This window comes from Enterococcus sp. AMC1086 (assembly GCF_058216575.1).
Genome location: NZ_CM177100.1, coordinates 1,844,388 through 1,902,058, shown reverse-complemented (window position 1 = coordinate 1,902,058; position 57,671 = coordinate 1,844,388). Strand labels below are relative to the sequence as shown.

The 57,671-nt window shown below is 34.8% G+C and carries 54 protein-coding genes and 3 pseudogenes (2 of these 57 cut by a window edge); 47 read left to right on the top strand and 10 right to left on the bottom strand.

Annotation, left to right across the window (positions count from 1 at the left end; genetic code table 11):
- The 3 genes from AC4BC4_RS08980 to AC4BC4_RS08970 form a co-directional block, all read left to right on the top strand.
- Positions 1-466 carry the 3' portion of a DUF1295 domain-containing protein gene (locus tag AC4BC4_RS08980; RefSeq protein ID WP_490475455.1) on the top strand. It extends 308 nt beyond the left edge of the window, so the window shows 466 of its 774 coding nt (coding positions 309-774); its start codon lies off the left edge, out of view; it ends in the stop codon at positions 464-466.
- 13 nt (positions 467-479) lie between these two features.
- A complete protein-coding gene (locus AC4BC4_RS08975) occupies positions 480-1,286 on the top strand; it encodes a TspO-related membrane protein (protein ID WP_490475454.1) in 807 nt (268 codons plus the stop codon).
- A gap of 62 nt (positions 1,287-1,348) precedes the next feature.
- Positions 1,349-1,921 carry a TetR/AcrR family transcriptional regulator gene (locus AC4BC4_RS08970; RefSeq protein WP_490475453.1) on the top strand — a complete coding sequence of 191 codons (573 nt, stop codon included), beginning with the start codon at positions 1,349-1,351 and terminating at the stop codon, positions 1,919-1,921.
- Positions 1,922-1,966: 45 nt separating this feature from the next.
- On the opposite strand, the gene yidC is transcribed toward AC4BC4_RS08970, so the two are convergent.
- On the bottom strand, positions 1,967-2,896 hold the full coding sequence (gene yidC / locus AC4BC4_RS08965) for a membrane protein insertase YidC (protein ID WP_438755836.1): 930 nt from the start codon (positions 2,894-2,896) through the stop codon (positions 1,967-1,969).
- 122 nt (positions 2,897-3,018) lie between these two features.
- Positions 3,019-3,294, bottom strand: a complete 276-nt coding sequence (locus tag AC4BC4_RS08960) for an acylphosphatase (RefSeq protein WP_490475452.1) — start codon at positions 3,292-3,294, stop codon at positions 3,019-3,021.
- A gap of 119 nt (positions 3,295-3,413) precedes the next feature.
- On the opposite strand from AC4BC4_RS08960, the gene AC4BC4_RS08955 reads away from it, so the two are divergent.
- The 21 genes from AC4BC4_RS08955 to AC4BC4_RS08855 all read left to right on the top strand — a co-directional run bounded on the left by AC4BC4_RS08955 (position 3,414) and on the right by AC4BC4_RS08855 (position 31,479).
- Positions 3,414-4,187: a TrmH family RNA methyltransferase gene (locus AC4BC4_RS08955; RefSeq protein ID WP_490475451.1), complete on the top strand. Its 774-nt coding sequence runs from the start codon at positions 3,414-3,416 to the stop codon at positions 4,185-4,187.
- A 338-nt stretch (positions 4,188-4,525) separates the two neighbouring features.
- Positions 4,526-5,314, top strand: coding sequence for a 30S ribosomal protein S2 (gene rpsB / locus AC4BC4_RS08950; protein ID WP_438755839.1), 789 nt, complete (start codon positions 4,526-4,528; stop codon positions 5,312-5,314).
- A 352-nt stretch (positions 5,315-5,666) separates the two neighbouring features.
- Entirely contained in the window at positions 5,667-6,548 is an 882-nt protein-coding gene (gene tsf / locus AC4BC4_RS08945; RefSeq protein ID WP_438755840.1) for a translation elongation factor Ts, read from the top strand.
- 135 nt (positions 6,549-6,683) lie between these two features.
- A complete protein-coding gene (pyrH, locus tag AC4BC4_RS08940; RefSeq protein WP_438755841.1) occupies positions 6,684-7,406 on the top strand; it encodes a UMP kinase in 723 nt (240 codons plus the stop codon).
- A gap of 3 nt (positions 7,407-7,409) precedes the next feature.
- The gene (frr, locus tag AC4BC4_RS08935) at positions 7,410-7,967 is read left to right on the top strand and encodes a ribosome recycling factor (protein ID WP_490475450.1); all 558 of its coding nucleotides are present in this window, start codon (positions 7,410-7,412) and stop codon (positions 7,965-7,967) included.
- Between the two features lie 222 nt (positions 7,968-8,189).
- Positions 8,190-9,656 carry an ABC transporter permease gene (locus AC4BC4_RS08930; protein WP_490475449.1) on the top strand — a complete coding sequence of 489 codons (1,467 nt, stop codon included), beginning with the start codon at positions 8,190-8,192 and terminating at the stop codon, positions 9,654-9,656.
- 12 nt (positions 9,657-9,668) lie between these two features.
- Positions 9,669-10,343: an ABC transporter ATP-binding protein gene (locus AC4BC4_RS08925; RefSeq protein ID WP_438755844.1), complete on the top strand. Its 675-nt coding sequence runs from the start codon at positions 9,669-9,671 to the stop codon at positions 10,341-10,343.
- A complete protein-coding gene (locus AC4BC4_RS08920) occupies positions 10,336-11,871 on the top strand; it encodes a PASTA domain-containing protein (RefSeq protein ID WP_490475448.1) in 1,536 nt (511 codons plus the stop codon). Before AC4BC4_RS08925 ends, AC4BC4_RS08920 begins: the two co-directional genes overlap by 8 nt.
- A gap of 281 nt (positions 11,872-12,152) precedes the next feature.
- Positions 12,153-12,956: an undecaprenyl pyrophosphate synthase gene (gene uppS, locus AC4BC4_RS08915; protein WP_438755846.1), complete on the top strand. Its 804-nt coding sequence runs from the start codon at positions 12,153-12,155 to the stop codon at positions 12,954-12,956.
- Positions 12,953-13,753, top strand: a complete 801-nt coding sequence (locus tag AC4BC4_RS08910) for a phosphatidate cytidylyltransferase (RefSeq protein WP_438755847.1) — start codon at positions 12,953-12,955, stop codon at positions 13,751-13,753. Before uppS ends, AC4BC4_RS08910 begins: the two co-directional genes overlap by 4 nt.
- 58 nt (positions 13,754-13,811) lie before the next feature.
- Positions 13,812-14,972, top strand: coding sequence for a 1-deoxy-D-xylulose-5-phosphate reductoisomerase (locus AC4BC4_RS08905; RefSeq protein ID WP_490475447.1), 1,161 nt, complete (start codon positions 13,812-13,814; stop codon positions 14,970-14,972).
- Complete coding sequence (gene rseP / locus AC4BC4_RS08900) at positions 14,969-16,237, top strand: RIP metalloprotease RseP (protein ID WP_490475446.1); 1,269 nt, start codon at positions 14,969-14,971, stop codon at positions 16,235-16,237. Before AC4BC4_RS08905 ends, rseP begins: the two co-directional genes overlap by 4 nt.
- 71 nt (positions 16,238-16,308) lie before the next feature.
- The gene (locus AC4BC4_RS08895; protein ID WP_490475445.1) at positions 16,309-18,021 is read left to right on the top strand and encodes a proline--tRNA ligase; all 1,713 of its coding nucleotides are present in this window, start codon (positions 16,309-16,311) and stop codon (positions 18,019-18,021) included.
- A 460-nt stretch (positions 18,022-18,481) separates the two neighbouring features.
- On the top strand, positions 18,482-22,834 hold the full coding sequence (locus tag AC4BC4_RS08890; RefSeq protein ID WP_490475444.1) for a PolC-type DNA polymerase III: 4,353 nt from the start codon (positions 18,482-18,484) through the stop codon (positions 22,832-22,834).
- Positions 22,835-23,150: 316 nt separating this feature from the next.
- Positions 23,151-23,594, top strand: coding sequence for a cell division protein ZapA (gene zapA, locus AC4BC4_RS08885; protein WP_490475443.1), 444 nt, complete (start codon positions 23,151-23,153; stop codon positions 23,592-23,594).
- Positions 23,595-23,611: 17 nt separating this feature from the next.
- Entirely contained in the window at positions 23,612-24,160 is a 549-nt protein-coding gene (locus tag AC4BC4_RS08880) for a CvpA family protein (RefSeq protein ID WP_490475442.1), read from the top strand.
- A 31-nt stretch (positions 24,161-24,191) separates the two neighbouring features.
- The gene (locus tag AC4BC4_RS08875) at positions 24,192-26,558 is read left to right on the top strand and encodes an endonuclease MutS2 (protein ID WP_490475441.1); all 2,367 of its coding nucleotides are present in this window, start codon (positions 24,192-24,194) and stop codon (positions 26,556-26,558) included.
- 210 nt (positions 26,559-26,768) lie between these two features.
- Positions 26,769-27,083, top strand: coding sequence for a thioredoxin (gene trxA, locus AC4BC4_RS08870; RefSeq protein ID WP_438755855.1), 315 nt, complete (start codon positions 26,769-26,771; stop codon positions 27,081-27,083).
- A 132-nt stretch (positions 27,084-27,215) separates the two neighbouring features.
- Complete coding sequence (uvrC, locus tag AC4BC4_RS08865) at positions 27,216-29,018, top strand: excinuclease ABC subunit UvrC (protein WP_490475440.1); 1,803 nt, start codon at positions 27,216-27,218, stop codon at positions 29,016-29,018.
- Between the two features lie 300 nt (positions 29,019-29,318).
- On the top strand, positions 29,319-30,218 hold the full coding sequence (locus AC4BC4_RS08860) for an ABC transporter ATP-binding protein (RefSeq protein WP_438755857.1): 900 nt from the start codon (positions 29,319-29,321) through the stop codon (positions 30,216-30,218).
- Positions 30,211-31,479: an ABC transporter permease gene (locus tag AC4BC4_RS08855; RefSeq protein ID WP_438755858.1), complete on the top strand. Its 1,269-nt coding sequence runs from the start codon at positions 30,211-30,213 to the stop codon at positions 31,477-31,479. Before AC4BC4_RS08860 ends, AC4BC4_RS08855 begins: the two co-directional genes overlap by 8 nt.
- 24 nt (positions 31,480-31,503) lie before the next feature.
- On the opposite strand, the gene AC4BC4_RS08850 is transcribed toward AC4BC4_RS08855, so the two are convergent.
- On the bottom strand, positions 31,504-32,505 hold the full coding sequence (locus tag AC4BC4_RS08850) for a LacI family DNA-binding transcriptional regulator (protein ID WP_490475439.1): 1,002 nt from the start codon (positions 32,503-32,505) through the stop codon (positions 31,504-31,506).
- Positions 32,506-32,766: 261 nt separating this feature from the next.
- On the opposite strand from AC4BC4_RS08850, the gene AC4BC4_RS08845 reads away from it, so the two are divergent.
- The gene (locus tag AC4BC4_RS08845; RefSeq protein ID WP_438755861.1) at positions 32,767-34,161 is read left to right on the top strand and encodes a 6-phospho-beta-glucosidase; all 1,395 of its coding nucleotides are present in this window, start codon (positions 32,767-32,769) and stop codon (positions 34,159-34,161) included.
- Between the two features lie 467 nt (positions 34,162-34,628).
- On the opposite strand, the gene AC4BC4_RS08840 is transcribed toward AC4BC4_RS08845, so the two are convergent.
- Positions 34,629-34,955, bottom strand: a complete 327-nt coding sequence (locus AC4BC4_RS08840; RefSeq protein ID WP_490475438.1) for a winged helix-turn-helix transcriptional regulator — start codon at positions 34,953-34,955, stop codon at positions 34,629-34,631.
- Between the two features lie 161 nt (positions 34,956-35,116).
- Between AC4BC4_RS08840 and AC4BC4_RS08835 the strand changes: the two genes are divergently transcribed.
- The 14 genes and pseudogenes from AC4BC4_RS08835 to AC4BC4_RS08770 all read left to right on the top strand — a co-directional run bounded on the left by AC4BC4_RS08835 (position 35,117) and on the right by AC4BC4_RS08770 (position 45,399).
- Positions 35,117-36,088: an NmrA/HSCARG family protein gene (locus AC4BC4_RS08835; RefSeq protein ID WP_490475437.1), complete on the top strand. Its 972-nt coding sequence runs from the start codon at positions 35,117-35,119 to the stop codon at positions 36,086-36,088.
- Positions 36,089-36,404: 316 nt separating this feature from the next.
- Positions 36,405-36,629 (top strand): annotated as a pseudogene (locus AC4BC4_RS08830) (DUF3850 domain-containing protein).
- A 119-nt stretch (positions 36,630-36,748) separates the two neighbouring features.
- Positions 36,749-37,078 (top strand): annotated as a pseudogene (locus tag AC4BC4_RS08825) (hypothetical protein); the annotation flags it as partial.
- Between the two features lie 567 nt (positions 37,079-37,645).
- Positions 37,646-37,906, top strand: coding sequence for a hypothetical protein (locus AC4BC4_RS08820; RefSeq protein ID WP_490475436.1), 261 nt, complete (start codon positions 37,646-37,648; stop codon positions 37,904-37,906).
- A gap of 163 nt (positions 37,907-38,069) precedes the next feature.
- The gene (locus tag AC4BC4_RS08815) at positions 38,070-38,366 is read left to right on the top strand and encodes a WXG100 family type VII secretion target (protein WP_010761887.1); all 297 of its coding nucleotides are present in this window, start codon (positions 38,070-38,072) and stop codon (positions 38,364-38,366) included.
- Positions 38,367-38,439: 73 nt separating this feature from the next.
- Complete coding sequence (locus AC4BC4_RS08810; protein WP_490475435.1) at positions 38,440-38,850, top strand: hypothetical protein; 411 nt, start codon at positions 38,440-38,442, stop codon at positions 38,848-38,850.
- Positions 38,843-40,414: pseudogene (locus tag AC4BC4_RS08805) on the top strand (cutinase family protein). The gene AC4BC4_RS08810 and the pseudogene AC4BC4_RS08805 overlap by 8 nt, the downstream one beginning before the upstream one ends.
- A gap of 15 nt (positions 40,415-40,429) precedes the next feature.
- Positions 40,430-40,717 carry a hypothetical protein gene (locus AC4BC4_RS08800; protein WP_490475434.1) on the top strand — a complete coding sequence of 96 codons (288 nt, stop codon included), beginning with the start codon at positions 40,430-40,432 and terminating at the stop codon, positions 40,715-40,717.
- A gap of 4 nt (positions 40,718-40,721) precedes the next feature.
- The gene (locus AC4BC4_RS08795) at positions 40,722-41,048 is read left to right on the top strand and encodes a hypothetical protein (RefSeq protein ID WP_490475433.1); all 327 of its coding nucleotides are present in this window, start codon (positions 40,722-40,724) and stop codon (positions 41,046-41,048) included.
- A 914-nt stretch (positions 41,049-41,962) separates the two neighbouring features.
- Positions 41,963-42,529, top strand: coding sequence for a trypsin-like serine peptidase (locus tag AC4BC4_RS08790; RefSeq protein ID WP_490475432.1), 567 nt, complete (start codon positions 41,963-41,965; stop codon positions 42,527-42,529).
- A gap of 70 nt (positions 42,530-42,599) precedes the next feature.
- Positions 42,600-42,995, top strand: a complete 396-nt coding sequence (locus AC4BC4_RS08785) for a hypothetical protein (protein WP_490475431.1) — start codon at positions 42,600-42,602, stop codon at positions 42,993-42,995.
- 42 nt (positions 42,996-43,037) lie between these two features.
- Positions 43,038-43,877, top strand: a complete 840-nt coding sequence (locus AC4BC4_RS08780; RefSeq protein ID WP_490475430.1) for a hypothetical protein — start codon at positions 43,038-43,040, stop codon at positions 43,875-43,877.
- A gap of 57 nt (positions 43,878-43,934) precedes the next feature.
- The gene (locus AC4BC4_RS08775) at positions 43,935-44,450 is read left to right on the top strand and encodes a hypothetical protein (RefSeq protein WP_490475429.1); all 516 of its coding nucleotides are present in this window, start codon (positions 43,935-43,937) and stop codon (positions 44,448-44,450) included.
- Positions 44,451-44,952: 502 nt separating this feature from the next.
- On the top strand, positions 44,953-45,399 hold the full coding sequence (locus AC4BC4_RS08770) for a hypothetical protein (protein ID WP_490477389.1): 447 nt from the start codon (positions 44,953-44,955) through the stop codon (positions 45,397-45,399).
- A gap of 249 nt (positions 45,400-45,648) precedes the next feature.
- On the opposite strand, the gene AC4BC4_RS08765 is transcribed toward AC4BC4_RS08770, so the two are convergent.
- Positions 45,649-46,077: a hypothetical protein gene (locus AC4BC4_RS08765; RefSeq protein ID WP_438755894.1), complete on the bottom strand. Its 429-nt coding sequence runs from the start codon at positions 46,075-46,077 to the stop codon at positions 45,649-45,651.
- A gap of 180 nt (positions 46,078-46,257) precedes the next feature.
- On the bottom strand, positions 46,258-47,547 hold the full coding sequence (locus AC4BC4_RS08760) for a BaiN/RdsA family NAD(P)/FAD-dependent oxidoreductase (RefSeq protein WP_490475428.1): 1,290 nt from the start codon (positions 47,545-47,547) through the stop codon (positions 46,258-46,260).
- A gap of 138 nt (positions 47,548-47,685) precedes the next feature.
- Here AC4BC4_RS08760 and gdhA point away from each other — a divergent pair, with 138 nt between their 5' ends.
- Both gdhA and AC4BC4_RS08750 read left to right on the top strand, forming a co-directional pair.
- A complete protein-coding gene (gene gdhA / locus AC4BC4_RS08755; protein ID WP_490475427.1) occupies positions 47,686-49,032 on the top strand; it encodes an NADP-specific glutamate dehydrogenase in 1,347 nt (448 codons plus the stop codon).
- Between the two features lie 276 nt (positions 49,033-49,308).
- On the top strand, positions 49,309-50,658 hold the full coding sequence (locus AC4BC4_RS08750) for a glucose-6-phosphate isomerase (RefSeq protein WP_490475426.1): 1,350 nt from the start codon (positions 49,309-49,311) through the stop codon (positions 50,656-50,658).
- 52 nt (positions 50,659-50,710) lie between these two features.
- Here AC4BC4_RS08750 and AC4BC4_RS08745 read toward each other — a convergent pair whose 3' ends face one another.
- The 3 genes from AC4BC4_RS08745 to AC4BC4_RS08735 all read right to left on the bottom strand — a co-directional run bounded on the left by AC4BC4_RS08745 (position 50,711) and on the right by AC4BC4_RS08735 (position 53,854).
- Positions 50,711-51,910 (bottom strand): tyrosine-type recombinase/integrase, encoded by a 1,200-nt coding sequence (locus AC4BC4_RS08745; protein ID WP_490475425.1) that lies wholly within the window; start codon positions 51,908-51,910, stop codon positions 50,711-50,713.
- Positions 51,911-51,953: 43 nt separating this feature from the next.
- A complete protein-coding gene (locus AC4BC4_RS08740; protein ID WP_490475424.1) occupies positions 51,954-52,859 on the bottom strand; it encodes a helix-turn-helix domain-containing protein in 906 nt (301 codons plus the stop codon).
- 611 nt (positions 52,860-53,470) lie between these two features.
- Positions 53,471-53,854 carry a helix-turn-helix domain-containing protein gene (locus tag AC4BC4_RS08735; RefSeq protein ID WP_490475423.1) on the bottom strand — a complete coding sequence of 128 codons (384 nt, stop codon included), beginning with the start codon at positions 53,852-53,854 and terminating at the stop codon, positions 53,471-53,473.
- A 127-nt stretch (positions 53,855-53,981) separates the two neighbouring features.
- Here AC4BC4_RS08735 and AC4BC4_RS08730 point away from each other — a divergent pair, with 127 nt between their 5' ends.
- Both AC4BC4_RS08730 and AC4BC4_RS08725 read left to right on the top strand, forming a co-directional pair.
- The gene (locus AC4BC4_RS08730; protein WP_490475422.1) at positions 53,982-54,197 is read left to right on the top strand and encodes a helix-turn-helix transcriptional regulator; all 216 of its coding nucleotides are present in this window, start codon (positions 53,982-53,984) and stop codon (positions 54,195-54,197) included.
- A gap of 94 nt (positions 54,198-54,291) precedes the next feature.
- Positions 54,292-54,528: a helix-turn-helix domain-containing protein gene (locus tag AC4BC4_RS08725; RefSeq protein ID WP_490475421.1), complete on the top strand. Its 237-nt coding sequence runs from the start codon at positions 54,292-54,294 to the stop codon at positions 54,526-54,528.
- 325 nt (positions 54,529-54,853) lie between these two features.
- On the opposite strand, the gene AC4BC4_RS08720 is transcribed toward AC4BC4_RS08725, so the two are convergent.
- Positions 54,854-55,336 (bottom strand): DUF2321 domain-containing protein, encoded by a 483-nt coding sequence (locus tag AC4BC4_RS08720; RefSeq protein ID WP_490477366.1) that lies wholly within the window; start codon positions 55,334-55,336, stop codon positions 54,854-54,856.
- A gap of 64 nt (positions 55,337-55,400) precedes the next feature.
- Between AC4BC4_RS08720 and AC4BC4_RS08715 the strand changes: the two genes are divergently transcribed.
- From AC4BC4_RS08715 to AC4BC4_RS08700, 4 genes are all read left to right on the top strand, one after another.
- On the top strand, positions 55,401-55,712 hold the full coding sequence (locus tag AC4BC4_RS08715) for a hypothetical protein (RefSeq protein WP_490475420.1): 312 nt from the start codon (positions 55,401-55,403) through the stop codon (positions 55,710-55,712).
- A gap of 11 nt (positions 55,713-55,723) precedes the next feature.
- Positions 55,724-55,927, top strand: coding sequence for a helix-turn-helix transcriptional regulator (locus AC4BC4_RS08710; RefSeq protein WP_490475419.1), 204 nt, complete (start codon positions 55,724-55,726; stop codon positions 55,925-55,927).
- Between the two features lie 105 nt (positions 55,928-56,032).
- Positions 56,033-56,719, top strand: a complete 687-nt coding sequence (locus AC4BC4_RS08705; RefSeq protein ID WP_490475418.1) for an ORF6C domain-containing protein — start codon at positions 56,033-56,035, stop codon at positions 56,717-56,719.
- Positions 56,720-56,892: 173 nt separating this feature from the next.
- On the top strand, positions 56,893-57,671 hold the 5' portion of the coding sequence (locus tag AC4BC4_RS08700; RefSeq protein ID WP_490475417.1) for a PD-(D/E)XK nuclease-like domain-containing protein. It continues 7 nt past the right edge of the window; the window shows 779 of its 786 coding nt (coding positions 1-779); the start codon lies at positions 56,893-56,895; its stop codon lies beyond the right edge, outside the window.

The following is a 57,671-nucleotide window of genomic DNA, read 5'->3' as shown; positions in this document are numbered from 1 at the left end:
TTATTTAAATGTATTTGTTTTACAAGGCGTCCTTTTGTTGATCGTTTCAATGCCGGTTCTATTCGCTATGACAAGCTCAGTCAATTCATTTTATTGGTGGAACGGATTAGGTATCTTGATTTGGCTTATAGGATTTGGCTATGAAACGATTGGTGATTATGAGTTGACAAAATTTAAAAGAGAAAGTCACAATCATGGAAAACTCTTAACAACTGGATTATGGTCAACGACAAGGCATCCCAATTATTTTGGAGAAGCACTTAGTTGGTGGGGAATTTTTCTTATAAGTTTGAACGAAACACGAAATATTTGGGGCATTATTGGTCCCTTAACGATCACGTTGTTACTTTTATTTGTTTCAGGAGTGCCTTTACTTGAAAAGAAATACAAAGATCGTCCAGACTTTATTGCATATGCACAGGAAACGCCAAAATTTTTACCATTTATTGGAAAAAAAGGATTGTAAAGGAGGAATTAGAATGAACAAAAATAAATTTATAGGAGTGAAGATAGTTGTAACAATCATTTATATTGTAATGATAGCAACGAATGCTGCTGCGGTGTTATTGCCTTTAAACGGGATGACAACTCAAGAAGTTTCAGATTCATACCCTAATTTATTTGCTCCGGCAGGACTAACGTTTGCAATTTGGTCAGTTATTTACTTATTATTAGCTGGTTTCGTTGTTTATCAATGGTTTAAACCAACAAATCAATCTATATTGGCTAAAGAGCAGCTAAGCAAAAAGTTAAGAGCTCTATTTATTGTCTCTTCTATACTAAATAGTGTTTGGTTATTGGCTTGGCAATATCTTTTAATCAATTTATCTGTTGTAATCATGTTAGCCTTGCTAGCCGTGTTGGTCTATACCAATCAGCTATTAGCAAACGCAACCTTGACTAAAAAAGATTATATTTTTGTAAGACTGCCATTTAGCATTTATTTTGGTTGGATCACAATAGCTACGATCGCTAATATCACAGCTTTCTTGGTAGATAAAAACAGTGCGTTTCTGCAAAATAATCAAGTGTTATGGACAGTTGTTATATTGATCGTCGGTTTGCTAATCATAAGCGCAACTATTATTCGTAATCGTGATATTCCTTATGGATTAGCAGCATTATGGGCTTATTATGGTATTTTGAATAAACATCAAGCAGTAGATGGTTGGAATGGCGCTTATCCAGCCGTTATCGTTACGGTTATCATCAGTTTAGTTATATTAGCAATCGTCTGTATTTATGAATTAGTTGTAGGAATTAAAAGAAAAAAGAATGTCATTTAGCATAGGTTTCTTTGTTTGTTTCTGTTAAAATAGTAAGGAAATCAACTATAGGTGGCTAAGCAATGGATAAAGAAACGAGAAATACACGAGCTAGAATTATTCAAGTAGCAACGCGTCTATTTATGGATAACGGATATCAAAGTACATCTACAAGGCAAATCGCACAGTTGGCTGAGGTGACCCAGCCTAATTTATACCATCATTTTAGAAATAAAGAAGAAGTTTATGTCGGTGTGATTGAAAATCTATTAAGTGATGTAAACGAAGAATTAGTGGAAATCGTTGAGGATCGAACTCTTGAAACCATTAGCAAATTACAAAAATTTGCTGAATGTTTGAAAACAAAACATCCCTTTGATTTTGATTTGATGATGCTTGACTTTAGGACGAAATTGACAGATGAGACTCAGATGAAATTATTTACTCTATGGAATCAGTCCTATAAAGAACCTTTATTGAATCTTTTTAAAGAAAGTGATTTTACCATACGAACTGGATTGTCGCCAGAAATCGCAACAACACATTTTCTTAATACATTGTCTCCATATATAAAAACAGACCAAAATAGCTCATCGCTAAGTATTGCTCAGGTTGTTGATCTTTTCGTTTTTGGCGTTTCAGCAGACAAAAAATAAAACAAGAACCAACTGCAATCATTATATCGCGTTGGTTCTTGTTTTTTAATTTCTATTTTGTTTTCCGGCATTTCTACCAGTTTTAGAAGCATTCTTTGGCGTTATAGCTTTTTGCATCGTTTTTTCTTCTGTTGGTGTGACATCTTTACGAGGCACAATAACTTGTTTTGGTGGATTTTGTTTTAATTCCTCAGCTACTTGTGCTTTGATTCTTGGTTTTAAGAATTGATTTGTGATCAATGTTTGGATACTACTGAATATCCCTCCGACGACCCAATATAAAGTTACACCGGCAGGAGAGCTGATGGACATGAATACGATCATTAAAGGTGACACGATCAACATAGATTTCATTGTTTTCTTTTGCTCTTCAGGAATACCGACTGTTGAAAGATATCCTTGAAGTAAATAGGCAATACCAGCTAAAACAACAAATATGATGCTTGGTTGTCCGAGATTAACACCGAAAAATGATGCATCGGCAATTCCCTGTGTATAGCGAGCGGCAAAGAATAGCGCAGAAAAAATTGGCATTTGAATCAATAAAGGTAGGCAGCCGATACCGCCCATCATGCTCATATTGTTTTCTTTGTAGACTTGCTGCATTTCAGCTTGAGCCTGCATTTGTTCCTCACGTGTCGTTGCTTCTTTTACTTTTGCTTGTGCAGCATCGATTTGAGGTTTGATAGCTTGCATTTTTTCTGTTTGGATCATGCTTTTTTTCGATTGGTTTAACCCTAAGGGCATAATCACAAGGCGAACAATGATCGTGATAAAAATGATTGCCCAACCATAATTCCAATCGAAATTGTCCACAAGGTATGTAATGGCACTACTCATTGGTTTTACTAGTAAATTATAGATAATGCCTTCGCCAGTAGGCTGTCCGTCAGATCCTGTTTTTACACATCCAGATAAAAATAATACTAACGTGAATAGACCGGAACCAAGGAGCCACTTATTTAATTTTCGCATTTTATTCTTTCCTTTTCTTAAAAAAATTTGCACAAGATTAACTATACTTGAAAAAGCGTTTTTTTTCAATAAAAATTAGAAGAATCCGTCTCAAGACTGAGTAAGATTCTTCCAAAATTAAATTAGTTTGTAACTTTGAAGCTAGTGTATTCTTCCATTAGAGGGTTTGTTTGAATATCTACATACGTCACGCGTCCAGCAGGACTAGGGGAATCTTTGATTTTTTGGATAAACTGTTTCATTAGTTCATCCTTGCCTAAGGCTTCGATTGTGACCGAGCCATCATCTTCATTACGAACAGTGCCGTAAATACCTAATTCATCAGCAACCATTTTTGTCATATAACGAAAGCCAACGCCTTGGACTCTGCCTTGCACATTCATGCGTACTTTTCTCATCGTTGTACACCTCGCTTTTTCTTAAATCAATGATAGCGATTTTTTGATCATCTGGCAAGTAAAGTCTTGACTGTTTGATTAAAAAAAATCATGTTATAATACTTCAGTGAGGTGGGGAAATGAAAGAAATTTTATCAACGAAAAATACAATGATCAAAGACTTTAAAAAATTACATAAAAAAAAGTATCGGGAAGAGAAGCAGCAATATATAATTGAAGGATTTCATCTAATTGAAGAAGCGGCTCATGCAAAGGCTCAGATCGATTGGATTATTTTTAATCAGCGAGGGCAGACAGAATGGTCAGATTGGTTGAAAGGACAGTTGGACGAACGATTGATTCTAGTTTCGGATGAGGTATTAGAATCTCTCTCGGAACTACCAACACCACAAGGAATGCTTGCGATTGTGAGAATGCCTGAATTAGAGGGAAATATACAATTTTCAGGTGGTTGGCTGCTTTTAGATAATATTCAAGATCCAGGTAATGTTGGAACGATGATCCGAACAGCTGATGCAGCAGGGCTTTCTGGTGTAGTTTTGGGAGAAGGTAGTGCGGATATATACAATACAAAAGTGCTAAGAGCGATGCAAGGAAGTAATTACCATTTACCTGTAATACGTACTCCTTTAGCTGGAATTATTGAAGGCTTCAAAAAAGCAAAGATTCCTGTCTATGGAACGGAATTAAATCCTGAGGCCGTTTCTTATCAAAAAATATTGAGAAGTAAAAATTATGCTTTAATTATGGGAAATGAAGGACAAGGTGTTTCAACTGAATTTTTAGCCCAAACGGATCAAAATATTTATATCCCAATTAAAGGGGCAGCTGAATCACTAAACGTAGCAATTGCAGCTGGTATTTTGATGTATCATTTGGAAAATGATAACTAAATAGGCGATTTCTTAATATTGATGGAAAATAAGACTGCTATGTGTTGGTTTGCGGCAGATAATCTGATCTGTTTAATAAGGAAAGAAAATGAATGGTCAAGCAAATAGAATTGCATTCATATGATTTCAAACAGAACTATTAATAGGTGGAAAACCTGTTGAAATTGTTTTAGTTATGTTGTATAATGACAAAGGTGTTATTTTCAGTAGTACTGAAAACTACATCAAATCCACATTTTCAATATATTTCTTGTGAGGTGCTGTAGGAATACAGTCCACAAGGGAGCTTAAAATTGAAAAGAGGGAACAAATAAAAACCAAATTGGAGGAAACAAAAAATGGCAGTAATTTCTATGAAACAATTACTAGAAGCCGGCGTACACTTTGGACACCAAACTCGTCGCTGGAACCCAAAAATGAAGAAATATATCTTCACAGAAAGAAACGGAATCTACATCATTGACTTGCAAAAAACAGTTAAATTAGTAGATGCTGCTTACGATTACATGAAAAATGTTGCTGAAGATGGCGGCGTTGCTCTTTTCGTAGGAACTAAAAAACAAGCACAAGAAGCGATCAAAGACGAAGCAATTCGTTCAGGTCAATACTTCGTAAACCACCGTTGGTTAGGTGGAACATTAACGAACTGGGATACAATCCAAAAACGTATCAAACGTTTGAAAGATATCAATAAAATGGAAGAAGACGGTACTTTCGACGTTCTTCCTAAAAAAGAAGTTGTTGGTTTGAACAAACAACGTGAACGTCTTGAAAAATTCTTAGGCGGTATCCAAGATATGCCTAGAATTCCAGATGTTATGTACATCGTTGATCCTCGTAAAGAGCGTATTGCTGTTCAAGAAGCACACAAATTGAACATCCCAATCGTTGCGATGGTTGATACAAACTGTGATCCAGATGAAATCGACGTAGTAATTCCATCAAATGATGATGCAATTCGCGCGGTTAAATTAATTACTGCTAAAATGGCTGACGCTTTCATCGAAGGAAACCAAGGTGAAGATCAAGCTGTAGAAGAAATCTTTGTTGAAGAAGCAACAGAAGCTGCAACTTCTATCGAAGAAATCGTTGATGTTGTTGAAGGCACAAACGATTCAGCAGAATAATTTTAAATAACGAAGCTGTCTCGAAGGCTAGGCGAAAAAAAGCCTGTATCTCCTTTGAGATAGCTTTTTTAAAACGAATTTTATAATTAAATTATTTAGCTTCGTAGGCTGACCTTTCGGAAAAAAGATAAAACCTGATTTTGGCAAAAAGCACCAACCTCACGTTTTCCTATTTTTCTGTCAAGGTAAAACGAGCCTACTACGCTTTTAAAACTATCTAGCTTCGTAGGCTAACCTTTCGGAAAAAAGATAAAACCTGATTTTGGCAAAAAGCACCAACCTCATGTTTTCCTATTTTTCTGTCAAGGTAAAACGAGCCTACTACGCTTTTAAAACTAGGAGGAACAAAAAAATGGCAGATATTTCAGCAAAATTAGTTAAAGAACTACGCGACATGACTGGTGTCGGTATGATGGATGCAAAAAGAGCATTAGTAGAAGTAGAAGGTAACATGGAAGCGGCTGTTGATTACTTACGTGAAAAAGGGATGGCCAAAGCTGCTAAGAAAAATGACCGTGTAGCGGCAGAAGGTTTAGCAAACGTTTCTTCAAATGGTAATTTTGCAGCAATCGTTGAAGTAAACTCTGAAACAGACTTTGTTTCTAAAAATGAAATGTTCCAAGATTTAGTGAAAAAAATTGCAACTGAAATTGCGACAAATAAACCTGCAAACATGGAAGAAGCTTTAGCTCTTAAAACAGATAAAGGTACTTTAGAAACTGAATTGATCGAAGCAACAACTGTTATCGGTGAAAAAATCAACTTCCGTCGTTTTGAATTAGTAGAAAAAGATGATAATGCTGCGTTCGGAGCTTATTTACACATGGGCGGACGTATTGCAGTATTGACTGTATTAGAAGGAACAACTGACGAAGAAGTTGCAAAAGATATTGCAATGCACGTAGCAGCAATCAATCCTCGTTATGTGGATGAATCTCAAATCCCTCAAGAAGAATTAGAACATGAAAAAGCGATTCTTTCTGAACAAGCTTTAAATGAAGGCAAACCAGCAAATATCGTTGATAAAATGGTTGTTGGACGCTTAAACAAATTTAAAGCTGAAATTTCTCTAGTAGATCAACCATTCGTTAAAGATCCAGATATGACAGTTGAAAAATACGTTGCTTCTAAAGGAGCAACAGTTAAATCCTTCATCCGTTTTGAAGTTGGCGAAGGAATCGAAAAACGTGAAGATAACTTTGCAGATGAAGTAATGAGTCAAATAAAAAAATAAATCTGTTACCTGTGTAACAGTTGGGAACGCATTGAGATGCGCTCCCTTTTTTTAAGCAAATCAAAAGAAATAGACTGGCAGAATGTTCAGAGTATGTTAAAATGTTCTTAGACAAATGGTGGAGGGAAATTAAAAATGGTAAAACCTAAATATCAACGTGTTGTATTAAAGTTAAGTGGCGAAGCTTTGGCCGGAGAAGAAGGGTTTGGAATTAAACCTCCAACAATCAAAGAGATTGTAGAAGAAATTAAAGAAGTCCATGAATTAGGAATTGAGATGGCAATCGTTGTCGGTGGCGGAAATATCTGGCGTGGACAAATCGGTGCTCAAATGGGCATGGAGCGTGCGCAGGCTGATTACATGGGAATGTTGGCAACAGTAATGAACGCTTTGGCTTTACAAGATACATTAGAGAATATCGGTGTTCCGACACGTGTTCAAACATCTATCGAGATGCGTCAAATTGCAGAACCTTACATCCGTCGTCGTGCAGAACGTCATCTAGAAAAAGGTCGCATCGTTATCTTTGCGGGAGGAACAGGAAATCCGTATTTTTCAACTGATACAACTGCAGCTTTACGTGCAGCAGAAATAGATGCAGACGTTATTTTAATGGCTAAGAACAATGTTGATGGCGTGTATTCAGCTGATCCTAAATTAGATGCAAATGCTGTCAAATTTGAAGAACTAACACATTTAGATGTCATTTCAAAAGGTTTACAAGTAATGGATTCAACAGCAAGCTCACTAAGCATGGATAATGATATTCCATTAGTCGTTTTCAATTTAAATGAAACAGGTAATATTCGCCGTGCATGTCTTGGTGAAAATATTGGAACAACCGTAAGGGGGAAATAAAAAATGAGTGGAACAATTTTAGAAACTGCAAAAGAAAAAATGAGTAAAGCAGAACAAAGTTTACAACGAGAACTTGGTCAAATCCGCGCAGGACGAGCTAATGCAAGCCTTTTGGATCGGATTCAAGTAGATTATTATGGTGCGCTTACACCAGTGAATCAACTTGCTGGAATCAATATTCCAGAAGCACGCGTTTTAATGATCACACCTTTCGACAAAAATTCACTAGAAGATATTGAAAAAGCGATCCAAGCTAGTGACATAGGAATCAGCCCCACAAATGATGGTACAGTGATTCGATTAGTGATTCCTCAATTAACGGAAGAACGTCGTAAAGAATTGGCAAAAGATGTAAAAAAAGCGGCTGAAAATGCAAAAATCGCAGTCCGCAATATTCGCCGAGATGCTATGGATGAATTAAAAAAACAACAAAAAAGTAATGATATCACGGAAGATGAGTTACGTAATTTAGAAAAAGAAGCTCAAAAATTAACCGATGATAGCGTAAAAAATATTGATACTATTACTTCAGAAAAAGAAAAAGAACTTTTAGAAGTTTAATAAAATTAATATAAAACAACAAGAGATTACACTGTATTGTGTTATTTCTTGTTGTTTTTGCTTTTTTTATATAATTGTTATTTTAAATAAACGAATATTTTATTAATACTCATAATGTACCAAAAGTAGAAGTTTGAACGAGTGATAAAAAATATCTTGTTAAACCTTTAGTGTTATGGAATAATAAAGTTGGGTATATTTTTCTTAAAAGGAGATGAGAAAGTGAATTTTATCAAGCGAGCATTATTTAGTGTTACTAGGAAAAAAGGGAAGTCACTTATTCTATTTGCAGTGATATTTGTATTGGGAAATGTTATCGCAGGTTCAATCGCAATTCAGCAGTCCACACAAAATGTTGAAAAAAGTGTTAAAAAACAATTAGGTGGTATGGCGACGATACAACTTGATTACGAAAATAATCAAGATGAGTTTGCAAAAGAGGATCTTAAAATCGAACAATTAAAAGTAGATTTGATGAAAAAAATAGGAGATTCTCCATATGTGAAATATTATGACTACAATGCTGTGACGGGGGTACAAACAAATGAGCTGAAAAGTATTTCATCAGACTCAGACCAGTCTGGCATGATGATGGAAGGATTCAGTCTAAAAGGTTCCAACTACGCTAAAGTCTTAGATGTGGAAGAAAAGAACATTAAAATAGTAGAAGGTAAAGTTTTTACTCAAGAAGATATTGATAATGGTAAGAATGTTGGCTTGATCTCTTCAAAAGTCGCAGAAGAAAATGGACTTTCTGTAGGAGATCAAATGGTGATGGATACTAGAAGCTATGATTATACCGAGAGCGGTGAAGAAAAGGAATTATTCAAGATAGATGTACCGATTCAAATAATTGGGATTTTTGAGCCCACAACGGTTGAAATGAAAGATAAAGAAGACAAAAAAAATGAAGATCAAAAGATGAATCAACAATATATGTCTTTACAACAACTCAATACAATTTATTTACCAAATAAAACTGTCTTGGAAATTAACAAAGACTATTTAGAAAAATTAAAAAAAGTTGATTCAAACAGCCCGTATCTATCTGAAGAAGATCAAGAAGAATACTACACACCAGTCTATGTTTTAAAAAGCCCAGATGATGTAGAAGCATTCAAACAAGAAACACAACCACTATTACCAAAATTATATACGGTGAAAGCTTCAACAGATCAATACGAACAAATTGGTGGAAGTATGAAGAAAATGTCTCAAATTTCAGGGTACGTAGTTATGATTGCTGTAATAGCGACATTATTGATTATTTCACTTGTCGTTCTATTATTCATGCGAGATCGTAAGCATGAATTGGGAATATATCTATCTTTAGGTGATAAACGTAGTCATGTTATGGGACAAATCATCATTGAAATGTTGATCATAAGTGGTATTGCATTGATACTGTCATTGATTACAGGGAATTTCTTAGGAAAAATGGTCTCAGAATCTTTATTGAATAGTGACCTATTAAATAGCACAAGTAATCAAATGGATATGTTTATAGGATTTGACGGACTAGGTTCAACAGAACTCACAGCAGATGATATCATGAATGCTTATGAAGTGAAATTCTCTTTTGGGTATATCATCACTTACCTAGTTGTTGGGTTAGGGACGGTACTATTGGCAGCAGTATTACCATTATTGTACATCGTTCGTTTAAATCCAAAGAAAATTATGATGTAGGAGGTAAGAAAAATGGCGATTTTAGAAACGAAAGCGCTCAGTTATTTTTATCAAGATGGCGATCAGCGTCGGTTTATTTTAAAAAACACCAATGTTGCTTTTAAACAAGGAAAATTTTATACCATTTTGGGACAATCTGGTTCAGGAAAAACAACGTTCCTTTCTCTGATCAGTGCTTTAGATACACCAAAAGAAGGTCAAGTATTACTGCGTGGAAAAGATATCAAGACAATTGGTTATGAAAAATATCGTCGTGATGATATCAGTATTATTTTTCAGAGTTATAATTTAGTTCCTTATCTGACTGCACTTGAGAATGTATTAGTGGCGATGTCTATTACGGATAATCAGTTACCTCCTAATCAAAAAGAAGTGGCCTATAATTTGTTAGACTACATTGGGATCACAAGTGAAAAAGCGGATCGACTTGTAAATCGGCTTTCTGGTGGAGAGCAGCAGCGTGTGGCTATTGCTCGTGCGTTAGCTACAAATGTAGATATCATTTTGGCTGATGAACCAACTGGAAATTTAGATGAAGGAATGGAACAAGAGATTGTCGATATTTTTCAAAATTTAGCGAAGGTTCATAATAAGTGTGTCATTGTTGTGACGCACTCTAATGATATCGCTGAGCAATCGGATGAGACCTATTACCTGAAAAAAGGTGTGTTAAAAAAATATGAGTGATTTTCTATCAAACTTCAATGGTGATAACTACGAGAAAACCCGACAGCAAAAAAATGAGCAAAAAGATAAATTAGGCAATCAGGCAGAGACAAAAAAAATAAAATCAGGAAAAATTTCAGTAAAGAAAAAAAGATCTGTAGCAGAGAAACATGAGAACGATTCGGAAATGCTTTATGGACCACAAAATTCAAATAATACTAGACAAAATAAAACAAGTACTAAAGAAGTGACTCAACCAGAGAATCTTGAAGAGTTGATTTATACAAAAAAGCGTTCAAAAAAGAAAAAATCTGAACCAGTCACAACTAAAGAAGCAAGTGTTGTAACACCCGTTGAGCAGTCGCGCAATCCCGATGAAGTGATTGAAACTGATCCGACCTATAAAAAGAAAAAGATCAGAAAATTTATGTATATTGGTTTTGGGACCTTTGCGGCAGTTGCACTGTTGTATTTTGGCTATTATCAGATGACTCATGTAAAAGTTCCAGATTTTGAAGGCAAAGAACTGTCAGAAGTTCGTGAATGGACATCCGAAAATGGTGTGAAGCTCCAGGTAGAGCAAAAATATAATTTTGATAAAGAAGCTAATGTGATCATTCACCAAACAGTCAAAAACAAGCAAATCAAAAAAGGACAAGAATTAGGTGTAGATGCCAGCCTTGGAGCAGATCCGGAAGAACCGGTTTCACTACCTGACTTCAAATCAATGAAAATAAATGATGCAAAAAATTGGATCAGTGAACAAAAGGCTGATAATGTAGCTATCATTGAAGAATACAATGATAAAATACCAGCAGGCGATTATGTGAAATTTGAAATAACGAATAAAGATGTAAAAGCTGAAAACTACAAACGCAAAGACAAATCAAAGGTCTATTTTTCTAAAGGGAAAGAAGTTTTTGAAAAAGATATCGCAATGCTAGATTTTGCTGGTAAACCAAAAGAAGAAGCAACGGAATGGGCTAAAAAAAATGAGATTACACTCAAAGTAGATGAAGCAGATTCAGATACGGTCGAGAGTGGAAAAATCATTTCACAAAGTATCGGGAAAGACACTAAAGTTGCAAAAAAAGAATCAATGTCGATTATCGTTTCAACAGGTAAAGCATTGACTGTTCCAGACTTCTCACAATTTAAATCAGAAGAAGCGGAAGCAAAAGCAAATGGATTGCAAGTACAAGTCCAGCAAGTGTTTAGTGAGGAAGTTCCTTATGGACAATTTATTAATCAATCGGTTGAAATTGGGAAGAAATATACAGAAAAAGAGCCCAAGCCATTGATCCAAGTAGTTTATTCAATCGGAAAGCCATATATCAAAGATTTACGTGACAATACTTTAGAGGGAGATCTTCAAAAAATATTCTATGACGAATATCAATCTAAAGGTGCAAATATCACGTATCGAGTTACTTATGTCGATTCGACTGTTACGAAAGGAACCGTTGTTAAAATGAGCCAGTATAATGAATTTATTCCAATCAATTCTGTGGTTCAAATTGGGATTAGTAAAGGGAATCTAAAACCATAGGGAAGTAAAACTTCCAATAAAGCAAAAATAAATTGATTAAAAAAATCATAGAAGGTGAAGCAAAGCAGCTTTAAGTTTTGTTTCCTTTCTTTTTTGAATTTAATGTAAATTATTGAAAGCTTTGCAGGTGAGTAGCAAAAAAATCACTTAATTTCTGATTGAATTGGAGAAATTTCTCAATAAATTTATTAAATAATGACGAAAATTTTTCATTTGCATAGGCATTTCCGAAAGATATTGCTATAATAGTCTAGACAGATTTTTGGAATGGAGGGAAAAATATGCTACGTTTTTTTCCACAAAAGAATAAATACATACAAAAAGAGAGTACATTTACTTTTGATAGCGAAGGTCCGATCCCTGGACACGTAGCGATAATCATGGATGGGAATGGACGATGGGCTCAAAATCGTCGTCTACCTAGAATTGCTGGACATAAAGAAGGTATGAATACTGTTAAAAAAGTTACGAAACACGCAAGTAAGCTAGGAATCAAGGTCTTGACATTATATGCATTTTCTACTGAAAACTGGAAACGTCCAACAGATGAAGTGAGTTTTTTAATGCAGCTGCCAGTAGATTTCTTTGATACATTTGTGCCAGAGTTGATCAAAGAAAATGTAAAAGTACAGGTGATGGGGTATAAAGAATTTTTACCAGCACACACTCAAGAAGCTGTTGAACGTGCGATTGAACAGACTAAAAATAATACTGGTATGATTTTGAATTTTGCTTTAAACTATGGGTCAAGAGCAGAAATTCTCACAGCAGTAAAAGAAATCGCTGAAAAAACAGCAAATAATGAACTTTCTCCTGATAATATTACTGAAACAACAATTGCGGATCATTTGATGACCGGTTTTTTAGCAGAAGATTTAAGAGATCCAGAATTATTGATTCGTACTAGTGGTGAAGAAAGAATCAGCAATTTTTTACTTTGGCAGATTGCTTACAGCGAATTGTTTTTTACAGATGCATTGTGGCCTGATTTTAAAGATGATTTGTTAGAACAAGCACTAGCATCGTTTCAAAATAGAAATCGCCGTTTTGGCGGCTTAAAGGAAACTGAGGAGGAAGATAAATGAGACAGCGCGTTATTACAGCGGTCGTAGCATTAGTGGTTTTTATACCGATCATTTGGTATGGAGGATTTGTGATTGAACTTGCGGCAGCATTATTAGCAGTCATAGGTGTATATGAATTATTTAGAATGAAAGGGTTAGAAATTATAAGTTTTGAAGGTGTACTTTCTGCTTTAGGAGCAGTATTTTTGGTTCTGCCAAAAGACCGTTGGTTTTTCTTTTTACCAGAAAAAGCAGATAATTTTATTTTATTTTATCTAACAGTCATGATTTTATTAGGTGGCCTAGTTGCTTCAAAAAATATGTATACAATCTCTCAAGCTGGGTTTCCAGTGATTACAAGTTTATATGTAGGTGTTGGGTTCCAAAACTTTGTGAGCGCTAGACATACTGGGTTTGTAGTTTTGCTTTATGCATTATTTGTTGTTTGGTCAACGGATATTGGTGCTTATTTTATTGGGAAGCGATTTGGAAAAAGAAAATTATGGCCCGAAGTCTCACCTAATAAGACAATTGAAGGTTCATTAGGTGGCATTCTTTGTGCAGTAGTTGTAGCTCTTTTATTTTTGACGCTTACGCCTAACAAAGAGCTATTTATTTACAAGCTACCGATTATGTTGCTAATTACAGTTGTTTTTTCAATTGTTGGTCAATTTGGAGATTTAGTGGAATCTTCCATTAAGCGACATTATGATGTAAAAGATTCTGGTACTATTTTACCAGGACATGGCGGCATATTAGATCGTTTTGACAGCTTACTTTTTGTTTTTCCGATCATGCACTTATTCGGACTATTTTAATTTCTAAACAAGAAGGGAAGGTGAAAAACTCTGAATGTTCAGGGTTTTTCTTTTTACTATGAAAAAAATCGCATTATTAGGTGCTACTGGCTCTATTGGTACGAGTACAGTAGATGTTGCTACAGCTTATCCCGATTTATTCCGTATCATTTCGCTAACGTTTCATTCAAACAGTGAAAAAGGGGCGGCTTTGATCGAACAATTAAAACCGCAGTATGTAGGTGTTGGCTCAGAGCAAATAAAACAAGAGTTAATGGACCGTTTTCCAGAAGTGGAATTTGGTGTAGGAGAGGCAGGACTTATAAAAGCAGCAACGCTTGAACAAGTGGATGTGGTATTGACTGCTGTAACTGGAAGTGTTGGACTGAATCCTACAATGGCAGCAATCGAAGCAGGAAAAGATATTGCATTAGCTAACAAAGAAACATTGGTGATGGCTGGTCAGTGGGTCATGAATGCCGCAAAAAAAAATAATGTCAGTATACTACCTGTTGATAGTGAACACTCTGCAATTTTCCAATGTTTAGAAGGTCAAAAGGAAGGAAACTTAAAAGAATTAGTTATCACAGCTTCCGGCGGCAGCTTTAGAGATTTGACGCGCGAAGAGCTAAAGTCTGTCACTTTAGAGCAAGCATTAAACCACCCAAATTGGTCAATGGGCAAGAAAATTACGATTGATTCATCGACAATGATGAATAAAGGGTTAGAAGTTATCGAAGCCCATTGGTTATTTGGTACAGATTATGATAAAATAAAAGTTGTTTTACATAAAGAAAGCATTGTTCATTCAATGATCGTTTTAAAAGATGGTGCATATTTGGCTCAACTTGGTCCAAGTGATATGCGTGAACCGATTCAATATGCATTGACGTATCCAAACCGTTTACCGATCCAAAATGAAAAGCCCTTTGATTTAACACAGATTGGTCAATTGAATTTTGGACTAATGGATTTTGATCGTTTCCCAATGCTAGCATTAGCATTTTATGTCGGAAAAAAAGGCGGAGCGTATCCAACTGTTTACAATGCAGCCAATGAAATTGCAGCCAATGCATTTATTGATGGAGAAATTTCATATAGTCAAATTGAAGAATTTGTCCAAAAAGCAGTGGAGAACTATTCAGAAACAAATGAAGTCACTTTGAACGAAGTGATCGCGATCGATAAACAAACAAGAACTATCGTAGAAAGATGGATAAAGGAAGAAGGTCGTTTATGAAAACAATTATTACATTTATTATTGTCTTTGGAATTCTTGTCTTAGTGCATGAATTTGGACATTTTTTCTTCGCAAAGCGTTCTGGTATTTTAGTACGTGAATTTGCGATTGGCATGGGACCAAAGATTTTTGCACATCAAGGAAAAGATGGAACTGCTTATACGATTCGAATTTTACCTATAGGTGGCTATGTACGCATGGCTGGAATGGGAGAAGATGAGACCGAGCTAGCCCCTGGAATGACTCTTTCTGTTGAATTGAATGAACAAGAAGAAGTCGTAAAAATCAACACAAGTAAAAAAGTTCAGCTGACAAACAGTATTCCAATGGAAATGTTAGAAGCTGATCTAGAAAAAGAATTATTTATCAAAGGTTATGTCAATGGTGATGAATCTGAAGAAATCACTTACAAAGTAAATCATGATGCAACTATCATTGAACAAGACGGAACAGAAGTGAGAATCGCACCAATTGATGTACAGTTCCAATCAGCAAAACTTTGGCAACGAATGTTGACGAATTTTGCTGGACCGATGAACAATTTTATTTTAGCGTTTGTATTGTTTACAATTTACGTTTTTATGCAAGGTGGCGTAACGTATACGAATACGAATCTGATAGGCGGCATTCAACCAGATAGTCCAGCAGAAAAAGCTAGCTTGAAAGCAGACGATAGAATCGTATCGATTGATGGAAAATCAGTGAGCGATTGGAATGATTTTACAAAAATTATTCAAGATAGTCCGGATAAAGAACTAAATATGATGGTTGAGTCTGGTGGAAAGACCAAAAAAGTCGATATTACACCTAAAAGTCAAAAATCAGGAGATAAAGAAATTGGCGTGATTGGAATTTTACCACCTATGAAAACTGGTTTAGCAGATAAATTGGTTGGTGGTATTCAAACAACTTTAAGTAGTTCTATGCAAATATTCACAGCACTTAAATCGATGTTTACTGGTTTTAGTTTAGATAAATTGGGTGGTCCAGTAATGATCTTCCAGATGTCTTCAGAAGCCTCAAAAGCAGGCTTAAGTACAGTGATTTGGCTAATGGCCATGTTATCAGTCAATCTTGGAATCATTAATTTACTTCCGATTCCGGCTTTAGATGGCGGTAAGATCGTTTTAAATATTTTTGAGGGAGTTAGAGGGAAACCTTTAAGTCAAGAAAAAGAAGGAATACTGACACTGATTGGTTTTGGGTTCATCATGTTATTGATGGTGTTAGTAACTTGGAATGATATTCAACGATTTTTCTTTTAATTAATTAATTGGATTTTATAACGAATCACTTGAGGAGTTTCAACAATTCGTTTAGACAAAGGAGAGTTCTAATGAAACAGTCAAAAATGTTAATCCCTACTTTACGTGAGGTGCCTAATGATGCAGAAGTATTAAGTCATCAAATGCTATTGAGAGCAGGTTATATCCGCCAAGTCTCAGCAGGGATTTACTCTTATTTACCATTAGCGAATCGAGTACTTGAGAAACTAAAAAAAATCATGCGGGAAGAATTCGATAAAATCGACGCAATTGAAATGTTGATGCCTGCATTATTACCAGCAGAATTATGGAAAGAATCAGGACGCTATGAAACATATGGTCCAAATCTTTATCGTTTGAAAGATCGTAATGAGCGTGATTATATTCTTGGTCCAACACATGAAGAGACATTTACAGAATTGATTCGTGACGAAATTAATTCATATAAGCGCTTGCCGTTGAACCTTTATCAAATTCAAACAAAATACCGTGATGAAAAACGTCCTCGTTTTGGTTTATTACGTGGTCGAGAGTTTATTATGAAGGATGGTTACTCTTTCCATGCTGATGAAGAAAGTTTAGATCAATCTTACCGTGATTATGAGAAAGCTTACTCAGCTATTTTTGAGCGTTGTGGTTTAAAATTTAGAGCAATCATTGGTGATGGCGGCGCTATGGGTGGAAAAGATTCTAAAGAATTCATGGCAATTTCTGATATAGGTGAAGATACTATTTGTTTTTCAACAGATAGTGATTATGCAGCAAACTTGGAAATGGCAACAAGTCTTTATACTCCTAAAAAGTCACACGAAACACAATTAGACATTAAAAAAGTAGCTACGCCAAATGTTGGAACAATTGAACAAGTGGCTGCATTTTTCACTGTTGATCCACAACGTATTATTAAGTCAGTTTTATTTATGGCGGATAGTGAACCTGTTTTAGTTTTAGTGCGTGGCGATCATGAAGTGAATGATGTTAAGCTGAAAAATTTCTTGGGTGTTGACTTTTTAGAGGAAGCAACAGATGAAGATGCACGAAAATATTTAGGTGGAGACTTTGGGTCTATCGGACCAGTTGAACTATCTGAAGAAGTGAAGTTATTTGCAGATTTACATGTCCAAGATTTAGCAAATGCAATAACTGGAGCAAATGAAACTGGATTCCATTATAATAACGTTAATCCAGGACGTGATTTTACGCCAATAAGTTATGAAGATTTACGTTTTGTACAAGAGGGCGATCCTTCTCCAGATGGAAATGGCGTTTTAGAATTTACTAAAGGTATTGAGATTGGTCATATCTTTAAACTTGGAACTCGTTACAGTGAAGCTATGGGCGCAACAGTTTTGGATGAGAATGGTAGAGAAAAACATGTCATCATGGGCTGTTACGGAATCGGTGTTAGCCGTTTGCTCTCAGCGATTGTTGAACAAAATATTGATGAGAATGGGATTAATTGGCCTGCAGGAATTTCACCATTCGATCTACATGTCGTTCAAATGAACATTAAAGACGACTATCAAACGAAACTTGCACAAGAAGTAGAAGAAGTGATGTCAGTTGCTGGATATGAGGTCTTAGTTGATGACCGTAATGAACGAGCAGGGGTTAAATTTGCAGATGCTGATTTGATCGGTTGTCCGATCCGTATCACAGTTGGTAAAAAAGCAGTAGATGGTGTGGTTGAAGTGAAAATCAAACGAACTGGAGAAATGGTCGAAGTTCGTAAAGAAGAGCTTGAAAGTACATTATCTATTTTATTGAATGCAGACAAAGAATAAATTTAACCTGTCTATGGAATCGATCACTAATCTGATTTCATAGACAGGTTTTCAGTTCCGCAAGCAAATATAGTACAGGTAAATCGACTTGTATGAGTGTTCTTTACATTGTATTTCATCTAGAAAAATAGTATACTTAACTATGGCGAGGCACTTGGCAGAAATGTCTAAGGGCCTCTTTCTTATCAAGTTATTCAGTTAAAGACTGGTGAGTTTAAATTTATTTCGCTTTATGGACTGGTTTTTTTTAAAAAGTGAAGATTAAGAAAAAACATCTTTATCCTATTTTGAGTCAGAGCCCAAACAGTCCATTTCGCTTTCATCTATCTAGCTATACAAGCTAGCCTTTTCAAAAAAAGATAAACGATAATTGAGACAAAGAGCTCCTCAGTTATAGTTTCCTATTTTTCAGTTAAGGCTGAACGAGCTTGTTCCGCTTTTATTATAAGGAGGTTCATCAGTGGCAGACAAAGCACAAGAATTATTTGCAAAGTTGATTGATCAAATTCAATTAAATGAACAAGAGCGGCAACATCCGCTTATTCAGCAAGGAAGAATTGACAAAGTTGTTGTTCATCAACAAAGCCGCTTATGGGAATTCCATTTAGGATTCACTGAGATTTTACCGATAATGCTTTATCAATCGTTTATGCAGCAATTAGAACTAGCTTTTCAACAAATTGCAAGCGTATCTGTAAAAATTTCAACTGAAAAAAATGAATTCACTGAAGAACAATTGACTGACTATTGGCAATTAGCATTATTGAATAGCCAATGTGATACGCCTTTAGTTCAGCGCGTAATCAAGACGCAGACGCCAATTATCGAAGATAAGAAAATTATTCTACCAGTAGATAATGACGCAGTTATTCCTTATTTGAAACAACAATATTTACCAATAATTGAAGAGCTGTATATCAATTATGGATTTCAAAAATTTCATATTGAACCTAAAATGGATGAGCAGCAAGCAAAACGAGTATTGGCATTATTTGAAGAGCGCAAGCAAGAACAAAATGCAGCGTTCCAACAACAAGCAGCCGAATCACTTATCAAGCATGAACAAAAGAAAAAACAACAGCAGCAACAAGGACCAGCGCTTGAAGGACCGATTCGTCTTGGCCGTAATATACCAAATGATGAACCGATCATGCCAATGGGCAATATTTTAGAAGAAGAGCGTCGAGTGACGATCGAAGGATTTGTTTTTGATGTAGAAGTACGAGAATTACGTTCAAAACGAAAAATATTGATTTTAAAAATTACGGATTATACCTCATCATTTATCGTTAAAAAATTCTCAAATGGCGAAAAAGATGAACAAGTTTTTGATGCAATTCAAAAAAATAGCTGGATTCGAGTTCGAGGAAGTATTCAAGAAGATACCTTTATGCGTGATCTAGTGATGAACTGCCAAGATTTGATGGAGGTCAAACATGCGCCACGTAAGGACTATGCTCCAGAAGGTGATAAACGTGTAGAACTTCATTTACACAGTAATATGAGTACGATGGATGCAACAAACAACGTTGCTGATTATGTTGCTCAAGCTGGAAAATGGGGGCATAAAGCAATTGCTATCACTGATCATGGTGGAGCACAAGGATTTCCAGATGCTCATAGTGCTGGAAAAAAAGCAGGAGTCAAAATTTTATATGGCGTAGAAGCTAATGTTGTAGACGATGGCGTTCCAATTGCTTATAACGAAGCTCATATTGAACTAAGTGAAGCTACATATGTTGTCTTTGACGTGGAAACAACTGGACTATCAGCGGTCTATGATACGATTATTGAGCTTGCAGCTGTTAAAATGCACAAAGGGAATATCATTGATACGTTTGAACAATTTATCGATCCAGGCCATCCTTTATCCCAAACAACGATTAATTTAACTGGGATCACGGATGAAATGGTACGCGGCTCAAAATCGGAAGAGGAAGTCCTACGTTTATTTAAAGAGTTCTCAGAAGATACAATTCTTGTAGCCCACAATGCATCATTCGATATGGGTTTCTTAAATACAAGTAATGGCAAATATGGGATTCCAGAAGCTGAAAATCCAGTTATTGATACCTTGGAATTATCTCGCTATTTAAATCCGACATTTAAAAGCCATCGCTTAAATACATTATCTAAAAAATTCGGTGTCAATCTAGAACAACATCACCGTGCGATTTACGATTCTGAATCAACTGGACATTTATGCTGGATCTTTTTGAAAGATGCCAAAGAAAATCACGATATGAATTATCACGACGAACTGAATATGCATATTGGAGAAGGCGATTCATATAAACGTGCTAGACCTTTCCATGCAACGATTTTAGCAACGACTCAAGTTGGGTTGAAAAATCTTTTTAAATTAATTTCGATGTCGAATATCAATTACTTTTTCAGGATTCCACGAATTCCTCGCTCACAGTTGAGTAAATTACGGGAAGGCTTGATCATTGGTTCTGCCTGTTCCAATGGTGAAATCTTTGAAGCTATGATGCAAAAAGGGGTAGAAGAAGCCAAAAATCGTGCAAAGTTTTACGATTATATCGAAGTCATGCCCAAAGCTGTATATGCGCCACTGCTTGAACAAGAATTGGTGAAAAGTGAAGCTGACTTAGAAGAAATTATTACGAACTTAGTGAAAATTGGAGATGAATTAGAAAAACCCGTTGTAGCTACTGGAAATGTCCACTATCTTAATGAAGAAGACAGCATTTATCGAAAAATATTAGTTGGATCTATGGGTGGAGCTAATCCATTGAATCGTCATAGTTTACCAGCGGTTCACTTTAGAACGACCGATGAAATGTTGACTGCTTTTCAATTTTTAGGTGAAGAGACAGCTCATCGAATTGTTGTAGAAAATCCAAATGCAATTGCAGATATGTGTGATGAAATCACACCTGTCAAAGATGATCTATATACACCAAAGATTCCCGGATCTGAAGATGAGATCAGAAATTTAAGCTATACTCGTGCAAAAGAACTTTACGGGGATCCTTTGCCTGATATTGTTGAAAAACGGTTGAAAAAAGAATTAGATAGTATTATCGGAAATGGATTTTCAGTTATTTATTTGATTTCTCAAAAATTAGTGCATAAAAGTATGGAAGATGGTTACTTAGTGGGTTCACGTGGATCGGTAGGTTCAAGTTTTGTAGCGACGATGACAGGGATTACGGAAGTTAATCCTCTGGCACCTCATTATCACTGTGTTAATTGTCAACATTCTGAATTTTTTGAAGACGGATCATATGGTTCTGGTTTTGATATGCCTGAGAAAAATTGTCCAAACTGCGGTCAACGTTTGTTTAAAGATGGTCATGATATTCCATTTGAAACTTTTTTAGGCTTCCATGGAGACAAAGTACCCGATATCGATTTGAACTTCTCAGGAGATTATCAAGCTGAAGCGCACAATTATACGAAAGTTTTATTTGGTGAAGAATACGTGTATCGAGCTGGAACTATCGGTACTGTTGCAGATAAGACAGCTTATGGATTTGTGAAAGGATATGAGCGTGACCATAATCTTCATTTTAGAGCAGCCGAAGTGGATCGTTTAGCGAAAGGTTCTACAGGGGTCAAACGAACAACGGGTCAACATCCAGGTGGTATCATCGTTATCCCGGATTATATGGATGTGTATGATTTCACGCCGATCCAGTTTCCTGCTGATGATCAAAACTCTGAATGGAAAACGACACATTTTGATTTCCATTCGATCCACGATAATATTTTGAAACTTGATATATTAGGGCATGATGATCCTACTGTTATTCGAATGCTGCAAGACCTATCTGGAATCGACCCTAAAACGATTCCGACAGACGATCCTGAAATGATGCGTATTTTCGCTGGTCCTGAAGTGTTAGGCGTAACACCGGAACAAATTTATTCTAAAACGGGGACTCTAGGAATACCAGAGTTTGGGACTCGATTTGTACGAGGGATGTTGGAAGAGACCCATCCGTCCACTTTCGCAGAGCTACTTCAAATATCTGGTCTTTCTCACGGAACAGATGTTTGGTTAGGCAATGCTGAGGAATTGATTAGGCGAGGAGAAGCGACGCTGGCAGAAGTAATTGGTTGTCGTGATGATATCATGGTTTATTTAATCCATGCTGGACTAGATAGTGGGATGGCCTTCAAAATCATGGAGACTGTACGTAAAGGGCTTTGGAACAAAATTCCAGATGAACTAAGAGAAGAATATTTGACTGCCATGAAAGAAAATAATGTACCAGATTGGTATATCGATTCTTGTTCAAAAATCAAGTATATGTTCCCAAAAGCGCATGCTGCCGCCTACGTTTTGATGGCATTGCGTGTGGCCTATTTTAAAGTCTACTTTCCAATCCTTTATTACTGTGCTTATTTTTCCGTTCGTGCAGATGATTTTGACTTAGTTTCAATGTCACAAGGAAAAGAAGCAGTGAAAGCAAGAATGAAAGAAATTCAAGATAAAGGACTAGAAGCATCTACAAAAGAAAAGAATCTATTAACTGTTTTAGAGCTTGCTAACGAAATGATCGAACGCGGGTTTAAATTTGGTATGATCGATTTATACAAATCAGATGCTGAGAATTTCGTGATTGATGGAGATACCTTGATTGCGCCATTTAGAGCGGTTCCTAGTTTGGGACTCAACGTAGCGAAATCGATTGTTGAAGCAAGAAATGAACCTTTCTTGTCTAAAGAAGATCTGGCAAGTAGAGGAAAAGTTTCGAAAACATTGATTGAATATATGACCGAAAATGGTGTATTAAAAGATTTGCCAGATGAAAATCAATTATCATTGTTTGATATGTTATAGACGATCATTAGGGTGTGAGACAAAAGTAAAATTCACTTTTGTTTCACACCCTAACTGCGAGTAAACGGTGAAAATAGAAATATTCTCTTCGAAAGTATGTTTCTGCTTCCACCGTTTATTCAGATTCCTTATATCCTAGCTTCTTTAAGAACAGTGTATTTCAATTAAAATCTAACGAAAGTTGTAATAATAAGACTAAACCTTTAATTTTTTAGTTCAGTAGCATATAATAAGAAAGGGTTTATTTGAGAACACAAAATGCTAACTTTCATGGTACAATAACATGTAATGGATCACTACAGGAGGGAACACTATCATGGTCAAAGAAAAAACAAGATATAAAGCTGTGATTGCAGAGCATACGTATACAATCATTGGACAAGAAAGCAAACAACATATGGATTTAGTGACAAAGCTAGTGAATGAGCAACTAGCTGAAATCAAACATATTTCACCACAAACCAATGATGAACAAGCATCAGTACTATTAGCAATCAATGCAATTTCTGATCAGTTAAAAAAACAAGAAAAAGTACTTAACTTAGAACAAGAAGTAGCTGAGTTAAAAAAACGTACAATTCGATTAGCAGAACTGGAAAATCGAATCAAACGTATCGAAGCGATTGAAGAAGAGGCAAGAGGTGTGCTGAAAAAAAACGGTCAAGATGATGTAGAAATCCATAATCATATGGAAGCACAGCAAATCTTAAATGAAAATCGAAAACAGCAAATTCAAAGCAAAAGCACTCAAGACCAATAATCTGAGAGGATGACAGGATGTTAACATTACTTATATTACTATTTTTCGCCATTGGATTTTATACAGGAGCTAGACGAGGACTGATTTTGCAAGCTCTCTATACATTTGGCTATCTTTGTTCTTATTTTATCGCCAAAACGTATTATAAGAGTTTAGCCTCTCATCTGGAATTGTTCATCCCGTATCCGTCACCAACAGCTGATACTAAATTGGTTTTTTTCAAACAAGATATTACACTTGATTTAGATCAAGCGTTTTACGGTGCGGTAGCCTTTTTACTTATCTTAGCAGCAGGTTGGTTAGTTGTGAGACTATTGGCTGTTTTAGCTCATGGACTGGTTTTTGTACCTGTATTAAAACAAGCAAATTGGTTAGCTGGCGGTTTTATAAGTTTGATCGTCGTCTATATTGGAGTGTTTTTAGTTTTAAGTACAGCATCCATGCTACCTATTGATTCAGTCCAAAATCAATTTAAAAACAGTGGGTTAGCACGATACATCATAAAAGATACACCAATTTTCTCTAAACAAATCTATCATCTTTGGATCGAGCAGATGATTAAATAGAAAAAGTATTACAAGAACAGAAGGTGAAAAAATGAATACACGAATTTTAACAACATTAGGATTTGATAAGGTGAAACAGCTAATTTCTCAGTACGTTGTTACAGCACAAGGTTTAGAAGAAATCGAGCACCTACTTCCTGTAAATGATGGATCCAGTATTCAATCTTGGCTAGAAGAAACCGAAGATGGATTGAAGATCCAACGTTTACGCGGCGGTATTCCAATTCCTAAATTAGAGAATATTCGTCCACATATGAAACGAATCGAAATAGGAGCTGATTTGAACGGAGTCGAATTAGCCCATATAGGACGTGTGTTGTCTACGACTTCCGAAGTTATACGCTTTTTTAATGATTTACAAGATAGCGAAATCGATTTACTCAGACTTTACGCTTGGATTGATCAATTGATCGTTTTACCTGAACTGAGTCGTAGATTGAAAGAATCTATCGACGAAGATGGACGAGTGACCGATGAAGCATCACCTGAGTTAAAAAACATTCGAAATAGTATACGGAGAAGTGAACAGACGATTCGCGAACAACTGGATGGTATCGTCAGAGGGAAAAACGCCAAGTATTTAAGCGATGCAATCGTAACAATGAGAAATGAACGCTATGTTATTCCAGTTAAACAAGAATATAAAAGTGTTTTTGGTGGAGTAGTCCATGATCAAAGTGCTTCAGGCCAAACGTTATTCGTAGAGCCAAAGCAGATCGTTGATCTGAACAACCGTTTACGCCAACATCAAATTGCAGAACGCAACGAAATCGAGCGAATTTTATCAGAGCTATCTGCTGAATTAGTTCCGCATCGAAATGATATTATGCATAATGCTTATGTGATCGGTAAGTTAGATTTTGTAAATGCCAAAGCTCGTTTTGGTAAAGAACTGAATGCTGTAGTTCCTGAAATCAGTGAAGAAAATCATATTTACTTTAAACAAGCAAGACATCCATTATTGGATCAAGAAAAGGCTGTTCCTAATGACATTACAATCGGAAAAGATTATCAGGCGATTGTGATTACTGGACCAAATACGGGTGGTAAGACGATCACACTGAAAACATTAGGATTACTTCAATTGATGGGGCAATCTGGTTTGCCAATTCCAGTGGGTGAAGAAAGCCGGATGGGCATTTTTGATGAAATTTTTGCCGATATTGGTGATGAACAATCGATCGAGCAAAGTTTAAGTACATTCTCTTCTCATATGACGAATATCGTTGATGTATTGAAAAAAGTAGATAGTCATAGTTTAGTGTTATTCGATGAGCTAGGTGCAGGAACCGATCCTCAAGAAGGGGCAGCACTAGCGATTTCGATCTTAGATGCATTAGGGAGTAAAAGTGCCTATGTGATGGCAACGACCCATTATCCTGAGCTAAAAGTCTACGGTTATAATCGCGCAGGAACCATTAATGCGAGTATGGAATTTGATGTGGATACGTTGAGCCCGACCTATCGTTTATTAATCGGTGTTCCAGGACGAAGTAATGCATTTGAAATTTCAAAACGTCTTGGTCTAGATACAACGATCATTGATGAAGCAAAACACATCATGGACGGTGAAAGTCAAGATTTAAATGAAATGATCGCTGATTTAGAGAATCGTCGTAAAATGGCCGAAACTGAATATTTAGAAGCTCGTCATTATGTAGATGAGGCTGAACGGTTGCATCACGAGTTGAAAGAAGCCTACAGTTACTTTTTTGATGAACGAGAAAAAGAAATGATAAAAGCCCGCCAAAAAGCGAATGAACTCGTGTCACAAGCAGAAGAAGAGGCAGCAGGCATTATTTCAGATATTCGTAAAATGCAGCTAAGTGGTAGCAATCAAGGCGGTATCAAAGAGCACCAATTAATCGATGCAAAATCTAAACTTTCTCAATTACATCAAGAAGAAGCAAAACTTGAAAAAAATAAAGTTCTGAAAAAAGCCAAAGAACAAAAGAAACTAAAAACAGGTGATGAAGTAATCGTTAATACATTTGGACAACGAGGAACGCTGATTCGTAAGTCTAGCGATCATGAATGGCAAGTACAATTGGGAATCTTAAAAATGTCAGTGAACGAAAGTGACATGACTCCTGTTGCACCAGAAAAAGAAGTGACGCAAAGAGTAACAGCTGTTCGATCAAGTGAAAGCAGTCATGTAGCGAACCAACTAGATTTACGTGGGAAGCGTTATGAAGAAGCCTTAGCTGAAGTAGATCAATATCTAGATGCAGCAATTTTGGCAGGCTATTCTCAAGTTACGATCGTGCATGGTAAGGGGACGGGAGCTTTACGTACAGGTATTACGGATTACCTTAAAAATCATCGCAGTGTGAGTAGTTTTGAATTTGCCCCTGGAAACCAAGGCGGTAATGGAGCGACAATCGTAAAATTCAAATAAGATGCTTACCTTTAGTAAGCAGAAAATTAGTCGAATGAACAAACCAGTGCTATAATTAATTCAGAAACCAATATCTAGCTTTACAAGCTAACCTTTTTGAAAAAAGATAGAAATAGAACGAGATAAAAGACATCTCAGTCAATTTTTATTATTATTCTGTTAATACTAGGTGAAACTTGTTTAGCTTTAATAAATGGGAGGGCTTATAATATGACACAAGTAATTACGGATAAAGAATTTTCAACTGAAACAGATAGCGGTCTTGTTTTGATCGATTTTTGGGCGACATGGTGTGGTCCTTGTCGTATGCAATCACCAATTTTAGAACAATTGAGTGAAGAATATGATGAAAGTGAAGTAAAAATCACGAAAATGGATGTAGATGAAAATCCAGAAACACCAGCTTCATTCGGGATCATGAGTATTCCAACGTTACTATTGAAAAAAGACGGAGAAGTTGTAGAAAAAGCAGTTGGTGTTCATTCAAAAGAGCAACTACGTGCATTGATCGACAAGTATCTTTAGAATTAAACCGTTTATTCGGATTTCTTAAGGCTGGAATATAACTCGTAGAGTTATATTCCAGCCTCATTTTTATGCCTAAATCTATAGAAAATGGTATAATATAATCTATCCCTAACCTAGAAAGGAAGTACTATGAACGAAAAAATCAAACATAAATTAGCATTGCTTCCTGACCAACCAGGTTGTTACTTGATGAAAGATAAAAATGGAACAATCATTTATGTTGGTAAAGCGAAAGTGTTAAAAAACCGTGTACGCTCTTATTTTAGCGGCAGCCATGATACAAAGACAGAACGGCTTGTCAGTGAGATAGAAGATTTTGAATATATAGTAACTGAATCAAATATTGAAGCTTTACTTCTTGAAATCAATTTGATTCATAAAAATGATCCTAAGTATAATATCATGTTGAAAGATGATAAAAGTTATCCGTTTATTAAAATTACCAACGAGGATTACCCTCGACTATTGATTACTAGAAAAGTGTCAAAAGATAAAGCATTATATTTTGGTCCTTATCCGGATGTGGGTGCAGCAAATGAGACAAAACGGTTACTGGATCGCCTTTTTCCGTTAAGAAAATGTCGAGTGCTACCAAAAGAGGTTTGTCTTTATTATCATATGGGGCAATGCTTAGCTCCTTGTGTTTTTGACATTCCAAAATCAACGTATACAGAAATGGTCGCAGAGATCAAAAGTTTTTTGAACGGTGGACACCCGGTCATTCAAGAAGAAATACAAAGAAAAATGAATGAAGCAGCAGAAAATATGGAATTTGAAAAAGCGGCAGAATATCGTGATCAAATCAAAGCAATCGAAACAGTCATGACACGTCAAAAAATGACGAATGCAGATTTAGTTGATCGTGATGTTTTTGGTTATGCAGTTGATAAAGGATGGATGTGTGTTCAAGTATTCTTTATTCGTCAAGGCAAATTGATTGAAAGAGACGTTTCTATCTTTCCTTTTTATAATGAAGAAGAGGAGGATTTCTTAACGTTTATCGGGCAATTTTATCAAGAAAATGAACACTTTATCCCCAGAGAAGTCTTAATTCCAGATAATATCGATATTGCAAGTGTGGAAGCGATGCTTTCAACAAAAGTTTTAAAACCTCAAAGAGGAGAAAAAAAGAAATTAGTCAAGTTAGCTGGTAAAAATGCGACAGTTGCTTTACAGGAAAAATTTGATCTAATCGTGCGTAAACAAGAACGAACAGTTGGCGCAGTTGAAAAACTAGGAAATGCGATGAATATACCAACGCCTATAAGAATTGAAGCATTTGATAACTCAAACATCATGGGGGCAGATCCAGTTTCGGCAATGGTGGTATTTATTGATGGACGCCCCGATAAAAAAGAATACCGGAAATATAAAATTAAGACCGTTAAGGGGCCAGATGATTACGCCTCAATGCGCGAAGTGATCTATCGCCGCTATGCTCGTGTTTTAAAAGAAAATTTGCCATTTCCAGATTTGATCGTGATTGATGGCGGAAAAGGTCAAATAGATGCTGCCAAAGAAGTACTGAATAATCAATTAGGGTTAGATATTCCAATCGCAGGTTTGGCTAAAAATGATAAACACAAAACAAGTGAACTTCTTTTCGGACCTAATTTAGATATTATTCCCTTAGAAAGAAATTCGCAAGAGTTCTTTTTATTACAGCGTATTCAGGATGAAGTCCATCGATTTGCGATTACGTTTCATCGGCAACTACGAAGTAAAAATAGTTTTGCTTCACGTTTGGATGATATAGAAGGATTAGGACCAAAACGAAAAAAAGAATTGTTAAAGCAGTTTAAGTCATTAAAAAATATCACTGCAGCCTCAATCGAAGAATTGAATGCATCTGGTTTACCAAAAAATGTTGCTAAAAAGGTGTATGAGCATTTACATCAAGAAGAACTGAATTCTAAAGACAAGGCTGATTAGATCAGTAATCAGTAGGAGAACTGCATTTATTTAGGTGAATTCAGTTCTCCTACTTTTCATTTTTTTGTCAAGTGAAAAGGACTAATTTGCGAAAAAAATTGACATGGCTATTAACTCGCGATACTATAAAATGAAAGAAGTGAATGGTTTAACAAAGTAAAACAATTTTTCATGAAATTATCTGAATATTTAGTGATTTATAGTGAAATTTGTTAAAACCAAAGTTGTTTTGATCAGTAAAAATGAATAACTTACTCTTTATTAAAGCGCTTATTTAATTTGAACATAGGAGGATGGGGAATGTTAGAAGTAAAGAATTTGGTTAAAACGTTTGGGGACTATACAGCTGTTGACAATATGTCATTTGAAATCCCAGACGGAAAAATACTTGGGTTGATCGGCCAAAATGGTGCAGGTAAAACAACGACCTTTCGTTTAATATTGGATTTTTTAACGCAAGATAGCGGTGTTGTACTTTGGAATGGGCATCAACTAAGCGGGAAAGACTATAACGATGTCGGCTATTTACCCGAAGAACGTGGCTTGTATCCAAAAGTTTCTATTCAAGAACAATTGATTTATTTTGCGCAATTAAGAGGGAAAACGAAAAAAGAAATTGAACCTAAAATTGATGAATGGATGGAAAAATTCAAAGTCAAAGGAAAAAAAACAGATAAAGTAAAATCACTTTCTAAAGGAAATCAACAAAAAGTTCAACTGATTGCAACACTAATTCATGAGCCCAAATTAGTTATTTTGGATGAACCATTCAGTGGATTAGATCCAGTCAATGCGGAGCTTTTAAAAGAGGGAATCATATCATTGAAAGAGAAAGGTTCTTGTGTTATTTTCTCTAGTCACAATATGGACAATGTAGAAAAAATCTGTGATCACCTTGTAATGTTAAGAAACGGCAAGATGGTTCTTAATGGGAAGGTTCATGAAATACGTGAAAGTTTTGGACGTACAAAAGTATTTTTAGAATCCCCTTTAAATCCAGAAGATGTTTTAGCAATCGAAGGTGTAAACTCTACTATAAAGCGTAGTGATGGTGTCTTGGAAGTCACGTTAAACGATCCAAAAGCTGGGCAAGAGATTTTTGCTCGCGCAACTCAATTTGGTTATATACCAATGTTTAATCAGCAACCTCCAACCTTAGAAGAGATATTCAAGATGAAAGCAGGTGAACCAAATGAGTAAATTTTGGATTATAGCGAGTGATGTGTACAAGAAAAATGTTAAATCTGTTTCTTTTATCATTATGATCCTGGTGCCATTTATTGTAATGGGCATTATTTATATTGCTGGTTCATTAGCAGGAGGTTTTTCTGAAGAAACGAAAGTTGGGCTTGTCTCAAATAATCAAGAATTAGCAACGCAATTATCTAAATCAAAGACAGATGATTATACCTTCAAAGTAATCAAGTCGCAAAAAGAAGCCGAAGAGCAATTGAAAAATGAAGACCTTGATGCATTTCTTGTCTTGGATACTAAAACAGAACAAATTCAAGCCAAGCTATATGCAGAATCATCTTTAGGTACAACAACAGAATTGATGATGGGGCAAATGCTTAACGGACTTCAGTCCTCACTGAATGCAAGTAAATTAAATTTGACGACAGAACAATTAACCAGTTTAAGTCAACCAGCCAATTTTGAGAAAACTAAAGTTAGTTTTGATAGCGATGGAAAAATGACAACAGGTCAAGATAATACAGCAATTCAGTCAGCTATGTCATTTGTAATAACGATCATTCTTTGGGTGTTTATCATTACCTATGCATCGATTATTGCACAGGAAATCGCTTCTGAAAAAGGAACACGAATCATGGAAGTTATTTTATCAAGTACCAAAGCTCAAACACATTTTTACGGAAAACTAACAGGTGTCATTTTAGTTGCTATGACACAAATTGTGATTTATGCCGCGGCAATAGGAATCGGCTATACACAATTAAAAAATGTAGAAATGGTGAAAGGGTTATTAGAAGGTCTTTCTTCTACCAATATTTTCGGTAGTTTCTTATTTTTCACATTAATATTTTTTGTACTAGGTGTGTTGGTCTATTCAGTTTTAGCGGCATTATGTGGCTCATTGGTATCAAAACCTGAAGACACAGCAAAAGCTGTTCAGCCGATTCTCTATCTTGCAATGATCGGTTATTTTATCGGAATTTCATTAGGAACAACAGATCCACAAAATATCGTGATCAAAATATCTTCTTATATTCCATTGATTTCATCTTTCATTATGCCGATTCGTTTAGCAAGTGAGACAGTAACAACAACAGGAGCAGTGATTTCTGTATTGATTCTTGTTGTATTTGGTATTTTACTAACGATGTTCTCAGCAAAACTCTATAAATCAAATGTCCTAGTTTATAGTGAAGGCGGCGTGTTGAAATCATTGAAGCAATCAATCTCAATTTTAAAAAATGAACGTAAAAAAGTAGCGAAATAGACAAGAAAAAGAACAATGGAGGTTTTAATCTTCATTGCTCTTTTTTTGTTCTCTAAAAGGTACGGTCATTCTTTCAATCAAGCGAACACTCATCTCTTGTTCTGGAATGGTTTCTTTATTGAGTTGATTATGAATATAGATAAATGAATTTTCTGCTTGTAGTTTAAGTGAATAGTCGACAGTCGTAATATGCATCAATCGACTGATCTCACTATTATCAAAGCCAATAACAGCGACGTCTTCTGGAATGGAGTAACCCAATGTTTGAAGTTCGGAGATAAAACCTGCGGCGACTGAATCAGTATAAAACGCCATTGCATCTGTTTTATTCGTCATTTCATGCCATAGTTGTGCAATGCGACGTCCATTGTCGGTTCGATTCTCATCACGGAAAATCCATTCATCATTGATAGAAATATTTTTTTCTCTATGAAAATCATCAATTGCTTTTAAACGTGCTTTTGTATTCAAGTTTTCAAAATGTCCTAAAACATGCCCAATCGAACGATATCCACGCTGAAAAAGATAATCCAACGAGCGTAAATAACCTGAATAGTGATCAATATATGAAGAATAGATTCGTTCAGAATCAATACGATGCCAGGTAGCGATTGGGCCATAAATACTGTAGGGTTCAATCAGTTCCCACTTATTTGCTCTAGTCAAAATAAAAACACCGTCTAGTTGTTTATACCTCATTTGGTTTAACGCATCGATTTCCTTTTTCTTGTCTCCATCGGTAAAATAAAGGGTTACATAATAATTATAGGATTTTGCTATAGAGATGAAACTTTCAAGAAAAATACCTAAAGGATCGATAAATCCTTGAGCAAGAAAACCAATCGTTTTAGTCTCACCACTTTGAAGGTTACGAGCAATCAAATTTGGAGAATACGATAACGCTTCCATTGCTTCTAACACTTTTAAACGACTTTCCTCACTAACGTAACCATTTCCAGAAATGACTCTAGAAACAGTAGATTTTGAGACTTGTGCTTTTTTGGCTACATCAATAATCGTTGTCATTCCAACACCTCACTAATTGAATGAATAGAGAAGTATAACGTTAGCCTGAAAATTATAAAACCTAAAAAAATTTGCGACAATGAGTATCGCTAGAATGAATTTTTATTAGTATTCAGAGTCTAAGCAACTTCTTTTCATTTTAATAAGTATAACATAAAATAATTTGAAATAGTGCTTGACATGGGAACATTCCCACATATTATCATGATATTGTAAACGATGTCAGAACGTATTCTGAACAAAAAATCAGGAGGGAAACACATGACAAGAGAAGCATTGAAAATCGCAACAATTGGTGGAGGATCTAGTTATACACCAGAATTGATTGAAGGATATATTAAAAGAAAAGACGAACTGCCAATCAAAGAAATTTGGTTAGTTGATATTGAAGAAGGAAAAGAAAAGTTGGAAACTGTTGGTGCTATGGCTAAACGGATGGTCAAAGCAGCTGGTCTAGACTGGGAGGTTCATTTAACTTTAGACCGTCGTGCAGCTTTAAAGGATGCTGATTTTGTATCAACACAATTTCGAGTAGGATTACTTGATGCTCGGATCAAAGATGAGCGTATTCCATTATCTCATGGCGTATTAGGTCAAGAGACAAATGGAGCAGGTGGTATGTTTAAAGCATTCCGTACGATTCCTGTGGTTCTTGGAATCATTGAAGATATGAAAGAATTATGTCCAGATGCATGGCTTGTTAATTTTACTAATCCTGCTGGCATGGTGACAGAAGCGGCAATTAAACATGGTGGATGGAAGAAAACTGCCGGTTTATGTAATGTACCGATCGGTCACAGAAAACAAGCAGCTGAAAAATTAGGCATTCCAGAAGAGGATCTATTCTTCAAATTTGCGGGGATCAACCACTTCCATTGGCACCGTGTATGGGACAAACAAGGAAATGAGCGCACGCAAGAGTTGATCGATTTGATTTATGGACCTCAAGAGGATTCTGAGAGTCATTTGAAAAATATTCATAATGCACCTTTCCATTATGAACAAATCAAGGATTTAGGCTTGTTACCATGTGGCTACCACCGCTATTATTATATTGAAGATGAAATGCTGAAGCATTCGATCGAAGAATTTGAAAAAGGTGAGACAAGAGCCCAAGTGGTAAAAGAAACAGAAGCTCGTTTATTTGAACTATACAAAGATCCAAACTTAGATTACAAACCAAAAGAGTTGGAACAACGTGGTGGGACACATTATAGTGATGCTGCATGTGAGTTGATTGCATCGATCCATAATGATAAACGTACAGATATGGTCGTTTCAACTGAAAATAATGGAACGATCACTGATTTACCATATGATTGTGTTGTTGAAGTGTCAGGTCCTGTAACTGCACATGGACATGAGCCGTACAATTGGGGCGCATTCCCACCAGCTGCTCGTGGAATCATTCAAGTGATGAAAGGAATGGAAGAGACGGTTATTCGTGCAGCTATTGACGGAGATTATGGTGCGGCATTACATGCCTTCACGATCAATCCATTAGTTCCTGGCGGAGCAATGTCTAAAACATTGTTGGATGAACTACTGATTGCACACAAAGACCATCTACCAAACTTTTCTGAAGCAATTGCTAAGATTGAAAAAGAACAACCTGATACTGTCCTTTATGTGACGGAATTGATGAAGAGTAATTAATTTAATGACAATAAAAGACAAATAGTACAAAAGAGAGTCTGGGACAATAGTCCTTTAAAAAAGAAAACAAGTTAAATTTTGATGATTATTGTCAAAATTTAACTTGTTTTTTCTTCTTTTTGTGTCTTTTCATCCATATAGGTCCCTAATTTTTTTAAATTTAGTGTCATGACCTTGTTTACCTCGCAAATTGGAACGATCCAACACTAATTTAGCTTTTAGATGGTTTGCATCGGCTTTTTGTTTTCGGTAAATCGAACCTGCGAGTCATATTCTCTTAAATGTTTGATTTCCAAAAATAGTCGTTTTCTGGACACCCTAAGTATCAATTCCTCAAATTAAAAATGAAAATAGCTTTTACTATCTGCTTTGAGTGTCCTTTATAGATACTTGTCAAAATAGAAATGTTAGTCCCAAATCCAAATAAGATAAGGTGTTAGAATGTGTTTTTCAACTTTCAAGTAAACTCAGTTATCTAAATACTTCTCTCCCCATTCAAACATGGTTTCTATAATCGGAAAAAACTTTTCACCTAACTCAGTTAATGAATACTCTACTTTTGGCGGAACTTCTTTGTAAACTTCACGATGGACAAGTTTATCTTGCTCTAGTTCTCTTAGTTGCTTGGTCAACATTGATTGTGTCATCTCAGGAAAACAACGGTTAATTTCTCCGAATCGCCGTGGTTGCTCTGAAAGATACCATAGTAACACCAATTTCCACTTTCCACCTAACATTTTCTGCACTTTTGCTAAAGAGCATTCAGGTGTGTAGTATTTTGTATTTTTTTTCATAATATCCTCCTAAACATTCTCATTACTACCAAAAATAGTAGTACATACAAAAAAAGACAGTACTTGTTTTATTTGTTTAAACATAATGAAGTGATTGTAACATGTTTGCTGTGGTTTTTAAAAATCTTGTTCAATGATAAAAAAGGTGAACTGTTACATAAATGCTAAAAAAACTTTATAAAAATTTATACTCGAAAGGTGATTTATACATGAAATCAAACAATCAAAAATTAATTTTAGTAGTCGGTGCTACCGGATTACAAGGAGGTGCTGTCACAAATGAAGCGCTGAAACAAGGCTTTAATGTTCGAGTTTTAGTAAGAGACAAAAACACATCTAAAGTCCAAGATCTTATTCAAAAAGGAGCCGAAGCTGTAGTAGGTGATTTTGATGATTCGTCTTCTTTGGAAAATGCTATGAAGAACGTTGATGCTGTTTTTTCAGTCCCAATTTCTGGAATAGATACTATCGAAAATGATAAGGAGAGAAGGCAAGCGTATGCAGTTATTCAAAGTGCAATTAAAAGTGGTGTGAAACAATTTGTACATACTTCTGTTGCAGCCACAAGTAGATATACCGAGTTTCCAAAATGGGGAACAGGTTATTGGTTTGAAAAGTATTGGACCGATAAGTGGGATATAGAAGAAGCTGTCCGTTCTGCAGGATTTTCTTCATGGACAATACTGAAACCAGCCATGATTATGGAGAATTTCACTGAGAAAGTCGAGCTCATATATCCTGATTTAAGACAAGGGAAAATAAAAACCGTTACTTTTGCTGATACACAAATAGATTATATCTCAGTTAAAGATCTTGCTATGTTTGTTTGTGCAGCCTTTGAAAATCCTGAAAAATTCAATGAACACAATATTGAACTAGCTGCTGAATCACTATCGTATAAAGATATTGCTGAAATCATTTCAAAAGTCACAGGAAAAGAGATTGAGGTCTCAACACTTAGTATCGAAGAATCAAAAAGAGAAGGAACGCATCCATTTTCTATCTTAGGTCAGGAATGGGATAATTTAGTTGGTTACAATGTGGATATTAATTTATTAAAAACGTATAACGTAAAATTGACTTCTTTTAAAGAGTTTGCAAAAGCAAATAAAGATCAGTTCAAAATAGACTAACATTTCTCAAAAAAATTTTTATTAATCACGGGATTTTTTAAACATTTTTAATTCAGTTTTCAATAATTTAAGGTGCAAAAGAAAGTATATCCTGTTAAAGATTGCGAAAGAAAATAGAGTTTCAGAACAATAATTTTATAAAATGAAAAAAACGAATGAATTTAGCCATAAGCTAGATTCATTTGTCTTTTTATGTAACTTAAAATTGCCATTTATCGAAATAATTTCGTGCCATTTAAAAAGAAAAATGACAAGGTGAATTAACTAAGTAGATTCAGTCTCAAAAAAGGAAGGTTTTTGGGAAAGAAGAATTTTAATGATTCATGGGCTAAAAATTGCGCCTGAATATTTTAAAGATGTACGAACTGGATTGAAAAAATTTGAAATCAGGAAAAATGATTGAGATTTTAAGGATGGTGATCGATTATCTTTAAAAGAGTGGAACAGTTATCATTACACTGGAAAATCAATCAATGTAGTAGTTACGTACATAACCGATTACATGCAAAAAAAGGGGTGCGTTATATTAGGCATTGAATGAACATTAAGAACTGTATTTTCATGAAACGTTTAAACAGCGGTTTTTGGGATAGATTTAGAAATGTAGTGTCATAAAAAAGGAGGTTATAATGTCAAAATGTTTTTAAAAAAAGGAAAGTAAACAATACTATATATTGGAGTTTAGCAGAGAATTACAGGGAAGGAACGAAAATTAAACAGCGTGTGATTCTGAATTTAGGAACTACAGATCGAGTAATTCAAAAATTATCTGCAGATAATCAGTATGGTCATTTTTTGACTAAAGTAGCAAGTGAAGAAATGAAAACAGTAGAAAGTATTAATGAACTGTGGGATCAAGTTTTTAATGAAAATTGTTTATTAGGCATGAAACGGATTCCAGACCATACTATAGATATGATTTTTTGTGATTTACCCTATGCAACCACAAATAACCATTGGGACAGTTTAATTCCTCTTGAACCACTTTAGAAAGAGTATAAACGAATCATAAAGGGCAATGGGGCAATCGTTCATACAGCTCAAACACCTTTTGATAAAATCCTTGCCAACAGTAATTTGGATATGTTGAGGTATGAATGGATTTGGGAAAAAACAACTGCTACTGGACATTTAAACGCAAAAAAATGCCAATGAAGGCACATGAAAATGTTCTCGTTTTTTATAAAAAGCTACCTACCTACCTACCTACCTACCTACCTACCTACCTACCTACCTACCTACCTACCTACAACCCTCAAAAAACAACAGGACATAAGCCAGTAAATAGCTACACTAAGCACCAAAATGATGGCAGTAACTACGGTAAAACAAAAGAGTAGGCATTTCTGGTGGTGGTTCTACAGAACGATACCCACGCAGCGTTTTAACATTTGCTACTGACAAACAGAGATTAGCAATACACCCTACACAAAAGTTAGATCACTTTAATGCTTATTTTTTATTGATGTTTTTGTTTTTATACCCTGTTCACCAACAGGAATTAGATGGTATGCTACACCTCATTTAAAAAAATATAACGAGAAAGAAGGATGTCTCTTGAAAAATGAATGGACGATTCAACAATTATGGTCAGCAAAACACTCTCTGATGAACAAAAAAATTCTTAATAAGGACGAAGTAACAGCCCTTACTACTTTATTAACGTTGTTGTTAGGTACACATATTCCCACACCACAAGAAGTGAAACGAGCGTATGAATGTCAAGAATTACTCCGACACTGTCAGAATGATCATCAACGTACTTGTTTTTTACCGATGGTTGAACAGTACGAACGAAAATATACACTCCTGTACTAAAAAAACACGATAACTCTTCATTTGTTAAGTTTTAACAAAAATCGATTATATGTATTCCTTTTGGAATGTTTTATTTTTTTTTATATTATTTATAATTGACAAGAAAAATTAGGAAAGATATACTTGATTAGTAAAATTAATTATTCAAAAGGGAGAGATAATCATGGCAGGGGCAATTTCCGTCACACCCGAGCAACTGAAATCACAAGCAAAGGTGTATACACAATCACAACAACAAATCCAAGATGCGATTCGTAAAGTAAACTCAATGAATCAACAGATTGCACAAGAATGGAAAGGTCAAGCATTTCAATCATACTTAGAGCAATACAATCAGCTAGAAGGTAACGTGAAGAAAATGGAAGAACTGCTTATCAGCATTAATAGTCAATTAAATAAATATGCGGATACAGTGGCACAACGTGACCAACAAGATGCCAGTTCTTTCGGTTTAAACTAAAAAATATAGTGACGAAAAAAGCGTTCGTGCAAAGCCTTGCGCTAACGCTTTTTTTAGTAAAGGAGTTTAACGTTTGAATAAGAAAAAAGCAGTTAAACTAGGACTAATTACAGGAATTATCATACTTGTAGGAATAATAGGTGTGTTAGGAGTGAAAAAAATGACCGAACCAACAGAAAAAGAAAAACAAATTACTTTTCTCAAAGAACATGAAAGTGAGCTAACCGAATATATCAAAAATAGAAATCCTAAAAGTAAAATCTCAAAGGTAGATTATGAATGGAATTCATTTAAAGTTGAAGATAGTGGGGCATTTACTCAAAAACTATATACTTTAAAAATTAATTTATATGACAGTAACAAGAATGAAATTGATGGTGGTGTTATTACCATTATTCCAGATAATATAAATATGCCTTCAGAAATAAAAGAATTATCTACTAATAATTTCGATAGAGGGATAGGAGAAAAAAATAATGGCTGATTTGGATAACTTCACCAATATTTATGCAGATTTGGCGCAAAGTTCTTATAACAACAGAAAAGACAGTGAAGGAAATATTTATAACTTTGCCAATGGTTTGACTGATAGCCAAAAAAAACAATTAGCAAAAGATCAATCGGTTAAATTTGATTTTTCTGGTTCACAAGATGCACATGGAAATAGTATTGATTCCGTTTATTTACAACCAGATAACACAGTCAAAACAGTAACTGAAAAGAAGTTTTTTGGCAAAGATAAGGAATACCAAAAAGGGTTATTAACGGATGAAAAAGCAGGGTATAACTCGTATTATGTTACGAATACCCCTACCCTAAATACAGACACCAAACATACATATTTCACTACTCGTGGAAGTGATGGTGCTTCTACAGATGTAAAAAAAGGGTGGGCAGGTAATAATTTAAACGATTGGGTGAACAATAATGCGTCCTTTGCAGTAGGAGATGCCCATATCCCCCAAGCAAAATTAGCAACAGAAGCGATGCATCAAAAAATAGAAGAGATGAGAACAAAAGCGCCGAATGCAACCATGTCTATGACCGGACATTCATTAGGAACAATGGTGACAATACAGGCTGTCGCTAATTTGCCAGCTGGAGATATTTCTAAAATAGATAAAGTCATTTTATTTCAAGGACCAGATGCGCGAATAAGTATCGATAATATGCCCAACGAGCAAGCGCGTAAAAATATTCAACTGCTCGAAGAACAAGGAAAAATCGAATATTATGTGAATGCTTTTGATATTGTTTCTATGCTGAATCGAAATAAAAAAGGCGTGGATGAAATCGGAAAAGTCCATTATTTATTGCCAAAATCCTTTAACACAACATTTGATGGTGGTAAAAATGGTTCTAGTCATGATTTTGGACAGTATCAATTAAATCCAGATGGGACACCTAAAGAAGCCAATTTAAAAGACCATGGGTATATTTTTAGTGCAGGGATCAAATTATCTGCACTTATCGATAAATATATGAACAAGTTATTAGCCACTACAGGAGCAGGAATGGATTCTGGAGCATTTTGGGCAGCAATCGCATGAGATGCGTACCTCTATAAAAAATTTATGAAAGAATACGACAAAATTGTTGCCGATGCTAAAGTCGCAAGTGAATGGCAAGGAGACGTAGCTAGCCTACAAGGACGTATACGTGGAGCTTCTGGCAGTAAAAAAATTGAACTTCGGGGCAAACTTGCCACAGAAGTCGCAAACAAAGCGAAAATAGTTGGCGACGACTATGTATTAATTCAAAAAAATGACCAACAAGAAGCAGAAGATGAAGTAGATTTGGTTGTAAAAGAAATTGAAAATGGAGCAAAGGACATTCAAAAATATTTAGAAAGCTATGAAGTTGAAGCCCTGATTGCTCCCTATAAAAAAACTAACTTGTGGGATAGTGGCCAAGCAACAAGCAATACCAACGAAGCAAAAAAATACAAAGAAAAATTGACTGCATTCAGTAAAACGTTAACGACTGTCGCAAAGAACATTCAAGAATATGATGGCAATGCAGGGAAAAATATATTTACGAAGAAGTAACAAAGGAGTTTTAGTATGGAGGAAGAAAAAGCCTTACAATTAAAATTAAAACAAGAACAGAAAAATCAAGAACGGATCGCTATAAAAGCAATCATCACCGCAAAAAAGGCACGGTTAAGCACAACCAGACAAACGTCTACTAGTACACTAAATGAACTGGCAGAAGCCATGTACCAACAAAGCAATAGTATCCTTCCAGGCGCACTAGAAGGAGCTTTACAGGGAAACAGTGCAACGTCTGCCAAACAGAGTTTGACCCAGTTAGCGAAACCAACCTTTAAAACACCTGTAAAAGAGGTTTAATCGAATGAGTCCAGAAGAACGAAAAAAGAAACAACGTCAAGTAACCGAACAATACGAGCAGGAAAAACGAGACCTTCAACAAACCCAGAAAAAGATGGACGAAGAAGTAGAACATTTCAAAAAAGACACCGAAAAGTTGATGGATAAAGTTCTATATCATACAAAAAATGATTCATGGGATAAGCGATCATTCTATCGCCAAATGGAAGAAAGTCAAGCCACGATTCAATCTGAAACTCGACGATTCACACAAAAAGTAGAAGAAAAACAAAATGAACTACAACGGACCTACCAACGAACAGTAGAGAAACTAGAACAGGAAAAGGAGTGAGTCTAAAATATTTGCTCCTTTTTTGTTAGGGATTTTCATAAAAAAGAGGTAGCGGCAGGAAATTGACATTTTTGTACGGTTCGTACCTAAAATATTCGTTTTAGGTGAATGAAAGAATGATCCTTTTATATCAAATTAGTAAGTAGCTAAAAGTGATTTTGTGAAGATACAGCGAAATCACTTTTTTTAAATTTATATGTATGCGACTAATCAGTATTTACAGTAGCAAATTTAAACAGATTTACTTAATTAGATGATTTCCAAAAATAGTCGTTTTTATCTGCTTTCAATCATTCCTTGTTTTATGTATAATCAATAGAATTTGCTATTAAGTATATAGTTTTTTCAGACTCGACTTATATCATTCTCTTAGGGAAGTTGTGTCGAACTTTCCTTATAGAATAAAAAAGTCTAAAAGTTTCTATTTTAAGTAATGAGCTATTTATTTCTATAGTTGACACAATTAAGTATTATACCAAGTTCTAACACTACTAACCAATTAGTATACTCTAGACTGAAAGAGAAACCTTAGTAAATCAAGGATTCTCTTTTTTCATTTTAGAGGCTCTTATTTTTAATGAAATTGAAATATTTTTATTGAATAATTTGAAATTTATCAAATTATTTTTCAGTTTTTTCAAAAGATTGAGAGGCCTTCTTCCCTATTTGTCTCACGACTTGCATCTTTTTTCAGATGTGGAAATACTGTGACTTGCAATAGCTATACAGCTCAACGTTATCTCTAAGTTCTTTGGTAAAAGAAAATTTTGTAACAATTTTTTTTCCTCTTACTTAGGAAAATATAAAAAAAATAAATATAATATATATTATATAATGAATAAGACTTTTTCTTTTAATCAGAAATGTTAATGGAATTGAAATAATTTTAAATGATGAATAATGGAGGGCTAGAAATGAAAAAACAGTTTGTTGCTATGGGATTATGCTTGATTTTTGGAAGTGTGTGGTTTTCAAATAGCTACGCAGAGGAATTAAATAAAAGTAATGCATATGATTTTGTCGAGTATGATGTACAATCAGGGAAACAAAAAATTATACCTTTTAAAGAATCAATATATGATAACATGCCAGAATTTACAGAACCTTCTGAAAGTAATGGTGTAACAAATAATAGACAATCGGGGATTATCGGTGAAGATGATAGAAAGAAAGTATTTAACACTACAATTTTTCCATATTCAACCATAGGGCTAACCAATGGTGTTGGTAGTGGTGTTCTAATTCAAAAAGATTTAGTTCTTACTGCGGCTCATGTAGTTTGGAATCAAGAAGCTGGATTTTTTGTTATAGATGGGTTTGATCCAGGTCTTTCCGGAAGTGAAAAACCATTTAAGAAAAGTCTCATAAAAAAAATATACATTTTGAAATCTAGGTTAGAAAATCCAAGTGTTGACAATGATATTGCGCTAATTAAATTAAAAGAACCTGTAGGGGAAACAACAGGTTGTAACATACACTGACAGTGAACGAAGAGATATTTTTACAACTTCGGGCTATCCTGGTGATATAGACGGTAAAATAAATTACTTTATGTATACGGATTCAAAGAAAATAGAAGATACGATCTCATACACTATAAATGGACGCAATTACGAATTTAATGGGTGGCAAAAAGATAGAATTTTGACTGTATTTGATACCACCCCAGGTCAAAGTGGTTCTCCGATATATGATTCTGATTATCGAGTTAGAAGTGTTGTATCTGGATATCTTATTACAGGAGACAATACTCTTTGTTCAGAAAGTACTAAAATATCAAAAGAAAAATTTGCGATGATTTACAGTCTAATGACAAAAGAAGACATACAAATACCTGTTGAATCTATTGATATATCAGCGAGTAAGCTAGAATTATCTCCCGATGAGTCACACACATTAAGCGTTAGTATACAGCCAGTAGGCGCAACCAATACCAAAATTAATTGAGAAAGTACTGATAATAAAATAGCTTCTGTTACATCCGATGGCGTGGTAACTGCGCACAGTCCAGGTCTTGTTACCATTAAGGCACAGATCGATAGTAAAGTTGCTACCTGTATTATTGATATAAAAACGATAGATGACCACGGGAATACTGGTGAGACAGCAACGAAAATAAAAGTAAGTGAATTGGTAAAAGGAAGAATAGATACCGAAGAAGATATAGATGTTTTTGAATTGGAGATACCCTTTGGAAATAATAAAACAATTGTATTAGAGTCAGCTAACGGATATGTTGAAAAATATACAATACAAAATTCCAGTGGACGTTGGTTTGATAGTTTCAAAGGTGAAAAGCAACTAAAGCTAGAAGGGAAACCGTATTATACGACATACACTTCAAAAATTAACGGAGATAAGTTGATACGTTTCTTCGTAGATAAAACCATAGTATCTGTAGGTAAAAGCTATGAATTTAAAGCTTATATTTTACTAGAAGGTGAAGCTATAGACAACCATGGAGATACAGGTGAAACAGCAACGAAAATAAAAGCAAATGAATTGGTAAAAGGAAGAATAGATACCGAAGAAGATATAGATGTTTTTGAATTGGAGATACCCTTTGGAAATAATAAAACAATTGTATTAGAGTCAGCTAACGGATATGTTGAAAAATATGCAATACAAAATTCCAGTGGACGTTGGTTTGATAGTTTCAAAGGTGAAAAGCAACTAAAGCTAGAAGGGAAACCGTATTATACGACATACACTTCAAAAATTAACGGAGATAAGTTGATACGTTTCTTCGTAGATAAAACCTTAGTACCTGCAGGGGAAAGCTATGAATTTAAAACTTATATTTTATTGGAGGGTGAAGTGATATTGTAGATTTAAAATTTGAACAGTAAATAAATATAAGAGTATGAAAATATTAAAGGAGAAACGATGGCAGGATACGACGCGTGGTCCATTGCTAATTATGGAGTAGACAGTGCGTTAAATAGATTACCTATTTATTTAGTTAGCTATGGTTCAGGTCAATCAGCAGTATATGCGTATATGGCAGTTCCTTTTATCAAACTGTTAGGGTTGACAATATTTAGTATTAGACTTCCGATGCTACTTGTATCTACATGTACTATTTTTTTATTAATGTATACGTTACTAAAAAAAATGGAATCCAGAAAATTAATTGTTACTATTTTATTTTTTATTAGTATCAACCCGTGGAGCATTATGGGGAGTCGATTTGGTTTAGATGCAAATATTGCTCCTAATTTAATTTTACAAGCTATATGTTGGTTGATATTGGGGGCTAGCACAGAAAAAGGAAAAAGAATTTATTACTATAGCCTGTCTATTATTCTACTGTGCTTAACAGCATATTCTTATATAGCAACATGGTATTTTTTGCCAATTTTTTTAATTGGTTTAGTTTATCTAGTAAAAAAAATCAGCTAATTACAAATCGGCAAATAATCATCTTAACTGTAATCGCTACGTTATGTATCATACCTATCGTTATTTTTGCAGGGATACAATTCTTTGGAGACAATAATATATCGTTGTTTAAAATAACGATACCAAAGCTTTTATATACACAAAATGAAGGTCAAACTATTTTATATAACGATAATTTATTCATTTCCATTATAAATAATTTGAGAGAAGGGATTTCATTATTAATACATGGAGTAGATGGTGCTCGTTTTAGTACATTGAATGGATTTGGATTTATATATAATCTTGCAGGCGTATTCTTGTTATTTTTAGGTGTGGTAAAAATAATAAGAAAGATTTATTTAGTAAAGTCATATTCCTGTGGTTGCTAGCTGCTATCCCGTGTATAGTGATTGTTACACCACTGGTACATCATTGGAATATTATAATGTTCCCTCTGATCATTATTGCTTCTTATGGATTGGAAAGCTTGTGGGTGTATACACATAAAGTAACTGACAATATGGCTATTGTATTTTTCTTATGTTTGTTTGTTCTGTTTATAAAAGACTATACTAGTAATCAAGAGATGAGAAATGGTAGTTATATAATGTCTACTAATTTGAAAACGGTCATAAATAAAACAAACAAATTTGAAAATGTTTTAGTTTATCGAGACAGTTTAGTGCAACAAGGAGATTTACAATTTATCTATTTTCGTTTTTATGATCCTATGTCACCTTATGAATGGCAATCGGAGAAAGATGAGCCATACAGTAAAGAAAATAACATCACTCGTTTTAAATATGGAAAATACTATTTTTATTCAGATAACGAAGAAATAGAAAATCTTAATCATTCCGATAGTGTATTTATCTTGGGAAATAGGGGAAAAACTAATATAACGGAATTTGAAGCCAACCAATTTAAAGTTGAAAAAATTGACGAGTTTACGTTAATATACAAATAAATAGAAAAAACACGTTGCGTGTAAGCCGAAAGAATCACTTTTAACATCATTTTCGAGTGGTAGATTGGACGACGAAGCTGTGGTAAAGTGGTTTGAGTGATGGCATAATTTTTCAAATAGAAAAGTACACTCCTTTTGGTTGAGTTTTCTCACTTTAATCTTACTAGGTTGTGTGCTTTTTGTGTACCCTTAAATCAAAAAAGTGGGACAATGATCAGATTTTTTCTGACTATTGTCCCAGAATTTTATTTAATAGAGTTCAACTCCAGAAACGTCACTTAATAATGAATCTAACGGCTCGATATTAAACACATATGAACGATAGCGAAATAGATGATTCAAAAGGATAAAGGCAGATAATTCAGTGAATAAAAATATTTTTAACGAAGCGATGGAAAGGCTAAGTAAAGAAATTGCTAAAAATAAAATAATAAATAATGAGAATAAGCGCTTGATATCATTTGTATTTGTAATCGTTATTTCTTTCGTTTCAGAAGTTACATATATTTTTTGAGAAAAGCGGAAAAGACCTTCTCTAAATTCAAGGGTATCTCCAACTTTAACCTCTAGTTCAGTTGTGATATTATTGAATAGTTTTCCTTGTTTAACACCATTTTTATATACAATGAAGTGACGTACGCATCCCCAAGTTGTTTGTCGTTTTAAGTTGATTTTCATCATAACCACCTCCTAAAACTATTTTCACATATGGAGAGTAAAAAAACATCAAACAAAAGACTGATTTATTTTTAACGATTTATCCTGCTAAAGTCGTAGTCGATGCGTTAAAAATAGAGTAATAAAAAACACACTGGATAAGGATTCCAGCATGTTTTTTATTCTATAGTAAGGATACACTTATTCCTCATCTAAATCAGGTAAATACGTATATTCTGCAATGCTAGCTGCATGTGTTCCAGCCACATGTCCAGTGACAAAAGCAGCAGTAACGTTATAGCCTCCTGTATAACCATTAACATCAAGTAATTCACCTGCAAAAAACAAACCATTGATCAATTTACTTTCCATCGTTTTCGGTTGAACTTCTTTCAATGAAATACCGCCTCCGGTCACAAAAGACTTTTCGATTGGCAGTGTTTTTTCGGCTGTTATCTTAAAAGATTTTAATTGTTGAACGAGTTGATCCACTTGTTGATCTGAGACTTGTTTAGATTGGCTGTCGGCTAGGTTACATTTATTTAAGACGAAATCCAGCAGACGTTCTGGAACGAGATTTTTTAAAGCGTTTTTTGTTGATTTATCTGGTTGATCTGAAAGTTTTCGTTTTATCTCTTTCGTTAGTTCGGCTATAGTTTTTTGAGGGAAAATATCTAATTGGAGCATAACAGGATTCAGATTATTTTTTGCTAATTCCTGATTTACAAAACTTGAACATCTTAAAGCTGCTGGACCAGATAGACCAAAATGAGTAAAAAGAAGATCCATTTGATGTTCTACAACTTGCTTTCCTTTATTATTTAAAACAGAAAGTGAAATGTCTTGTAATGAAAGACCTTGCAAGGTTTTGTCTTTTATAAAATCATCGTTCGATAGTATTGGAGACTCAGTTGCATACAAGGTGCTGATCGTGTGACCCAATCTTTTTGCCAGTTTGTAACCATCACCAGTTGAGCCAGTAGAAGGATAAGTTCGACCGCCTGTTGTTAAAATAACACAAGGAGCGTAAATTTTTTCATGTTCTAATGCCACTCCGATGACTTGATCTTCTTTGCGCAATATTTTTTCAACTTTTGCCTCTGTGTAGATCGTTACACCGAGTTGTTCTAATTGGTTAAACAAAGTCTCAACGATTGTTTTTGAACGATCTGTGACAGGAAACATTCGGCCATGATCTTCTTCTTTCAAGTGAGTTCCATTTGATTCGAAGAACTCCATAATATCGTAATTGTTAAATTGTGAAAAAGCACTATATAAGAATTTTCCATTTCCAGGAATATGTGCAATAATTTCCTCTGCTGGACGATTGTTTGTCACGTTGCAACGACCACCGCCAGTTAGTAAAAGTTTTTTACCTACTCGTTTGTTTTTTTCTATTAATAATGTATTGCTTCCAGATTTTGCTGCGGCAATAGCAGCCATCATACCACTTGTACCTGCCCCAACAACGATGACGTCGAATAATTTCATAAATTCTCCTCCATTTCAATGGTAGTTTAACACAATTTTCAAAACTTTTTCTACTTTTTTTGCAATTAATGGTAAAAAATTGTGGAAATTTTCAGAATTTAGGTTAAAATAGGATTATAACGATGAGAGGGTGATTAAATGGAAGCAAAACAGTACGTGGAAGAGATTCAAAAAAAGATTCATGAAAATGATCGAGGGCAAGTAGAATACTTGCAAGCAGTTGACGAGTTTTTACCAACGGTTGAGGTATTTTTAAAAGAAAATCCAGCATTCATTGAAGCCAATATTTTAGGTATCTTGATCGAGCCAGAGAGAATTTTACAGTTTAGAGTTCCTTGGCAAGATGATCAAGGAAATTGGAAAGTCAACCGCGGCTATCGTGTCCAATATAATTCTGCGATTGGTCCGTACAAAGGCGGCTTACGTTTTCACCCTAGCGTAAATTTAAGTGTGATGAAATTTTTAGCATTTGAACAAATCTTTAAAAATAGCTTGACTGGTTTACCAATTGGTGGTGGTAAAGGCGGGAGCGATTTTGATCCGAAAGGAAAATCAGATGCTGAAGTCATGCGTTTTTGTCAAAGTTTTATGACTGAGCTACAAAAACATATCGGACCAAGTACCGATGTACCAGCAGGAGACATTGGTGTTGGAGCAAGAGAGATTGGCTATTTGTTCGGGATGTACAAGCGTTTGAGAAATTATGATGCGGGCGTTCTTACTGGTAAACCATTAGGCTATTGGGGCAGTGAAGCGCGAACGGAAGCGACAGGATATGGCTGTGTTTATTTCGTTAAACATCTATTAAACGACTCAAATGATTCCTTTAAAGGGAAAAAAGTTGTTGTTTCAGGTAGCGGAAATGTGTCGATCTACGCGATAGAAAAAGCGAAAGAATTAGGTGCAACAGTTCTTACTTGTTCTGACTCAAATGGTTTTATTTACGATCCGAATGGTATTGATGTTGAATTGGTCAAAGAACTAAAAGAGAAAAATCGTGAACGCATTTCTAAGTACGTGGATACTCATTCAGGCGCGACGTATTATGACGGCCAATCAGTGTGGGATTTTGAAGTTTCTTATGATATTGCGTTGCCTTGTGCCACCCAAAATGAGATAAATGAAAAGCAAGCTGAAATTTTAGTCAAAAATGGCGGAAAGGTAGTTGCTGAAGGAGCGAATATGCCATGTACGTTGGATGCTGTTGCAGTACTCGATAAAGCAGGCGTATTGTATTGCCCAGGTAAAGCTGCAAATGCTGGTGGTGTAGCAGTTTCTGCATTAGAAATGAGCCAAAACTCAGAGCGTTTGTCTTGGTCATTTGAAAAAGTAGATGGCATGTTGGATGATATTATGAAAAATATTTATCAAACGTGTCGCGATACGGCTAATAAATATGATGCTGCGGATAATTTCGTTTTAGGGGCAAATGTTGCGGGATTTGAAAAAGTTGCTCGAGCTATGATGAGCCAAGGATTAGTTTAGTCTAAAAGAAAAAAATAGTTTGATTTTAACATTATAATTAGAAATAATGAAGAATAGTCGTAATGTCAATGGTATGATTATTCTTCATTTTTTTCAAGAAGTTTTTTGTCAATTTCATTTCAAGTTTCAAATGATTTACTTATTTAATAGTAGAGAGTATTCATTTTAAATGAATTAAAATAAAATTGGTACAGACAATCATAATTTGCTTGAAAAAAGCATCAAAAGAACGTAAAGTAGATACTGTACTAAGTTTAATTTCAAGGAGGAGAAGGAATGTCACACATTCAATTTGATTATTCCAATTTGACACCATTTGTTGCTGATCATGAATTGGAATACATGCAGGCACAAGTGACTGCCGTAGACAAAGCATTAAGAGAAGGTACTGGAGCTGGAAGTGATTTTACTGGTTGGATCGATTTACCAGAAAATTATGATAAAGATGAATTTGCTCGTATCAAAAAAGCAGCTGAAAAAATTCAATCAGATTCAGAAGTTTTAGTTGTAATTGGTATTGGTGGATCTTACTTAGGTGCAAGAGCAGCAATTGAATTTTTACATCATTCATTTAATAATTTATTATCAGCAGATGAAAGAAAAGCGCCACAAGTTTTCTTTGCAGGAAATAGTATCAGCTCAACATACTTAGCTGATTTAATAAATGTTATTGGTGATCGTGACTTCTCAGTTAATGTGATTTCTAAATCAGGCACAACGACAGAGCCTGCAATCGCATTTAGAGTATTCAAAGAATTATTGATTAAAAAATATGGTAAAGAAGAAGCCAATAAACGTATCTATGCAACAACTGATCGCGCTAAAGGTGCTGTTAAAGTGGAAGCAGATGCACAGGGTTGGGAAACATTTGTGATTCCTGATGATGTTGGTGGACGTTTTACTGTATTGACACCAGTTGGATTACTTCCAATTGCAGTTAGTGGTGGCGATATCGATGCTTTGATGACAGGTGCTAATGATGCGCGTAAGGAATATGCAACAACAACTGATTTAAGTAAAAATCAAGCATATCAATATGCTGCATTAAGAAATATTTTATACCGTAAAGGTAAAACAACTGAAATGTTAATCAACTACGAACCAGGGATGCACTATTTCTCTGAATGGTGGAAACAATTATTTGGTGAATCAGAAGGAAAAGACCAAAAAGGAATCTTCCCAGCAGCAGCTGATTTTTCTACTGATTTACATTCAATGGGTCAATATGTTCAGGACGGTATGCGTAACTTATTTGAAACAGTTGTAAAAGTTGACGCACCGCGCCATGTTGTTTCTATCCCTGAATTAACAGAAGATTTGGATGGATTAGGCTATCTACAAGGGAAAGAAATTGATTTTGTAAATACAAAAGCTTTTGAAGGAACGTTACTCGCTCATACAGATGGTGGCGTACCAAATATGATCGTTAAAATTCCTGCAATGGATGCTTATTCATTAGGCTATGTTATGTATTTCTTTGAAATCGCAGTTGGAATTTCAGGTTATTTAAATGGTGTAAATCCTTTTGATCAAGAAGGTGTAGAGGCATATAAGAAAAATATGTTCGCTTTACTTGGTAAACCTGGTTTTGAAGAACTAGCAAAAGAATTGAATGCGCGCCTATAAATCAATGATTTAAAAGTTTATAATACTCGGACTCATGCCATCAAAGAGGAATTCAAATTCTCTTTGGTGGCATTTTGGTGGCATTTGATTTGATTTTGTTATCCATGTGGCTATCTAATTTATCCATAGCACTCTGTTTTACTTCTTCTGTTATATGAGCATAAATTAGGGTAGCAGTGGGGTTTTTATGCCCTAGTATTCCTTGTATATCTTCTAAACTAACTCCAGCTTGACGAAGTAAGATAGCGTGCGTGTGTCTTAAATCATGAACCTTGATTTTGGGTAACTTCGCTTTTTTTCTAATCCGTTCAAAAGCACCGTTCACAGTTCTGTCTGCTATTGGGTTGAAATCTTTGAAACAAAAGACAAAATCTAAATCAACATATTTTCTTTCTTTGTAGAAGGTGAGGTAATTTTGTTGCCTATTTTTTAATTCTAGCAATGCTTGTTTAACTGTTTTTGACATAACGAGTGTTCTAAATCCTGATTCAGTTTTAGGAGTGGACAATTCAAGTTGTCCATTCTTTTCTTTCCGATACAAGCGTGTCTGATCAATTTTAATCGTATTCCTCAGGAAGTCTACATTATCCCATTGTAATGCCATTAACTCGCCCTTACGCATGCCGGTATAGATTGCAGTAAGGAAAAAGTAATAATAAATGTATTCGTTCTCCTCTTTCGCAAAAGTTAAAAAGGTTTCAATTTGATTTTTATTGAAATAGTGAAGTTCCTTTTCTTTCGAAGTGACTGATTTCCTGAATTCAACACCGTTGCAAGGGTTAATTTCAATCATGCCAAGAGATATAGCCTTTTTGAAGGCGTTGTGCAAAGTTCCGTTTATTAATCTGATGGTAGTGGTAGCCAATCCTAGTTCATACAAACTATTGATATACTCCTGGTGATCTTTTAACTTGTAATCAGAAAGCTTGCTAAAACCGATATGAGGTACGATGTAATGCGAAATATTATAGCGATGCACAATCATAGTACCTTCTTTAACGTCTTTCTTATATTCGTTGATCCATTTAGTCAGGTAATCCTTCAATAAAATTTGAGTATTTCCAGATTCGAGTTTTCCGCTTTTAAAAAGATACTCAGCTTCTTTTGCAGCCTCTCTGGCTTCAGTTTTCGTTCTAAATCCACTCTTTGAAATTCTCTTTCTTTTACCAGTAGCAATATTGACACCAGTATCTATTTGATACTTGTAAAAATCTTTTCCTTTGCTGTTTTTGTATGTGGTAATGGTGGCCATTTTATCACTCCTCCATATAAGTAAATAACAAAAAATGAATTTCTTATTGATCTTTGATTAACGATATTCCGATATCATTTTTATCTATTTTCTCATTATTAATAATAAGTTCTGTAGCCTCTTTATTCATTCTTTCAGCCATTTCAATATCACCTATATTTTTAACTAAATCTATAAAATTATATATTTTATTTAAATATAACATGTCCCGTGTATTTATATATTCAATAATATTTTTAAAGTATTGGACTGAAAATCTGAAATAATAATTTGTATTATTGACATCAATCATTTCGGCAATTTTTATTAATTCCTTTACATCTTCATAGTTTCTTTCGTACATTAATTCGCTGATTGCATTTATCAATCCAGAATATGCATATTTTTTTGTGTCATGATCACGCAATTCTTCTTCTTTAATAGGCAACAAGCAAAGTATTATTTGCTTAATTCTAGTTGGATCAAACAGATGTATCGTATTCGCAAATAGATGGTACTCATAATAGCCATAATATTTTTGTGAAATTAAGTGGTTAAAAATATGTGATAATTCAGATTCATTTAGAGGTTGAAACCCCCATTTTAATTGGAAATGAGATTTCAAGCTATAATAGTATGATAGTTCTTTACTGCTATTTGAAAATCTATAAGATTCCACAAAGTAAGTATCAATCATATGAGATTTAAGCATTTCGTCCTCTGGTTTACTAGATGCAAGCCGAATTTTTTTTGTAAAATTTTGTTTTGAGTCACTTAAAAATGAATAAGAAAAAAATTCATATTCACTAATACCCAGTGCATCAATTATTAATTGAAGATCATCAAATTTGACTGATCGTTCACCGCGTTCAATTCTAGAATATGTAGAAGAAAACTTAGCTACGGCTATATCAGTTTGTTTAAGTCCTTTTTCAAGTCTAAATTTCTTTATTGATTTTGATATATCCATGTTAAATACCTCCTTTTATATTTGCTGTATCGACAAATTATAATTCATTTGTAACTTAAATTTAATTTTAATAATACCGATATTTTGAATTTTACTGGAATTACACTAATATCAATTTGTTGTATTGGCAAACGTGAGAAATCTTTTCTTTTTTAAGTGTGTTAAATTTGGTACACTATAGTTACAATAATTATTCGGAGGTGAAAGATATGGTATTAGCAACAGTTATAGCAGTAATTTCTGTATTTATTATTCAAACAGGCGGTTAAAACAAAAAAATAGGAGCCATTAATATTCTGACTAGGATCAGAATATTAACGATATACACTAATCCAGCTAGTGTACCGCTCCTTATGTGTAGCTATTGCTACAACAATAATAGTATAACATTCAATAATCATTTTAACATCTATTTTTTGCTAAACAGACTTTATTAATGATTTTAAGTTTGTATATTATTGTAAGAGCGGTGCACTCCAAAAAAAGGAGTGTCAAAAAATGGAAGAGCAAAAAGAAATTATTTATCAATTGGTGAATGCAATAGATAATCCAGAAGTTATAAACTTTATTATTGCATTTTTAAAACGTCAAACCTCGCGAAAGAGCTATCTTTAGCTCTTTTTTTGCTTTAAAGACACTAAAGACTTAATCATATCATTTACAACTTTTAATTCGCTATCATCCAAAATTGGTAAATTCTCAATAATTTCCATGAATATGTTATTACTGTTATTCATTATCATATCAACGACATCAAGGGCCTTCTCGCTATAGAAGGACTTTTCAGGGGTATCTGTACGACCTAGTAAGTAATCAGTAGATACGTTAAAATAGTTTGCCAACTTTTCCAAAACTTCACTGGGAAGGTTGGTAATGGTTCCCCGTTCATAATTCGATACATTTTCTCTCTTCATGTTTAAAACCTTAGCTAAATCTGCTTGAGACATGTTTTTATTCAATCTCAATTCCTTTATACGTGTAGCTGTTAAAGACATCAAGTAAACCTCCAATTGTTATTAAAAAAAGTTTTTAAGAGAAAACACTTGCGTAATTGAAAATTACTTGATATACTCATTTATGTAATTACCAGTTACTAAATAAGATACCAAAGGGGGTGTTTTCATGAATTCGATTCGAAAATCATTTAAATCTGTTCGCTTGGACAAGAATCTGACTCAAAAGAATGTATCTGAACTAGCGGGAGTTACAGAAACTACTATTCGAAACATCGAAAATTATAGATCTAATCCAAGTTTCCAACTGGCCATAAAATTATCTAAAGTCATGTCATGTGACTTTGAAAAATTGTGGGCAGATGATTTTCCTAAAATTTCATAACTCTTTTTTTATATTATAATGCGTAATTAAGAATTACGCAAGTGTAATTTACAAATCTAAACATTTTAACAAATAAATCAGATAGGAGAACGAAATGGCTAATGCACAATTAAGAGTTTTAGAAGGAGGTCTGTCTAAGAGACCAAAATATAATGAGCCACCATTAACAAGGAAAGATGTTGCTTTAAAATTAAATGTCAGTTATGGAACGGTAGTTCGTTGGGAAAAAGATCGTGTCGATCCGATTCCGCATGTAAGGAAAGGTAGCATTGTCCGATTTATTGAAGATGAAATAGATGTTTGGTGGGAGAAATACAAAAAGAACAAATGATCACCACAGCAAACCAACCAAGGAGGCTAGAAATGTGGAAGCAATACTACTAACCACAGCAAACCTAATCCTACTAGCTATAGCCGTGAGTTGTTTTGCCACAGGCGAGACGGTGCAAGGCAGTACATTTTTAGCGGTGATGTGGGTGGGCAGTGTAGTAGATAGAATACAGAAATCAGGAGGAGGAGAATGATGAGAATAAAAAAGCAGATACCGAAAAATAGCTACTTCAAGTATTTAAAAAGAAAACACGACTATACCAAATGCCATTGGTGCAATCGTGTAATCATGAAAAAAGATAATTATTGTTGTAGATGTGGAAAACCTAATCAGGGAAAAGTGATTTTTTAGCAGCCTCAGAAATGACATCAACTAAGAGGTTGTACATTGAATCTTTTACGAATCCAGAAACTTTAGGAAATACTTTTTTGAATTTAGCTTCTGCCAGTTGAGTTCTTGGTGTGTCCACTAATAAGTCAGGAATCGCCGTTTTAATTAGTTGTTTGTCTTCATCACTTAATGCATCGTCTAATGAAATTAATTCGATGGCGTTATTAAGTACTTGTTCTGTCCAAGGATAAGGGGTAGCGCATTTCGTGCAGTAAGAAGGTCTTTCTGCTGTTCTAGGGCCGACATAAATGACACCATCACTTTCGAACCAGCCGTTAATGGGTGCATGACACGATTGACAAGTAGAAATAACATTTGCACCACATTTTGGACAAAATCCATCTGGATCGACTGAGCTATTAGATGTAACACTCAATTGATGACCGTTCAAACATACTTTTTGAAATTTTTGAACTATGATTTTTCACCACCTTAATTTATTTCAGCAGACCACTTGCTGATAAGTAATTATACCAAGGTGAATGATTTCTAACAATACAAATTGGAAAGGAGCAACCGAAATGAAATATAAATTTTTCTCAGCATTAGACGAAACACCATTTGTACTATTTTTGGCTACCATGTCGAGTTTATGGGTAGTTGCAGGAATATTAATTATCATTCTGTGCATCATAAATGGCACAGCTAAATTAAAAGATTTACCAATGGCGTTATTCGTTATCGCAACGGCTCATATGTCATTCTGGCTATCTTTAGTCGTTATTGTCGCTTATATCATTGTACGCACGTTGGATTTTCATTCAATGCAGAATGGACGCAAGAGAATTAATTAGGAGGGATTGCAATGTACGTAAACAATCTAAAAGTTATTAGAGGAATGAATCATGTATCAGTTAAGGATTTAGCGGATAGTGTGGATGTCTCAAAACAAACTATTGAAAGTATCGAAAGTAATAGGTACAAACCAAGCTTAGAACTAGCTTATAAGATTGCTGAGTTTTTCGATGTAGAAGTGACTGTCATTTTTGTTCCATTGCGAGGTGAATAGTATGACTAAAGAACAACATGAAAAGCTGTATCAGCAATTAAACGCTGAGTATCACAAAAATATTGAACCAGTTTTAATGGCGAAGCAATGGAGGGAGAAATACAAATGCAAGAATTAGTAATTATGAAAAACAAAGAAGCAGTAACTACTAGTTTACAAGTGGCTGATAGCTTCAATAAGAAACACCAACACGTATTGAGAGACATTGATGCATTGCAAGAAGATGTGTCCAATTTTGGACAGATGTTTATAGAAGGGACTGAACCTGATTTGTACGGAAGACCAAGACGAATCTATTTTATCAGTCGTGATGGCTTCTTTCTTTTAGCGATGGGATTCACTGGAAAAAAAGCTATAGGGTTTAAACAAAAATATATAAAAGCGTTCAACGATATGGAAGATGCGATCAGAAAAGCAACAGTTCCTCAAACGATCGAAGATATGATGATTTATCAATTGGAAGACATGAAGGAAGTAAAGAAAGATGTAACTGTTCTAAAAGACACAATGCGGATCACTGGGCAACAAGAATTTGAGATTAAGCAGCAGTCGAATAAGAAAGTAGTAGAGTGTCTTGGCGGTAAAGATAGCCCGGCGTATAAACGACATGCTAAAAAAGTGTACTCAAATTACTGGAAAGATTTTAAACAGTATTTCCATTTACCAAGATATGGAGAACTACCAAGAATCAAGTTTGATGATGCTTTGGCATATATTGATGAATGGTTACCAGGCACAGATTTGCGTTTGTTGATCAAAGAAGCGAATAGACAAGGTGAATTATTTGAATAAAAAAAGACCGATAGGATGGCAGTCCTGTCAGTCACTTACTAAATTATATTAACAAAAGTATACCACGGAAAGGTGGATTTTGACAATGACGCCAGAACAACAAGATGCACTAGACTATTGGTTGACTACTCCGCCAGAAGAATTTTATAGAGAAGAATACCAGGAGGAACCCGATGACTACTTTGACTGAAAAAAATTATTACGACAAACAATGGGAGTTTTTATCAGCGTCGCAGTATAAAAGTTTTATTTCTTGCGAGGCTAAAGCGTTTGCTGAATTGACTGGAGAAATTCCAAAAGAAAATACAGAAGCTTTTTTAGTTGGCAACTATGTCCATTCTGCATTTGAGAGTGACGAGGCACACAAGAAATTTAAGAAAGATCACGAGAAAGAAATGCTGACCAAACAAGGAAAATTAAGGGCTGCTTTTGTTGGTGCAGAAGAAATGGTCCAAAGATTAAGAAAAGACGCCTTTTTCGATGGACTCTATCAAGGGAAAAAAGAAGTCATAATAACAGGAACATTGCACGGAGAAAATTGGAAAGGCAAAATCGATTGTTTAAATATAGAGCAAGGCTATTTTGTTGATATCAAAACAACAGCAGATATCCACAAAAAAATCTGGTCTGAATCTCGTAGAGTATGGACTCCGTTTGTTGAAGCTTATGGTTATTACGAACAAATGGCGATTTACAAAGACTTATTAGAACAGAAATATAATAAAGAATTTTCTCCATATATTATCGCAGTTAGTAAACAAACTCCTTGTGATATAGAAGCTATTGAAATTAGAGCCGAATTACTGATAGTAGCTTTAAACAATGTGAAAGAAAACATAGAACGTGTTTCTGCAGTTAAAAACGGTGAAGAGAAACCACGAATGTGCGGTAAATGTGATTATTGTCGTGGCCATAAACGATTAACAGGCTTTGTGTCATCCGAAGAACTAAT

What these genes read in the sequence shown, in the direction of transcription:
- AC4BC4_RS08975 (WP_490475454.1), top strand. Translation starts at nt 480, where the DNA reads ATGAACAAAAATAAATTTATAGGAGTGAAGATAGTTGTAACAATCATT.
- AC4BC4_RS08920 (WP_490475448.1), top strand. Translation starts at nt 10,336, where the DNA reads ATGAGTGATTTTCTATCAAACTTCAATGGTGATAACTACGAGAAAACC.
- AC4BC4_RS08875 (WP_490475441.1), top strand. Translation starts at nt 24,192, where the DNA reads ATGAATACACGAATTTTAACAACATTAGGATTTGATAAGGTGAAACAG.
- AC4BC4_RS08910 (WP_438755847.1), top strand. Translation starts at nt 12,953, where the DNA reads ATGAGACAGCGCGTTATTACAGCGGTCGTAGCATTAGTGGTTTTTATA.
- AC4BC4_RS08740 (WP_490475424.1), bottom strand. Translation starts at nt 52,859, where the DNA reads ATGGATATATCAAAATCAATAAAGAAATTTAGACTTGAAAAAGGACTT.
- zapA (WP_490475443.1), top strand. Translation starts at nt 23,151, where the DNA reads ATGGTCAAAGAAAAAACAAGATATAAAGCTGTGATTGCAGAGCATACG.
- AC4BC4_RS08770 (WP_490477389.1), top strand. Translation starts at nt 44,953, where the DNA reads ATGGCTATTGTATTTTTCTTATGTTTGTTTGTTCTGTTTATAAAAGAC.
- AC4BC4_RS08725 (WP_490475421.1), top strand. Translation starts at nt 54,292, where the DNA reads ATGGCTAATGCACAATTAAGAGTTTTAGAAGGAGGTCTGTCTAAGAGA.
- rpsB (WP_438755839.1), top strand. Translation starts at nt 4,526, where the DNA reads ATGGCAGTAATTTCTATGAAACAATTACTAGAAGCCGGCGTACACTTT.
- AC4BC4_RS08815 (WP_010761887.1), top strand. Translation starts at nt 38,070, where the DNA reads ATGGCAGGGGCAATTTCCGTCACACCCGAGCAACTGAAATCACAAGCA.
- rseP (WP_490475446.1), top strand. Translation starts at nt 14,969, where the DNA reads ATGAAAACAATTATTACATTTATTATTGTCTTTGGAATTCTTGTCTTA.
- AC4BC4_RS08710 (WP_490475419.1), top strand. Translation starts at nt 55,724, where the DNA reads ATGTACGTAAACAATCTAAAAGTTATTAGAGGAATGAATCATGTATCA.
- AC4BC4_RS08795 (WP_490475433.1), top strand. Translation starts at nt 40,722, where the DNA reads ATGAGTCCAGAAGAACGAAAAAAGAAACAACGTCAAGTAACCGAACAA.
- AC4BC4_RS08895 (WP_490475445.1), top strand. Translation starts at nt 16,309, where the DNA reads ATGAAACAGTCAAAAATGTTAATCCCTACTTTACGTGAGGTGCCTAAT.
- AC4BC4_RS08750 (WP_490475426.1), top strand. Translation starts at nt 49,309, where the DNA reads ATGTCACACATTCAATTTGATTATTCCAATTTGACACCATTTGTTGCT.
- AC4BC4_RS08715 (WP_490475420.1), top strand. Translation starts at nt 55,401, where the DNA reads ATGATTTCTAACAATACAAATTGGAAAGGAGCAACCGAAATGAAATAT.
- AC4BC4_RS08790 (WP_490475432.1), top strand. Translation starts at nt 41,963, where the DNA reads ATGAAAAAACAGTTTGTTGCTATGGGATTATGCTTGATTTTTGGAAGT.
- AC4BC4_RS08840 (WP_490475438.1), bottom strand. Translation starts at nt 34,955, where the DNA reads ATGAAAAAAAATACAAAATACTACACACCTGAATGCTCTTTAGCAAAA.
- AC4BC4_RS08860 (WP_438755857.1), top strand. Translation starts at nt 29,319, where the DNA reads ATGTTAGAAGTAAAGAATTTGGTTAAAACGTTTGGGGACTATACAGCT.
- AC4BC4_RS08880 (WP_490475442.1), top strand. Translation starts at nt 23,612, where the DNA reads ATGTTAACATTACTTATATTACTATTTTTCGCCATTGGATTTTATACA.
- AC4BC4_RS08705 (WP_490475418.1), top strand. Translation starts at nt 56,033, where the DNA reads ATGCAAGAATTAGTAATTATGAAAAACAAAGAAGCAGTAACTACTAGT.
- AC4BC4_RS08760 (WP_490475428.1), bottom strand. Translation starts at nt 47,547, where the DNA reads ATGAAATTATTCGACGTCATCGTTGTTGGGGCAGGTACAAGTGGTATG.
- AC4BC4_RS08955 (WP_490475451.1), top strand. Translation starts at nt 3,414, where the DNA reads ATGAAAGAAATTTTATCAACGAAAAATACAATGATCAAAGACTTTAAA.
- AC4BC4_RS08775 (WP_490475429.1), top strand. Translation starts at nt 43,935, where the DNA reads ATGGCAGGATACGACGCGTGGTCCATTGCTAATTATGGAGTAGACAGT.
- AC4BC4_RS08735 (WP_490475423.1), bottom strand. Translation starts at nt 53,854, where the DNA reads ATGTCTTTAACAGCTACACGTATAAAGGAATTGAGATTGAATAAAAAC.
- tsf (WP_438755840.1), top strand. Translation starts at nt 5,667, where the DNA reads ATGGCAGATATTTCAGCAAAATTAGTTAAAGAACTACGCGACATGACT.
- gdhA (WP_490475427.1), top strand. Translation starts at nt 47,686, where the DNA reads ATGGAAGCAAAACAGTACGTGGAAGAGATTCAAAAAAAGATTCATGAA.
- AC4BC4_RS08835 (WP_490475437.1), top strand. Translation starts at nt 35,117, where the DNA reads ATGCTAAAAAAACTTTATAAAAATTTATACTCGAAAGGTGATTTATAC.
- AC4BC4_RS08905 (WP_490475447.1), top strand. Translation starts at nt 13,812, where the DNA reads ATGAAAAAAATCGCATTATTAGGTGCTACTGGCTCTATTGGTACGAGT.
- AC4BC4_RS08745 (WP_490475425.1), bottom strand. Translation starts at nt 51,910, where the DNA reads ATGGCCACCATTACCACATACAAAAACAGCAAAGGAAAAGATTTTTAC.
- AC4BC4_RS08785 (WP_490475431.1), top strand. Translation starts at nt 42,600, where the DNA reads ATGTATACGGATTCAAAGAAAATAGAAGATACGATCTCATACACTATA.
- pyrH (WP_438755841.1), top strand. Translation starts at nt 6,684, where the DNA reads ATGGTAAAACCTAAATATCAACGTGTTGTATTAAAGTTAAGTGGCGAA.
- AC4BC4_RS08855 (WP_438755858.1), top strand. Translation starts at nt 30,211, where the DNA reads ATGAGTAAATTTTGGATTATAGCGAGTGATGTGTACAAGAAAAATGTT.
- AC4BC4_RS08800 (WP_490475434.1), top strand. Translation starts at nt 40,430, where the DNA reads ATGGAGGAAGAAAAAGCCTTACAATTAAAATTAAAACAAGAACAGAAA.
- AC4BC4_RS08960 (WP_490475452.1), bottom strand. Translation starts at nt 3,294, where the DNA reads ATGAGAAAAGTACGCATGAATGTGCAAGGCAGAGTCCAAGGCGTTGGC.
- yidC (WP_438755836.1), bottom strand. Translation starts at nt 2,896, where the DNA reads ATGCGAAAATTAAATAAGTGGCTCCTTGGTTCCGGTCTATTCACGTTA.
- AC4BC4_RS08925 (WP_438755844.1), top strand. Translation starts at nt 9,669, where the DNA reads ATGGCGATTTTAGAAACGAAAGCGCTCAGTTATTTTTATCAAGATGGC.
- AC4BC4_RS08850 (WP_490475439.1), bottom strand. Translation starts at nt 32,505, where the DNA reads ATGACAACGATTATTGATGTAGCCAAAAAAGCACAAGTCTCAAAATCT.
- frr (WP_490475450.1), top strand. Translation starts at nt 7,410, where the DNA reads ATGAGTGGAACAATTTTAGAAACTGCAAAAGAAAAAATGAGTAAAGCA.
- AC4BC4_RS08765 (WP_438755894.1), bottom strand. Translation starts at nt 46,077, where the DNA reads ATGAAAATCAACTTAAAACGACAAACAACTTGGGGATGCGTACGTCAC.
- AC4BC4_RS08970 (WP_490475453.1), top strand. Translation starts at nt 1,349, where the DNA reads ATGGATAAAGAAACGAGAAATACACGAGCTAGAATTATTCAAGTAGCA.
- AC4BC4_RS08845 (WP_438755861.1), top strand. Translation starts at nt 32,767, where the DNA reads ATGACAAGAGAAGCATTGAAAATCGCAACAATTGGTGGAGGATCTAGT.
- AC4BC4_RS08730 (WP_490475422.1), top strand. Translation starts at nt 53,982, where the DNA reads ATGAATTCGATTCGAAAATCATTTAAATCTGTTCGCTTGGACAAGAAT.
- trxA (WP_438755855.1), top strand. Translation starts at nt 26,769, where the DNA reads ATGACACAAGTAATTACGGATAAAGAATTTTCAACTGAAACAGATAGC.
- uppS (WP_438755846.1), top strand. Translation starts at nt 12,153, where the DNA reads ATGCTACGTTTTTTTCCACAAAAGAATAAATACATACAAAAAGAGAGT.
- uvrC (WP_490475440.1), top strand. Translation starts at nt 27,216, where the DNA reads ATGAACGAAAAAATCAAACATAAATTAGCATTGCTTCCTGACCAACCA.